Annotated in this window: 50 protein-coding genes and 3 pseudogenes (2 of these 53 cut by a window edge); 21 read left to right on the plus strand and 32 right to left on the minus strand. The window is 46.2% G+C overall.

From position 1 onward, the window contains the following. A protein-coding gene (gene spoT / locus KI743_RS12815; RefSeq protein WP_032551128.1) for a bifunctional GTP diphosphokinase/guanosine-3',5'-bis pyrophosphate 3'-pyrophosphohydrolase crosses the window boundary here: on the plus strand, positions 1 to 128 show its 3' portion. It extends 1,996 nt beyond the left edge of the window; 128 of the gene's 2,124 nt are visible here — the last part of the coding sequence; its start codon lies off the left edge, out of view; its stop codon occupies positions 126 to 128. A 432-nt stretch (positions 129 to 560) separates the two neighbouring features. Further along, positions 561 to 2,639 carry an ATP-dependent DNA helicase RecG gene (gene recG, locus KI743_RS12820; protein WP_285466710.1) on the plus strand — a complete coding sequence of 693 codons (2,079 nt, stop codon included), beginning with the start codon at positions 561 to 563 and terminating at the stop codon, positions 2,637 to 2,639. Positions 2,640 to 2,934: 295 nt separating this feature from the next. On the opposite strand, the gene envZ is transcribed toward recG, so the two are convergent. Then, entirely contained in the window at positions 2,935 to 4,233 is a 1,299-nt protein-coding gene (gene envZ / locus KI743_RS12825; RefSeq protein ID WP_285466711.1) for a two-component system sensor histidine kinase EnvZ, read from the minus strand. A gap of 147 nt (positions 4,234 to 4,380) precedes the next feature. Continuing rightward, positions 4,381 to 5,100: a two-component system response regulator OmpR gene (ompR, locus tag KI743_RS12830; RefSeq protein ID WP_032551125.1), complete on the minus strand. Its 720-nt coding sequence runs from the start codon at positions 5,098 to 5,100 to the stop codon at positions 4,381 to 4,383. A gap of 161 nt (positions 5,101 to 5,261) precedes the next feature. Between ompR and KI743_RS12835 the strand changes: the two are divergent. After that, a pseudogene (locus KI743_RS12835) lies at positions 5,262 to 5,402 on the plus strand (transcription elongation factor GreB); the annotation flags it as partial. Positions 5,403 to 5,561: 159 nt separating this feature from the next. Here KI743_RS12835 and KI743_RS12840 read toward each other — a convergent pair. From KI743_RS12840 to KI743_RS12870, 7 genes and pseudogenes are all read right to left on the minus strand, one after another. Continuing rightward, positions 5,562 to 6,170 (minus strand): DUF4326 domain-containing protein, encoded by a 609-nt coding sequence (locus KI743_RS12840; protein ID WP_373417831.1) that lies wholly within the window; start codon positions 6,168 to 6,170, stop codon positions 5,562 to 5,564. Positions 6,171 to 6,172: 2 nt separating this feature from the next. Then, a complete protein-coding gene (locus tag KI743_RS12845; protein ID WP_285466713.1) occupies positions 6,173 to 6,634 on the minus strand; it encodes a DUF488 family protein in 462 nt (153 codons plus the stop codon). Beyond that, a complete protein-coding gene (locus KI743_RS12850) occupies positions 6,627 to 7,337 on the minus strand; it encodes a hypothetical protein (RefSeq protein WP_285466714.1) in 711 nt (236 codons plus the stop codon). The genes KI743_RS12845 and KI743_RS12850 overlap by 8 nt, the downstream gene beginning before the upstream one ends. Positions 7,338 to 7,815: 478 nt before the next feature. Further along, a complete protein-coding gene (locus tag KI743_RS12855; RefSeq protein WP_285466715.1) occupies positions 7,816 to 8,925 on the minus strand; it encodes an XRE family transcriptional regulator in 1,110 nt (369 codons plus the stop codon). A gap of 11 nt (positions 8,926 to 8,936) precedes the next feature. Then, positions 8,937 to 9,611, minus strand: coding sequence for a hypothetical protein (locus KI743_RS12860; protein WP_285466716.1), 675 nt, complete (start codon positions 9,609 to 9,611; stop codon positions 8,937 to 8,939). A gap of 481 nt (positions 9,612 to 10,092) precedes the next feature. Beyond that, positions 10,093 to 11,253 (minus strand): annotated as a pseudogene (locus tag KI743_RS12865) (DEAD/DEAH box helicase); the annotation flags it as partial. Next, on the minus strand, positions 11,247 to 11,777 hold the full coding sequence (locus KI743_RS12870; RefSeq protein WP_285466725.1) for a hypothetical protein: 531 nt from the start codon (positions 11,775 to 11,777) through the stop codon (positions 11,247 to 11,249). The gene KI743_RS12870 and the pseudogene KI743_RS12865, both read right to left, overlap by 7 nt. 103 nt (positions 11,778 to 11,880) lie before the next feature. Between KI743_RS12870 and KI743_RS12875 the strand changes: the two genes are divergently transcribed. Beyond that, complete coding sequence (locus tag KI743_RS12875) at positions 11,881 to 12,195, plus strand: helix-turn-helix transcriptional regulator (RefSeq protein WP_285466726.1); 315 nt, start codon at positions 11,881 to 11,883, stop codon at positions 12,193 to 12,195. Here the strand turns inward: KI743_RS12875 and greB (KI743_RS12880) are convergent. Genes greB (KI743_RS12880) through gmtY form a run of 4 tightly spaced genes read right to left on the minus strand, consistent with a single transcriptional unit; the run spans position 12,192 to position 18,443 of the window. Continuing rightward, positions 12,192 to 12,671 (minus strand): transcription elongation factor GreB, encoded by a 480-nt coding sequence (gene greB, locus KI743_RS12880; protein ID WP_285466728.1) that lies wholly within the window; start codon positions 12,669 to 12,671, stop codon positions 12,192 to 12,194. The genes KI743_RS12875 and greB (KI743_RS12880) overlap by 4 nt on opposite strands. Before the next feature lie 18 nt (positions 12,672 to 12,689). Then, on the minus strand, positions 12,690 to 13,313 hold the full coding sequence (gmtX, locus tag KI743_RS12885; RefSeq protein WP_285466729.1) for a gamma-mobile-trio protein GmtX: 624 nt from the start codon (positions 13,311 to 13,313) through the stop codon (positions 12,690 to 12,692). Position 13,314: 1 nt separating this feature from the next. Continuing rightward, the gene (locus tag KI743_RS12890; RefSeq protein WP_285466730.1) at positions 13,315 to 17,118 is read right to left on the minus strand and encodes a VPA1269 family protein; all 3,804 of its coding nucleotides are present in this window, start codon (positions 17,116 to 17,118) and stop codon (positions 13,315 to 13,317) included. Beyond that, positions 17,118 to 18,443, minus strand: coding sequence for a gamma-mobile-trio recombinase GmtY (gene gmtY / locus KI743_RS12895; protein WP_285466733.1), 1,326 nt, complete (start codon positions 18,441 to 18,443; stop codon positions 17,118 to 17,120). The genes KI743_RS12890 and gmtY overlap by 1 nt, the downstream gene beginning before the upstream one ends. A 302-nt stretch (positions 18,444 to 18,745) precedes the next feature. Between gmtY and greB (KI743_RS12900) the strand changes: the two are divergent. Together greB (KI743_RS12900) and KI743_RS12905 are read left to right on the plus strand one after the other, a co-directional pair. Further along, positions 18,746 to 19,081 (plus strand): annotated as a pseudogene (gene greB / locus KI743_RS12900) (transcription elongation factor GreB); the annotation flags it as partial. Between the two features lie 677 nt (positions 19,082 to 19,758). Next, positions 19,759 to 22,080 carry a Tex family protein gene (locus KI743_RS12905; protein ID WP_285466734.1) on the plus strand — a complete coding sequence of 774 codons (2,322 nt, stop codon included), beginning with the start codon at positions 19,759 to 19,761 and terminating at the stop codon, positions 22,078 to 22,080. A 194-nt stretch (positions 22,081 to 22,274) separates the two neighbouring features. Here the strand turns inward: KI743_RS12905 and KI743_RS12910 are convergent, their stop codons facing one another. Both KI743_RS12910 and bioH read right to left on the minus strand, forming a co-directional pair. Beyond that, positions 22,275 to 22,748 (minus strand): hypothetical protein, encoded by a 474-nt coding sequence (locus tag KI743_RS12910; RefSeq protein WP_032551121.1) that lies wholly within the window; start codon positions 22,746 to 22,748, stop codon positions 22,275 to 22,277. Positions 22,749 to 22,922: 174 nt separating this feature from the next. Beyond that, complete coding sequence (gene bioH, locus KI743_RS12915; protein ID WP_285466735.1) at positions 22,923 to 23,699, minus strand: pimeloyl-ACP methyl ester esterase BioH; 777 nt, start codon at positions 23,697 to 23,699, stop codon at positions 22,923 to 22,925. Between the two features lie 91 nt (positions 23,700 to 23,790). Here bioH and KI743_RS24580 point away from each other — a divergent pair, with 91 nt between their 5' ends. The 4 genes from KI743_RS24580 (at position 23,791) to cysQ (ending at position 26,876) form a co-directional block, all read left to right on the plus strand. Then, positions 23,791 to 24,513 carry a ComF family protein gene (locus tag KI743_RS24580; RefSeq protein ID WP_306416857.1) on the plus strand — a complete coding sequence of 241 codons (723 nt, stop codon included), beginning with the start codon at positions 23,791 to 23,793 and terminating at the stop codon, positions 24,511 to 24,513. A 108-nt stretch (positions 24,514 to 24,621) separates the two neighbouring features. Then, positions 24,622 to 25,206 (plus strand): Fe-S biogenesis protein NfuA, encoded by a 585-nt coding sequence (gene nfuA, locus KI743_RS12925; RefSeq protein ID WP_032551117.1) that lies wholly within the window; start codon positions 24,622 to 24,624, stop codon positions 25,204 to 25,206. A 268-nt stretch (positions 25,207 to 25,474) separates the two neighbouring features. Then, positions 25,475 to 26,038 (plus strand): ADP compounds hydrolase NudE, encoded by a 564-nt coding sequence (gene nudE, locus KI743_RS12930; protein ID WP_150870489.1) that lies wholly within the window; start codon positions 25,475 to 25,477, stop codon positions 26,036 to 26,038. A 10-nt stretch (positions 26,039 to 26,048) separates the two neighbouring features. After that, positions 26,049 to 26,876 (plus strand): 3'(2'),5'-bisphosphate nucleotidase CysQ, encoded by an 828-nt coding sequence (cysQ, locus tag KI743_RS12935; RefSeq protein ID WP_032551115.1) that lies wholly within the window; start codon positions 26,049 to 26,051, stop codon positions 26,874 to 26,876. 66 nt (positions 26,877 to 26,942) lie between these two features. Here the strand turns inward: cysQ and KI743_RS12940 are convergent, their stop codons facing one another. The 12 genes from KI743_RS12940 to gspC all read right to left on the minus strand — a co-directional run bounded on the left by KI743_RS12940 (position 26,943) and on the right by gspC (position 38,373). Then, the gene (locus KI743_RS12940; protein ID WP_285466738.1) at positions 26,943 to 27,722 is read right to left on the minus strand and encodes a type II secretion system protein N; all 780 of its coding nucleotides are present in this window, start codon (positions 27,720 to 27,722) and stop codon (positions 26,943 to 26,945) included. Position 27,723: 1 nt separating this feature from the next. Continuing rightward, positions 27,724 to 28,212, minus strand: coding sequence for a type II secretion system protein M (locus KI743_RS12945; protein WP_150870497.1), 489 nt, complete (start codon positions 28,210 to 28,212; stop codon positions 27,724 to 27,726). 20 nt (positions 28,213 to 28,232) lie between these two features. After that, positions 28,233 to 29,459, minus strand: coding sequence for a type II secretion system protein GspL (gene gspL, locus KI743_RS12950; RefSeq protein ID WP_285466739.1), 1,227 nt, complete (start codon positions 29,457 to 29,459; stop codon positions 28,233 to 28,235). Then, on the minus strand, positions 29,428 to 30,459 hold the full coding sequence (gspK, locus tag KI743_RS12955) for a type II secretion system minor pseudopilin GspK (protein WP_032551111.1): 1,032 nt from the start codon (positions 30,457 to 30,459) through the stop codon (positions 29,428 to 29,430). The genes gspL and gspK overlap by 32 nt, the downstream gene beginning before the upstream one ends. Then, positions 30,452 to 31,135, minus strand: coding sequence for a type II secretion system minor pseudopilin GspJ (gspJ, locus tag KI743_RS12960; protein ID WP_285466742.1), 684 nt, complete (start codon positions 31,133 to 31,135; stop codon positions 30,452 to 30,454). Before gspJ ends, gspK begins: the two co-directional genes overlap by 8 nt. Next, positions 31,122 to 31,496 carry a type II secretion system minor pseudopilin GspI gene (gene gspI, locus KI743_RS12965; RefSeq protein ID WP_032551110.1) on the minus strand — a complete coding sequence of 125 codons (375 nt, stop codon included), beginning with the start codon at positions 31,494 to 31,496 and terminating at the stop codon, positions 31,122 to 31,124. The genes gspJ and gspI overlap by 14 nt, the downstream gene beginning before the upstream one ends. Further along, positions 31,483 to 32,109, minus strand: a complete 627-nt coding sequence (gspH, locus tag KI743_RS12970) for a type II secretion system minor pseudopilin GspH (RefSeq protein ID WP_150870718.1) — start codon at positions 32,107 to 32,109, stop codon at positions 31,483 to 31,485. Before gspH ends, gspI begins: the two co-directional genes overlap by 14 nt. A gap of 29 nt (positions 32,110 to 32,138) precedes the next feature. After that, on the minus strand, positions 32,139 to 32,582 hold the full coding sequence (gene gspG, locus KI743_RS12975; RefSeq protein WP_032551109.1) for a type II secretion system major pseudopilin GspG: 444 nt from the start codon (positions 32,580 to 32,582) through the stop codon (positions 32,139 to 32,141). 101 nt (positions 32,583 to 32,683) lie between these two features. Next, positions 32,684 to 33,907 (minus strand): type II secretion system inner membrane protein GspF, encoded by a 1,224-nt coding sequence (gene gspF / locus KI743_RS12980; protein WP_150896088.1) that lies wholly within the window; start codon positions 33,905 to 33,907, stop codon positions 32,684 to 32,686. A 1-nt stretch (position 33,908) separates the two neighbouring features. Continuing rightward, complete coding sequence (gene gspE, locus KI743_RS12985; protein ID WP_032551107.1) at positions 33,909 to 35,411, minus strand: type II secretion system ATPase GspE; 1,503 nt, start codon at positions 35,409 to 35,411, stop codon at positions 33,909 to 33,911. After that, a complete protein-coding gene (gspD, locus tag KI743_RS12990) occupies positions 35,411 to 37,435 on the minus strand; it encodes a type II secretion system secretin GspD (RefSeq protein ID WP_285466747.1) in 2,025 nt (674 codons plus the stop codon). Before gspD ends, gspE begins: the two co-directional genes overlap by 1 nt. A gap of 41 nt (positions 37,436 to 37,476) precedes the next feature. Next, positions 37,477 to 38,373 carry a type II secretion system protein GspC gene (gspC, locus tag KI743_RS12995; protein WP_285466748.1) on the minus strand — a complete coding sequence of 299 codons (897 nt, stop codon included), beginning with the start codon at positions 38,371 to 38,373 and terminating at the stop codon, positions 37,477 to 37,479. A gap of 316 nt (positions 38,374 to 38,689) precedes the next feature. Between gspC and hslR the strand changes: the two genes are divergently transcribed. The 4 genes from hslR (at position 38,690) to KI743_RS13015 (ending at position 44,072) form a co-directional block, all read left to right on the plus strand. Continuing rightward, positions 38,690 to 39,076 carry a ribosome-associated heat shock protein Hsp15 gene (hslR, locus tag KI743_RS13000; RefSeq protein WP_032551104.1) on the plus strand — a complete coding sequence of 129 codons (387 nt, stop codon included), beginning with the start codon at positions 38,690 to 38,692 and terminating at the stop codon, positions 39,074 to 39,076. Positions 39,077 to 39,094: 18 nt separating this feature from the next. Continuing rightward, the gene (gene hslO, locus KI743_RS13005) at positions 39,095 to 39,973 is read left to right on the plus strand and encodes an Hsp33 family molecular chaperone HslO (RefSeq protein WP_150870509.1); all 879 of its coding nucleotides are present in this window, start codon (positions 39,095 to 39,097) and stop codon (positions 39,971 to 39,973) included. A 337-nt stretch (positions 39,974 to 40,310) separates the two neighbouring features. Beyond that, a complete protein-coding gene (pckA, locus tag KI743_RS13010) occupies positions 40,311 to 41,936 on the plus strand; it encodes a phosphoenolpyruvate carboxykinase (ATP) (protein ID WP_032551101.1) in 1,626 nt (541 codons plus the stop codon). Positions 41,937 to 42,095: 159 nt separating this feature from the next. Further along, positions 42,096 to 44,072 (plus strand): AsmA family protein, encoded by a 1,977-nt coding sequence (locus KI743_RS13015; RefSeq protein ID WP_285466749.1) that lies wholly within the window; start codon positions 42,096 to 42,098, stop codon positions 44,070 to 44,072. Positions 44,073 to 44,118: 46 nt separating this feature from the next. Here the strand turns inward: KI743_RS13015 and KI743_RS13020 are convergent, their stop codons facing one another. Genes KI743_RS13020 through KI743_RS13030 form a run of 3 tightly spaced genes read right to left on the minus strand, consistent with a single transcriptional unit; the run spans position 44,119 to position 46,418 of the window. Next, positions 44,119 to 45,054 (minus strand): bifunctional GNAT family N-acetyltransferase/hotdog fold thioesterase, encoded by a 936-nt coding sequence (locus KI743_RS13020; protein ID WP_032551099.1) that lies wholly within the window; start codon positions 45,052 to 45,054, stop codon positions 44,119 to 44,121. Between the two features lie 16 nt (positions 45,055 to 45,070). Continuing rightward, a complete protein-coding gene (dtd, locus tag KI743_RS13025) occupies positions 45,071 to 45,505 on the minus strand; it encodes a D-aminoacyl-tRNA deacylase (RefSeq protein WP_285466751.1) in 435 nt (144 codons plus the stop codon). Next, a complete protein-coding gene (locus KI743_RS13030; RefSeq protein ID WP_285466752.1) occupies positions 45,477 to 46,418 on the minus strand; it encodes a virulence factor BrkB family protein in 942 nt (313 codons plus the stop codon). Before KI743_RS13030 ends, dtd begins: the two co-directional genes overlap by 29 nt. A 40-nt stretch (positions 46,419 to 46,458) precedes the next feature. Between KI743_RS13030 and KI743_RS13035 the strand changes: the two genes are divergently transcribed. Together KI743_RS13035 and KI743_RS13040 are read left to right on the plus strand one after the other, a co-directional pair. After that, positions 46,459 to 47,100: a DUF2959 domain-containing protein gene (locus KI743_RS13035; RefSeq protein ID WP_032551094.1), complete on the plus strand. Its 642-nt coding sequence runs from the start codon at positions 46,459 to 46,461 to the stop codon at positions 47,098 to 47,100. 13 nt (positions 47,101 to 47,113) lie between these two features. Next, on the plus strand, positions 47,114 to 47,644 hold the full coding sequence (locus KI743_RS13040; protein ID WP_285466754.1) for an AAA family ATPase: 531 nt from the start codon (positions 47,114 to 47,116) through the stop codon (positions 47,642 to 47,644). A gap of 588 nt (positions 47,645 to 48,232) precedes the next feature. On the opposite strand, the gene KI743_RS13045 is transcribed toward KI743_RS13040, so the two are convergent. Beyond that, positions 48,233 to 48,409, minus strand: a complete 177-nt coding sequence (locus KI743_RS13045) for a hypothetical protein (protein ID WP_285466755.1) — start codon at positions 48,407 to 48,409, stop codon at positions 48,233 to 48,235. A 65-nt stretch (positions 48,410 to 48,474) separates the two neighbouring features. Further along, positions 48,475 to 50,304, minus strand: coding sequence for a translational GTPase TypA (gene typA, locus KI743_RS13050; protein WP_032551091.1), 1,830 nt, complete (start codon positions 50,302 to 50,304; stop codon positions 48,475 to 48,477). Between the two features lie 553 nt (positions 50,305 to 50,857). Here typA and glnA point away from each other — a divergent pair. The 5 genes from glnA to KI743_RS13075 form a co-directional block, all read left to right on the plus strand. Further along, the gene (glnA, locus tag KI743_RS13055; protein WP_032551090.1) at positions 50,858 to 52,267 is read left to right on the plus strand and encodes a glutamate--ammonia ligase; all 1,410 of its coding nucleotides are present in this window, start codon (positions 50,858 to 50,860) and stop codon (positions 52,265 to 52,267) included. Positions 52,268 to 52,452: 185 nt separating this feature from the next. Beyond that, complete coding sequence (locus KI743_RS13060) at positions 52,453 to 53,016, plus strand: DUF4124 domain-containing protein (RefSeq protein ID WP_285466756.1); 564 nt, start codon at positions 52,453 to 52,455, stop codon at positions 53,014 to 53,016. A gap of 168 nt (positions 53,017 to 53,184) precedes the next feature. Then, positions 53,185 to 54,261 carry a nitrogen regulation protein NR(II) gene (glnL, locus tag KI743_RS13065; protein WP_191907594.1) on the plus strand — a complete coding sequence of 359 codons (1,077 nt, stop codon included), beginning with the start codon at positions 53,185 to 53,187 and terminating at the stop codon, positions 54,259 to 54,261. Positions 54,262 to 54,373: 112 nt separating this feature from the next. Then, positions 54,374 to 55,774: a nitrogen regulation protein NR(I) gene (gene glnG / locus KI743_RS13070; RefSeq protein WP_032551086.1), complete on the plus strand. Its 1,401-nt coding sequence runs from the start codon at positions 54,374 to 54,376 to the stop codon at positions 55,772 to 55,774. A 106-nt stretch (positions 55,775 to 55,880) separates the two neighbouring features. Then, positions 55,881 to 57,671, plus strand: partial view of an EAL domain-containing protein gene (locus tag KI743_RS13075; protein ID WP_285466757.1) — the 5' portion only. Its footprint extends 744 nt past the window's final position; 1,791 of the gene's 2,535 nt are visible here — the first part of the coding sequence; the start codon lies at positions 55,881 to 55,883; its stop codon lies off the right edge, out of view.

Here is a 57,671-nt window from a genome sequence, read left to right on the forward strand (position 1 = left end):
AACGTGATGGGCGCTTGTACACTGTGACTATCTTGCTGACCACCAAAGATCGTGTGCATCTTGCGAGTATTATGAAAAAGCTACGTGTTATGCCACACGCGCTGAAGGTAAGACGTCGTAAGAACTGATTCAAGAGCAGATGAGGGATTCGAGATGGCGAGATGCGAAGAGCAAAATACTTCATGACTCACCATCTTGGTTCCACATCTGCTTTTAGTTTTTTCGAATCGCAATAGATAAAGCAGATGAGAGATACGAGTGTCGTGATACGAAGAGCAAACGCTTTTCACCACTCAACTTCTCATATTTCAAGTCTGCTTTAATTTTTTGTACTGCCCTATTCTATTCGTATCCGCCCTTAATCTTTTCGCATCCCGCTTACTCGAATCTCGCATCTGCTCTTATCCTTTCACATCTCGTTTACTCGCATCCCTTACTCGCTCTTAGTCTTTTCGCATCCCGTTTACCCGAATCTCTCATCTGCTCTTTCGCTTTATCCTGTACAAAAATCCAGTAAAATGCTTGAATAGACGGTATCTATTACCGTCGTGAGCCTTGTTATGTCACAGCTTTTATCTGCTATTCCTCTTAACTCTCTGTCTGGAGTGGGCGCTAAGGTTGCCGAGAAACTGGCAAAGGTTGGATTGAACAACGTACAAGACCTGCTGTTCCACTTACCACTGCGCTATGAAGACCGCACACGCATCTACCCGATTGCAAAATTGCATGCGGGGATCTGGGCAGCAGTGCAAGGCAAAGTAATGAGTGTCGATACTATTTTCGGCAAGCGCAAAATGCTGGCGGTAAAAATCAGCGACGGTAATGGCACTATCACCCTGCGCTTTTTCAACTTCACTGCTGGGATGAAGAACAATTTTGCCGAAGGCAAACAAGTTCATGCCTACGGCGAGATCAAGCGTGGCGGTATGGGTTTAGAAATCGTCCACCCAGACTACAAGTTCTTTGCTCCAAGGCAGCAACCTGACGTTGAAGCAACCCTGACGCCGGTTTACCCAACCACAGATGGTCTAAGACAAGTCACGCTGCGCAACCTTACCGACCAAGCACTAGAGCTTATCGATAAAGCCGCGGTTAATGAACTACTGCCTTCTGGTTTATACGATCACCAAATTACGCTAGCTCAGGCGCTACATACCATCCATAGACCACCACCGGGGATCGACCTTGAGCTATTTGATGAAGGTAAGCATCCAGCTCAACTGCGTTTGATCATGGAAGAGCTGCTCGCACAAAACCTATCAATGCTATCGGTTCGCAGCAAGGGGCAACAAGACAACGCGATTCCACTGCCGCCAGTGCATACGCTCAAAGACAAACTACTAGCGCAATTACCATTCTCGCCAACCAATGCACAAGCACGCGTGGTGAAAGAGATTGAGGGCGATCTAGAGAAACCACACCCTATGATGCGCTTAGTACAAGGTGATGTAGGCTCAGGTAAAACGCTAGTCGCCGCCCTCGCCGCCGTTCGCGCTTTAGAGCACGGTCAACAAGTCGCGCTGATGGCACCAACCGAGCTTCTGGCAGAGCAGCACTCAATAAACTTTTCTAATTGGTTTGAGAGCATGGGTATTCAAGTCGGTTGGCTAGCCGGTAAGCTCAAAGGCAAAGCCAAAGAGAAAGAGCTTGAACGCATTGCCAGTGGCGAAGCGCAAATGGTGGTAGGCACACACGCCCTATTCCAAGAGCACGTCGAGTTTAAGAACCTAGGCCTGGTGATCATTGATGAGCAGCACCGATTTGGTGTCCACCAGCGGCTAGAGCTGCGTGAAAAAGGCGCTAAGCAAGGACACTACCCACATCAATTGGTGATGACGGCGACACCGATTCCACGCACACTAGCGATGACGGCCTATGCCGATTTAGAAACCTCGATTATTGATGAGCTGCCACCGGGTCGAACGCCCATTCAAACCGTCGCTATTCCAGATACCAAGCGTGACGACATTGTCGAACGTGTGCGTAATGCCTGTCTCAACGAGGGCAAACAGGCCTACTGGGTGTGTACGTTGATTGATGAGTCTGAAGTGTTGGAAGCGCAAGCCGCTGCTGACACTGCAGAAGAGCTACAACGCAAACTGCCTGATGTGAAAATTGGTTTAGTACATGGTCGAATGAAGCCAGCCGAAAAACAGGCTGTGATGCAGGAGTTCAAAGAAAACAAACTGCACCTATTGGTCGCGACAACGGTTATCGAAGTTGGTGTGGATGTTCCGAACTCGAGCTTAATGATCATCGAGAACCCAGAGCGTCTAGGTCTGGCTCAGCTGCACCAATTACGTGGTCGTGTTGGTCGTGGTTCGGTCGCCAGTCATTGTGTACTGCTGTATCACTCACCACTCTCTAAAACTGCTCAGAAGCGCTTAGGCGTACTGCGTGAAAGTAATGATGGCTTTGTGATAGCACAGCGTGATTTGGAGATCCGTGGGCCGGGTGAGTTGCTTGGTACTAAGCAGACAGGCTTGGCAGACTTTAAGATTGCCGACTTGGTTCGCGACCAGCGTTTAATCCCTGAAGTGCAGCGTATTGCACGCCACATCCACGATAGCTACCCAGACAACGCTAAGGCGATCATCAACCGCTGGCTGGGTGAACGTGATGTGTATTCTAAGGCGTAGTGACTGCTGATAATTAATTGAACTAAAAAGGCTTCCGTATGGAAGCCTTTTGCATATGAACCCTTTCGAAAAACAACTAAGAGCGAGATTCCCTACTCGCTCGTCCCTCGCAATAGGGAATGACGTAAAGAGCAGATACGCGTCTTGTAACCCGATGGCTGCCACCAACTTCACTCTGTCTCTCGCGTCAATTCAACCCAACAGGAAAAAGCTTCAAAACTCATTACACCGTCATCCTCGAGAAGGAAGAATGACTGAGTCGGGGATCTATAGCCGCCCCCGAAGCTCACTAGATCTACGACTTAACTGGAAAGCTGATCTGCGCTTTCAGGCCACCTTGGCTGCGGTTATTCACCACCACAGCGCCTTGATGCTGACTGACAATGCGCTTCACAATCGCCAAGCCTAAACCTGTACCTTCGCTACCTCGTGCTGTATCGCCTCGAGTAAAAGGTTCGAACAGTTTACTGATCTGATCTTGAGGAATTCCGGGGCCATTATCTTCTACTGTTACCCAAGCCAGCTTGTTGTCGGCTGTCATACCCGTGGTGACTTTGACCCAGCCATTACCATAGCGCAGGGCGTTAACCACCAAGTTGCTAATGGCACGCTTAATCGCAATTGGGTTGCCCAAGGCAGGCTTCATGTTAGAAGAGAGATCAGTTTCAATTTCTACCTCATAGCCACCCTCAGAGCTCGCTACTTCTCCGGCAATATCTTCTAGGAACACAGATTGGAAGGAATTACGGTCAACAGGTTTTAGGTAATCCATAAATTGGCTGATGATCTCATTACACTCTTCCGTATCACTGATAATTCCTTCGGCTAAGTAACTGTCTTCTGGTGACATCATCTCCGTCGCTAAACGAATACGGGTCAATGGTGTACGCAGGTCATGACTGATACCCGCCATCAATAGCGCTCTATCTTCCTCAAGCTCTTGGATGCCTTTCGACATCTGGTTGAAAGCACGAGTTACCGAGCGAATCTCTTGCGCACCTTGAACTGGAAGAGGCGGTGGAATATCACCGCGCCCTACCCCTTTGGCAGCTTTCTCTAATGCAATCAAAGGACGATTCTGTAAACGGATAAACAGCCAGCCACCAGCAATGATCAACAGCGCCATTATCAAGCTATTGCGAAACAGCGGTGCAAAATCTTCTTCTTGTAGCTCAGAGAGTGGTATTCGAATCAACGAATTGGGCAACTGCGCTATATCCATCCAAAGTACATAGCTCTCAGCACCCAAGATCAGCCTCACCTCGGTCTCTGAACCAAGCTCTTTAGTCATCTCTTCACTCATCAGGTCAATCGCTACAGCATGGTAAAACTCACCCGCCGTTTCACTGTCTTTGGTGTGAACCGTTACCCCAAGCTGCTCGAGTACACGCTGACGCAGCGGCGCATCCATCTCAATATCAAGATCACCTTCGTCTAAAACCAAGTTCAGCTCATGCGCCAAGATCTTATTGAACTGCTGCAAACTCGGCATCAAGGCGTAATTAAACACCGCGTAGTAAGAGAATATTTGGCTAGCAACCAGCAAGGTTAAGAAGAGAACGATAGATTGAGTAAAGGAGCTACGTATACGCATAGAAAACCTAAAGTGAAAGGTAGAGAAACAGAGACATAATAGAAACTATAACTCTAAACCACTGTTCTGAATAGAAAACGGGCCATCACATAATTATGAGATGACCCGATAACAATCATATTTCAATCACGATAGTGACTGATAGAGTTACACTGCTTTTCCATCAGGAACGAACACGTAACCTAAGCCCCACACCGTTTGGATGTAGCGCGGCTTACTTGGATCTTCTTCAACAAGGCGACGCAGGCGAGAGATCTGAACGTCGATAGAACGCTCCATCGCAGAATACTCACGGCCACGAGCCATGTTCATCAGCTTATCGCGAGACATTGGCTCACGCGCATTGGTGACTAGTGACTTCAATACCGCGAACTCACCTGAAGTCAGTGGCATTGGCTCTTCACCGCGGAACATCTCACGTGTACCTAGGTTTAGGCGGAATTCACCGAACTCAACCACAGACTCTTCTGTGCTTGGTGCACCCGGCGCTTCAATCACTTGACGACGCAGTACTGCTTTAATGCGCGCCAGTAGCTCACGAGGGTTAAATGGCTTAGGTAGGTAATCATCGGCACCCACTTCTAGGCCAACAATGCGATCCACTTCATCACCCTTTGCTGTCAGCATCAGGATAGGAAGCATGTTGTTAGCATTACGTAGACGACGACAGATTGAGAGGCCATCTTCACCTGGCAACATCAGGTCCAATACCATCAAGTGGAAGTTTTCACGGGTTAACAGGCGGTCCATCTGCTCACTGTTTGCCACGCTACGCACTTGAAAGCCTTGCTCAGACAAGTAGCGTTCCAGCAATGCACGAAGGCGCGCATCGTCATCGACCACTAAAATTTTGTAGTTTTCTTGCATGTAATGGTTCCACCTATTAAAACTCAAACTTGAAGATTAAGTATTCTTTTTAGACATTGAAAATGTAACATTCTTGGAGAAAATGTCGCCTAAAGAATTGTTAACGTATGTTGCCTTTCTATATATTCTATCTTAGAACATGATTTCACTAAGTCAGAGTTATGAAAACAAACTTAATTACTCGTGAGGGTTATGAAAAACTCACAAAAGAGCTGAATTTCCTGTGGCGAGAAGATCGCCCTGAAGTGACCAAGAAAGTAACGTGGGCAGCGAGCCTCGGTGATCGCAGTGAAAATGCAGACCAATGCTTAGAACTACTTTAAACATACTAAAATGACTATAGGTCAAAATATATACAACCAAAAAAAATAGTACACATACTAAATATGTGTACTATTTGACAATCATTTTCCTAATACATCTAAACAAGCTGCCTGAACATAGTATTCTAATTTGGCTGGTTATTTCCCATCATCATATGAGTTAAGATAGTCCGCTATGATATCTCCGTGACAAGCATCTGGCTTACAAAAGCATCCCAAGCGCTTACCCGAAAGCTCTAACATATCTGCTTTTGTTATGTTCAGGAACTTATCATAATCGAAGTCATACTGGTATTTTCTCAATACTTCATTTCTATCATCGCCATCGACACCAATTGGGTACGGATTTCCCCATGGAGAGCCACGACCAATATATTCATAATCTTCAGTATTTTTCTTACTGTTATAGACAGGGTCTTTTTTTATATTCACAACCCGTGTTAGTAAGATTTTTTGAACGCTGGTTTTAACTGAGCTATCACGTAGGGCTTTGACTTCGTCTATAAACTCTTCACCATCACTGAATATTATTGAATGAGTATAGTCATCTAAATTACCAGTAATTGACTTAGAACACACAGTATACAATAGGTTATGTGATAAGGCGTATTTGCTACCAAACTCATGAAAGTCATCAAAGAAAATTAGCTCAGGTGTTTCCAAGTTCTGTAGGAGTTTACTCAGCTTCCGACAAAACTTGGAATAGCATTTAAACAACTCAGGATAAAGAATAAGAACTCGATTCATAATTAGAACAAGTGCTTTATAGTAAGGTTTAAACCAGAGTGCTCATTGAGGTATTCAACAACCAATCGTCTATGACACAGATGAGGCTCATGTTCACTACAAAGCAAACAACCATGATCTAACATGCTCGGTGTTATTTGCTTTTCAATGTTCCTTATCGCCATTAGATTTAGAAACTTATCTTCGTACTCGCGCCATGACATATCACCTTTCTTATAAGGGTTTAACATCTCTTTTGTCGGCGCAAGTTCAGGTAAGTGAACGTACTCTGCATCACAAAGCTCTTTGAGGAAAAACTTCAAATCATCACGTTTAGCAAAGCCAGCAAGCTGAGAGACGTTGTTCAAGCGAACATCGATCATAGTCTTAACATCGTTCGTTTTCACAAAATCGAAAAAAGTCTCAGCGCTCTTCTTTGTAAAGCCAATAGTAAAAATATTAATACTAGAGTGTTCACTAATCATAGTCTTCAATCTCGTCAAAGTAGTTAGGGAAAGTGTAAATTCCATTTACCTGTAACCAGTAACCGTTCCTTCCATCATCCGTTTTAAAGCTTCTGCTTAGGCCGATGCGTAAATACAGTTCTTCTTGTAACTCAATAAACTCCATGACTTTATTGAGTTCCCCATCTTTATAGTGCTTTTGAGCAAAGTCATGGAATCGTCGATCTGTAATTGATAGAAAGCCGAAGTAGTTGTCCTCACCATCCCAAAAAGATGCCTTGATTTTTCCTGGGTTAAACTTGTCTTCATGAATGGTCAGATTCTTAGGTTTGACCTTTATCGTAATAATAGAGTTATCAGGTGCATCTTTGAGCTCGATATGTTTTTGGTACCGTTCAGCAAAAGTAACATCGAAACCAGCGGGTACTGATGGACTAAGCGTTAAATCTAAAACCCTTTTAAATTCTCCTTTCGTACAGCGACCTACTGATTTACCATTTTCGAAACTAGAATCTTCTACATGTGGTTTAGCAGCTCCCTTGATGCGAGTAAAAGCACCACAAAGCTTAGAGCCCGGTTGTAAATTTAGTTTTTTACATATTTCGCTTGTAATGTAAGGCATCGGGCGAAAAAACTCCCCTGTATCTGGATCTGTTGCAGCGATGCAAACATTAGGGTTACCTTTTTTAAATCTAGTCAGATCTGTAATAATTAGTTCTTTCATTCTTATGATCCTTGCCGTCTCTTATTATAATGCCATAACGTCGTTTACAATGAAGTGCTGTTACATACTATGTGAGTAGTGCTCGTTCGGTTTCTTTAAATCACTTATCGAGCTCTCAGTACGATACACATCAAACCTACGATCTACTTCATTCTTTATACCACGCTTCATGTCAATGATATTGATTTCTAGATTTAATTGAGAACCAACTAACAGGCTATGAATAAGCTATAACTCTAGTGCACTTGTGACAGTTCCGAATTACGTGCTTTGAAATAATCTTACTTCTCGGTTAGTTTGTTGTGCTACTGACATATACCAACCGAGGATAGGCGTGAAGTCTATTGTCAATAGCCTACTAATACCGACAGAAACAACGTTGTTTTGAGTTTGATTTGAGACTAGCGTTGATGAATTTTAGATATATCAGAGCTTATCGTTACACATCCAAAAGGCTTCAAAATGAAGCCTTTAAATATCATCGTACGACACTCAACTTTGGGCGTACTTTTGGAAAGAGCGTGACATTAGATGATTGCGAGCCAGTGCTAGGCACAACTGCACATTTAAACAAGAGTCCACTAACTTCATCAACGGGTAGGCATAGACTCTTTGCTACGTCCACTATAGAGCAACCATCTTCACTGAGGGCTGCCAGAATTTTATTAATAACATGAGACGTCTCTCGTTTTATTCCATCTATCTCTCTGGTTCTCAGCCCCATTTTACTTGCTTGAATCACTAGATTCTTGTACTGCCACTCGGAAAGCACACCTACGTTCTTCATTTGTACAATCAGCGCAAATGCCGATACCCTCCAGTAATGCTTCAGCTTCAAAATCGATTCGATGGTGATCATTGAACCTTTGTAAGGTAAAACGGTTGCTCTCGGCATTAGCAATTCTGCAGCAAATCTATCGGCTTCAGATTCTAAGTCTTTTCCTTGTGGAGAGTTATGTTGATGAAGAATGAGGTGACCTAATTCGTGGGCAGCATCAAACCGGCTTCTCTCCCCAGATTTTTGAGTGTTTAAAAACACATAAGGTGTAGTCCCTTTCCAAAAAGAAAAAGCATCGACACTTTGTGTATTCTCCGCTAACGAAAATACTCTCACACCATGCTTTTCTAGTAAATGAACCATATTACTAATACTCGCAGTACCAAGGTTCCATTCAGCTCGCAACATCTGAGCCGCAACCTCAGGTTCTATATCACGATAATCAGGAACATTAGCGTTGAGCATATTAAAACTACGTTCAAAGAACTCACTAATCAGTACCCCTATCTGACCAGCCCCGATAGCTGCATGTTCTTGTGCAGCTTTCATACTTTTAAGAGATCTGAAGGATACTGTTTCTCTAGCTACTTCTTCGATAGCATCATCATCAAGCAAAAATTCTGCAGGGTAATTCAAGGCGCGAGAAAACGCCTGCACTGTTGCTTCAGGTGGTTCGCTGCTGCAATAGTCTTTTTCATACTCTGATACCATCCTAGGTGTTAGACCGACTTCTTGCGCTAAAGATTTGAAGGTTAGCTGTCTTCGCGTTCTAGCTAACTTTAGCCTAGATGGATTAAATTTTACTGACATTTCTTTACTACTTACTTTCTAATGGGGTCGAAAAAATCGGTTTCATCAGTAAATGTTGGCTGCATTGCTTTAGAAATTTGGCCCTCAAGTGGTACAGGTTCAAAAAGAAACCGTTGAGACCATTGTGATATTTTTAGTCTACCCTTCGCACCCGATAGCTGTGTTTCCGTCGGTAACGACAGTTCAAATCTGACTTCCAATTTATCTTTGTCTATAGCGTATAAAAACACCCATGTTTGATGATTATCTACACTATTTATTGATTCATCAATAGTAGCAACATCTTCAAATAGTGGGTAGTTAGCTTCTACAATATTTTTTGTAGCTTGTCCTTTTTGGTTACGAGTTTTGGGCTGAACTTCATTATCAAGGCCAGTGTTAGTATCTCCACTTGTAACAACTATCGTCAGCTGTTGTTCGGCATTAACTAGTTGAGCCATACCATCTCGATGAATAGCTTTCCAACCAACGCACTGATCTACAACCATTTGACGGAAAGACGCAACGATTTCTTCCCATGCTCTTGAACCGCCAGCTGTGATTGGGTGGAACTTATTTACACTATTGTATTGAGCAATCCCACTTAAGATTGCATCTTTAAACACTTGGGTATTAATACCTAGAACTGACTCATCTTGTGCGGAGCCACCTTCTTGCTCCCAAAATTTTACTAAACTGGAGTTCATAACTAAAAACCTTACCTATTACGATTTAATTTAATTCGAGCTGCAACGCCCATTTCCTATTTTAACCTACACTTGTAGGCAAAAACAAGAAATGAAGTGTGTATGATTTTACTCTAACTCGAAAATGACTTTAGGCTGGTTAGTAACACTCCAATCTCCTTACTGACAGAAAAAGCGACACTCCATATTGGATGTAGTTAAAACCATAAGAAGGCTACCAGTGTTGGAAGTATCGACTCAATACTTCAACAAATTTCCATCATTGAACTGTTTGAAATGCTGAAATAATACGCTGCTTGAACCCGCCAAACTGAACTTCGTCAGGAGTGCTCGCGACGTCACCTACCGTGCGACTACGTTCAGCGACACTGTTCCATCTCAAATCTGTATGGTTACTCGTTGAATCGGCATTGAAATCGTTGACAGACACCTTACGTCCTGAATCACTTGCTATAAATATCTCGGGAGTGTCCGCCCCAATAAACATACAAGACTGTGGAATATCTTGTCCTACTCTCTCAGCAAACTTTATCAAGCTCTGCTCTGCAAAAGTAAACAACCACGCCTGCTGGTTAGCTTCCCCATTTACTCGAAGAATTCGGCCAAGCACTTGCCTAAAATACAACTCCGTTTTTACCGAACTCATATGACAGCAAACTTGAAGCTTGGGAATGTCAGTACCTTCACTAATCATCCCAACGCTAACTATCCACTGAGTACTATCCTTCCGATAGCGTTCAATCTCAGCCAGGGGAGCCTCGTGACGATAGGTCACAATGGAGACGGTTTGTTGATACTTTTCCAAAAGCATCTTTTTAATCTCTTGAGCATGTTGAACAGAAGAGGCTACGACTAGCCCTCCTGCATCCTGATTTTGTGTACGTATCTCAGCAAGCTTTCGACAGCCAAGTCCAAGCAGGTATTCCATGGCCTCTTGATTGTGTATTACGCTCTGATAGGGAGCTTTAGTTTGCTTTAGCAGATCAAGAATCGATGAAAACGATTTTGCTTTACCGTCGCAGGTTACCGACAGGTGTTCATTATCTGCGAGTACAATCTTTGGTGCTCTGCAAACATGGTCCGAAACAGCTTGCTTAAGAGTGTATTGATAGTCGACCAAGATCTGCCCATCAGGGTCGCTGTACTGTGCCATCACTATCGGTAATGCATCTGAACGCCAAGGTGTACCGGAAAGCGCTAAAGTGTAGGTCGCGAGCTCTTGAATCTTCGTAAGCACTTGTTGGCCCCAAACGTTCGCATTTTCAAGTTCAGACCCAGAGCAATGGTGTATTTCATCAAATACAACGAATACTCGATGTTTTCGTAACGCCTTCCAAAAATCATCATTAAGAAATTGAATGGATTGGTACGTTAATGATTGTCCAATCGAACCTAGTCCCCCATTAAAAGTACAGTTCAGTATCTGGGAAAAGGTCTTTTTGATTCCATCGGAAACTGTTAAAGATGGAGAAAAACACAATACAAGGTCGACCATATCATTGTTAAGCAACCTTGATGCAACTGTTGCCGCCAACACCGTTTTGCCGGCCCCAGGAGTTGCTTGGCAGAAGAAGTGCTGTTGATTTCCCCTGAATTTCTGTATAGCTTTTTCAGAACATTCTACCTGCCATTGTCTTAACACGGTTGGTCGCTCTCCGATAGAGTTTTAAGAACATTCTCTAGCCCATTCATCTTCCCAAGCAAGTGTGCTGAACGTTCTCTCGCTTGCTGTAATAGTGGAACTAAGCGGCTCTCAAGCTCAGGGAAGCGGCACCTTAATGAATGGTATTCATCGATTTCACCAAGCACGATCTCCAATTCACCTTTGTATTCGTTACTCTCTCGAAATAGCACGGAATAGTCCGATGCAGATTGCTTTACCGAAGCTTCACGTTCAGATTTTCTTCGAGGTACAACTTCGAGCTCTAGAAATTGTTCGGTTTGAAAATACCTTTTGTTCCTTCCTTCACCTTCGCTTCGAAGCCAACCTCTTTGTTGATATTGCCATATCTGGCGATAAACTTTCTTCCGAGCTTCATCAAGGCTCTGTGTACCACACCCATCATTTAATGAGACGTCCCTTGCCTCTATAACAGAAAATCCATCCATTCTTTCTTCAATCAACAACTTGTGCATTACTGCACTGATTTTTACAGAACGTTTCATGTGCCAGTTATACCAACCAAAATACTAAGGATTGCTTAGTATACAGAAATCGGTAAAACTAAGAAAATCTTAGTAATGTTGAGCTTTAAGATATGAGCAATAAGTGTCATTCAAAAACCCTCTCCCAATACGCCTCAAAGAAGCGCGTAAAGAAGCTAAGCTCTCTCAAAAAGCCTTGGGGGTTCGAATAGGTATGGATGAAAGCACAGCAAGTCCACGCATGAACCAATACGAAAAAGGAAAGCATGCGCCTGATGTCCAAACACTAAAATTGATTGCGGATGAACTAGGTGTTCCTATGAGCTATTTTTTTTGTGAGGACGAAAGCTCTGCCAAGTTAGCTTGCTTGATTGCGAAACTAAGTGAGGAAGAAAGGCAGGAGCTTATCCGTAAGTTGAGTAATTCTGAGGAAAACTAGGTGTTGTTATAACGAATCGAGTTTATGAACCATTCTTTGTCACCTTCTGGTGTACGAACCGTTACTTCATCATCAACTTCCTTCTTAAGCAACGCTCTTGCCATCGGGGAATCAATCGAGATGTAATCTTTTGCGTCTCCATAGATCTCTTCAGGTCCAACAATTCTGAATGTCTTCACATCACCGGCTTCATTCTCAATCTCAACCCAGGCACCGAAAAAGACCTTTCCTTCTTGTTGAGGCGAGTAGTCTACGATAGTCACCTCAGGGAGGAACTTTCGAAGGAAGCGCACGCGACGGTCTATTTGACGAAGTAAGCGTTTATTGAAGGTGTAGTCAGCATTTTCCGAGCGATCACCAAGGCTAGCTGCCCACGTGACGATTTTGGTGATCTCTGGACGCTTCTCATTCCACAGATGGTCGTGCTCCGCTTTGAGTTTGTTATAACCTTCTCTGGTGATTAGTTTTGTTTTCACTTCTACAATCCAAGTTATCTATAAGTTCTGCAGCGCCTTTTTAATCGCGTCCAAAGTCGCAACAGGGAAAAAAGACTTCTGAGTATCACTCGAGACTATACTGCCATTTTTTCCAAGCTCCAATTGATGTCTGCGCAAAAACTCATTAGAAATAAGGAACTCCAATGCGCTTCGTTCCAGTTCGGTGAGCTTAATAGACGCGACGGATACATCAACATTATCGAACACTTCAATGACCTGATTGATAGGCACCACTTCATTGAGCAATCGCTCCGCTTCCTTTTTCTGAGAGTAGAGAATATTGGCTTGAAGCCTAACTACTGGATCGTCTAGTTCATCTATCCAAGCGTGCACCTTACCTTTTGAGGTGTTTCGTACCGGCCTAGGTTGGTCTTTTGTTGCAGAGTTGAAGCTAGCAATTAAGGTTCGGTACGATTCACCGGTTTTGTTTCGGATGCTTTGTGCACGAGGGACACCTCGCCCTTTTCCAAGACGAGCTATCGTTGAATAACTAAAGTCGTTCAGTCCCCGTTCTTGTTGTTCCTTGCATATTGTAAACACGGCCTCTAATGAGTTCTGCACCCGAGATGAAGCTTTCTTTTTTAGCTGACTCAGTACTTGCTCAGGGGTAATTTCTGACATGCTAACCGACCCTTTTTAGTGGTTTCGACTTCTCAAACAATTCACGAATTGTCTTTTCATCAAAATGGCTATCTATCGATAAGTCTTTTAAGGTCAGACTCCCATCCATAAGACGGTCGACGTTCTCCCAGCCTTTCAAACGTGTCAGCATTAATTCTGTTAGCTGGTTCCCCACTAAGAGTTGCTCTTCTTCTGACAATAAGAAGAGTTGTGGCTGAATACCATTCTCGATCATCATTTTGTCGATCATTTGGGAGCGTCTGGTTACTGCCAAATCATCACTACAACTATGATACAGCTCAGCGTTCGAACATACCTCTGATAGCTGATGAAAACTACTCACTTCGTCTAGCTCTACACCCAGTGTGCATTCATGCGGTACAATAAGTTGATAGTGGTTCTCCGTGTTTTCTTTAGCGTTACGCATAAGAGTTTGACAATTATGGATATGTCGGTGAATAACATTCATGTCTGAGAGGTACAAATCTAGCTTCTTCGCTCGTGTTTCAATTTCCGAGTTCAAGTGGATACGCTCTCCAACTAACTCACGTCTATCGATCTCCAAAGCCAACTTCTCTGAGCTATCCGCTTTAAGTTTGTAAAGTTGATGATCAATGACATCTATCTTCTCTGCAACACTATCAAGTTTCTTCCCAAGCGAAGTGTAACGGATGGATTGAGTGTTTACGGCTAAGCTTATCTCATTAAACATGGCGGCAAGTCCAACCAAAAAAGCCGGGCCGGTAATAAAGAATCGACACTGAAAACAGTTCTGCTCACCCAAATAACCTGCTGGCACTGGGTGATATATGTTGGCTTTTGTGGCTACAGGACAGCCCCCTTCCGAGCAAAAAGCACCACCCACAGGGCAGATACCAAAGTCTTTCCAAAGATAACTGGAGGCCGGTCGAGCATTGTCTAATGAATTTAGTAGATCCAAAGACGAACCTACCAGCTGTGATTTCACCTCTTCAATTCGCTGCTGCTCCACAAAGGATTTGAGCATCTGAGTTGCTTTGCTCATCGCCTCCTTTTCTCCCACCTCCATTCTTTCTCGCAAGTTGGCGCCTGTTTTACCACTCTTAGTATAGTAGATAGTCATTATGATGCTGGAGTGACCTACCAGTTTCATTATGACTTCCAAAGGGATACCGAACTCATACGCGTATGCGTTAATCAAACTGACACGCATTGAGTGTGGAGTGTAAGGGGATTTGAAATATGAAAGCGGTATCGTTTGTCTATTTTCCAACTCTTCAATAGAGTGATTGTATTTCAATCCTTTATAGGTAGCCGTTTTAATATCATTCTTACCAGAGAAATATAGAGCAGCAGCAAGCCGCGTAGTTAGTCTGCCACCAAATGTGCCTGGCTCTTTTTCTAGATAGTCGCGGAATAAAAAACTATTGGACCCTTTTTGCTTGCGCTGTACTTCGTTTAAATTGGTGCGCTCACAATCAAGCCATTTAGTTGGCTCCTCTAGTGGATTATATTTCTGTTGCCACTTTCTAAGCTTTACCAACCAATATGCTAGATCTAGCGGCATGAAGGGAATCGTGTAACCCGAACCATCAAACTTAGTTTTATTCGACGTATAATGAACACCGAACTCTTCTTGCCCTAACTTACTCACCATACTCTGCCGATTGGTTAGGCCAGCTAACATAGTCCTATTTTTCTTCCAAACGACTTTATTATTCTTGAAGTCGGCGAGTTCCTGATCAGCCTCTCCAGAGTCGCAATAGACGATCTGCATCCCTCTCGCAGGGAGTTGCATAAGTGAGTACGTATAGGTCCAGTATGCTGGAAACCAAAGATAAGTTTTTCCATTTTCAACTTTGAAAACACAATCAGGGTCATTCTTATCTAGGAGAGAACTATCGTTGATCTGTACCCAATCTGATGAAAAACGATGCAAATGAGCCAAATCCCGAAAGCTCAACTTTTTCTCTACAGAGTCCAATGGAAATATCCACTCTCGCCCTGCTTTTACATATTGATAGGGCAGAGCCATCTTGTCTGTTTCATTGACAACTTGAGGAACAGTCACCCCACTAAAGTTAATGAGACTAAAAGGGTTTTTAGCACCCTTGATGCGAGTAATTTCTCCGGTATCAGAGTCTTCCAAAATAAGGTAACTCGAGATAACCCAATCTAAGAATTCATTGATTGAGAACGCCCATTTTTTTCTTCTTGTCACTGGAACTTGTTCAAACAGATTGAGCATTGGTTGAATGTTTGTCGAGCGACGAGTGAGAAACTCTAATGGAGATATTTCAAAGCCATTTGGCTCGATGTATTCACGAACAAATTCACATAAGTCTTTGGCTTTGGTATCTCCACCACGTGCAGACTTGAGAAACTCTTTTATCATCTCCGCCCACAAAAACCATTCATCAGTAAAATACTTAACTTGATATGGTCGCTTCGCTCCCCAAAAGTCATAAGCATTCGTCCAACCCTTCCCTTGGTAATATTCTTCTGGCTTAGCTGGCATTCTAGGGTCACTAGATTCAGCACGAAACTTCGCATATTCTGCAAGACTGGAAACGCCTTTATGCCGAACTAAAGCCACTAATTCGTCGTACTCATACGGTCTAGGTATGTCGAGAGCATCATACCAATTGTTCCAATGGGGTATTCTTTTTTCAGGTTTGGAAGGTAATTGAGGAAAGTTCTTTTGTGCAACTCGGTATTGAGATGAGTCTTTAATTTTTAAAATCGCACATGCTGTTTTGAACTGTTTTAGATTAGACACTTCGCTGGGCAATAAGAAATGAACCCAATTAATCCAGTCTGCCGCATAAAACCGACTTGGACGCGAGGGAAGATGTCCATCCTCTTTGTAACGCTGCGAATATTCCTGCTTCGATCGAATGCCTAATCCTATCGCCGCTTTGCTAGCCTCTGCATATGTCGAGTACAAAGACCGCTTCTCTTTATCCAGAAAACTAAACCAATCAACCCACTCAGCAGCATAAACTTGACATGGACTCGAGGGAAGACGCTCATCTTCTTTGTAACGCTGTGAATATTCCAGCTGCGATTGAATACCCAACCCTATCGCCGCCTCGCTGGCCTCTGCATATTTAGAATACCAAGGCCGCTTCTCTTTACCCAGAAAACTAAACCAATCAACCCAGTCAACTGCATAATGCTGCTTTGGATGCGAGGGAAGACGATCATCTTCTTTGTAACGCTGCTTATATTCCTGGTACGATTGAATGCCCAATCCTATCACCGCTTCGCGGGCCTCTGCATATGTCGAATACAAAAGCCGCTTCTCTATGTCCAGAAAACTAAACCAATCAACCCAGTCAGCGGCATAAATCAGATATGGATTCGAGGGAAGACGCTCATCTTCTTTGTAACGCTGCAAATATTCCTGGAACGATTGAATACCCAACCCTATCGCCGCTTCGCTAGCCTCTACATATGTCGAATACAAAAGCCGCCTTTCTTTATCCAAAAAACTAAACCAATCAACCCAGTCAGCCGCATAAACTTGATATGGACTCGAGGGAAGACGCTCATCTTCTTTGTAACGCTGCTTATATTCCTGGAACGATTGAATACCCAATCCTCTCGCCGCTTCGCTAGCCTCTACATATGTCGAATACAAAAGCCGCCTTTCTTTATCCAAAAAACTAAACCAATCAACCCAGTCAGCCGCATAAACTTGATATGGACTCGAGGGAAGACGCTCATCTTCTTTGTAACGCTGCTTATATTCCTGGAACGATTGAATGCCCAATCCTGTCGCCGCTTTACTTGCTTGATTTATAGTTTTGTAGAATTTTTTCATCAGTGACTGTTTCTCATTTGCTGACGAACCTCGTCGTCAGAAGGTTTCAAATAGACCAAACAGCTATCAGGGCTTTTGTGATGCATCGCTTTTTGAATTTCTAGCTGAGAAAAGCCCCCTTGGCTTAATCTATACCCATAGGAGTGGCGATGTGCGTGCGGGGTTGTCCCCAGTGACTTGGAAGGTTCAAGTCCGATTCGTCGAACTGCTCTGTGGTACTTTTGATTGAAATTTTTTTTGCTTTCAGGCTTACCTTTTGAGTTAACAAATAGAAACGGGAATTCTGAAGCGGGTTTAGTCGAAAGGTACTTTTGCAGTAAAAGAGTAAATTTAATTGCTTTGCTTGGTGGATAAAACATTACATCAAAGGACAGGTTGCGATTTGTAAGCAAAGGTCCTTTCCAGCCAGCGTAGAGCCTATGGTTTCTCGAGTACTCATTCCTTGCATTCAGTCGGTATTTGTTAACCAAGAATTCACTTCGTTTACTGAAACGTTCATCTGGAGACTTTCCATCACTAGGATGGAAAACCGATATCAGAGCTGAACCTGATTGTGGATCTATCGATATATCATCGGTATATATATGAAAGCACTCTGACAATCGTAGCCCACCAAAATGCATCAACATTACGATTAACTGGCTACTATAATCCGGCTCTCCAGAGGTAGAAACAAACCCGTGCAAAAATAAGTCTTCAATTCTATCTTCTGGAAAGCGATATACTGCTTCGATATCGACTAGGTGCCTCTCAGGTCCTCGAATCTTTCTAACAACCGAGAACGTCTGTCGGGATGGTTTAGCTAAATGATTCAGAAAGCTACGACTGTGCCTTCTGTAGTAAGCACACCATTGCAAACGCTCTTCTGCATGAGTTGCTTTCCTCAAAGGATTTAGCTTCGGTAAATCAGTACCATGGATTGTGTCTAAGTAGTCGCAGTAATCAGTGATATGACGAAGAAGAACATTCACATCTTCACTTCTTCGAGGAGACCAGAACAAACCAGAGTCATCTTGCCCATTTTGAATAGTTCCGAACTGTAGTGCTTCAACAAAAGCTCTGAGCAAATCTGTAACCGATGAAAAGTTTGATACTTGGCGCTCTATAAACTTTAAAAGAAGCTCTACAGCGAAGGTATTGCGCTCAAGCCAAGACTGAGATTTGTAGCGATTCTCATACAAAAATCTCAAATGAGAAATCAGCAAACCATTTTCAGTAAAAAGCGCAGGAAAGCGAAATGAGGGCCGACTTGCACTAGCTTTGTAGTTCACCCCTCGCTTTATCACGAAGCTCATTTCTTTGTTTGTCTTAAGTAGCCATGCCATTCTTGTCGTAATAGGCAGTCATACTTATAGGTATATGCTTAAACTGCTGTTTATTCTTACATTCTCGATCATCACAATCGGAGAGTCGACCACTGTTCTCCAAAAACTCACGCCAACTCGTCCATCGCTTGTCATAGTTCATAGGCCACCTCAAATACTAAGGAATTCTTAACATACTACTTAGTATATAGTTAATGGTTCTCACTAATTCAAATGACTCAACTATAAAAAGAGGCCAACTTAATAACAGATAGTTAGAAGTAGTATTGCAGCTATTAGTACGTTCTTAAGAGTAGAACTAATATCAGTACAATAAAAAACGCCTACGTGAGATCGATCGCCGCGTTCGCTATTTAAGAAAACGACTCGACCAAGTAAAGGTTGTCGACTACTCGCCGCAACAAGAAGGCAAAGTGTTTTTTGGTGCTTGGGTTGAGATAGAGAATGACGACGGCGATACCAAGTCATTTCGTATTGTAGGCCCAGATGAGATCTATGGCGGTGTCAAAGACTATGTCTCGATCGACTCACCGATGGCACGAGCCCTGCTCAAGAAAGAAGTGGATGATGAGTTCACGGTGCGTACCCCAGAGGGCGACAAAGAGTGGTTTGTGAATGCGATTCACTATACACCATAGAGACTTTTCAAGGCTCTAGATAAAAGGAAACCCCGTGAGGCTTGCGCCCTACGGGGTTAAGTTCTTTCGTAGCCTTCCTGCCACTATTTATCTCATTGAGATAAGGTGCTCCCTGCATCTTTCCTTGATATTGGCTAAATCCTTTAACCGATTTCCTTTTGTCATCGCCATCCTAGCGGTGTCCATGCTTGCCTATCATCCTGACGGGCTAATCTCATCCAGAGATATTCACTTTCATCAGCATCAGTAACCATCCTAGCCACATCAAACTCAATCAGTGTTTTACATCCTTGCTGACCACTCATCCTAAGCAATCAAATCTTCATCCTGAAGATACCTAATCCGTTAGGCTTTTTCCTGTTCCTGCCAACTCCCTGTCGACAAGTCAAATATTACGCGAAATCCGATGGCATCCCAGATATCTGCCCAAAAAAAATGATATGACATCGATCACACCACAATCACAACCATTAAATATCAATAACTTACATTCAATCGTAGTAAAAACAGCATGCACAAAGTGATTTAGTCGCACATCACTTGTAAGAGATCTCGCACAAAGGGTATGTCAGATCGGGAAATCACCGAACAAACAGGAAATTGACTTAGCAAAGCTAGAAAAAGCTAAGGTTCACCCCCATATATGTGGGCACGATAATCAAAAAGAGATTCAACGGATGAGCCAAGCTATCTGTAGACAGATCGCTCAAGAGCTGAGCGTTCGCCCCGATCAAGTGACCGCAGCAGTTACCCTAATCGATGACGGTAACACGGTTCCCTTTATTGCACGTTACCGTAAAGAGGTCACGGGCGGCCTTGATGACACCCAATTACGTAATCTAGACAGCCGACTTTCTTATCTGCGTGAACTCGACGATCGCCGCCAAACGATCCTCAAATCGATTCAAGACCAAGGCAAACTGACCGCTGAGCTTGAAAAAGAGATCACTCAAGCCGACAGCAAAACCCGTCTTGAAGATTTATACCTACCTTACAAACCTAAGCGTCGCACTAAAGGGCAAATTGCGATTGAAGCAGGCCTAGAGCCACTTGCAGAGACGCTTTGGAACGAACCACAACACGATCCAGAACGTGAAGCCTCTCAGTACCTGAATAGTGAAAAAGGCATAGAAGATACTAAAGCTGCACTGGATGGTGCTCGCGCAATTATCATGGAACGCATCGCAGAAGATGCAAACCTGCTTGAGAAAATCCGTCAGCACCTGACGCGTAACGCAGCACTAGGCACGCGCGTTGTTGCAGGTAAAGAGCAAGAAGGTGAGAAATTCAAAGATTACTTCGAGCATGACGAAACACTAAGCAAAGTGCCTTCACACCGTGCACTAGCCATGCTGCGTGGTCGTAATGAGGGCTTCCTAACCCTAACTATGAACGCTGACCCAGAACAAGAAGAGGGTGTGCGTGGTTCTTACTGTGAAAACATCATCTCTGATCACTACGGCATTAACCTGAGTAGCGCTCCTGCCGATGCGTGGCGTAAACAAGTGATCAGCTGGGCATGGCGCATTAAAGTGTCTATGCACATGGAAACCGAGTTGATGGGTGCAATGAAAGAGCGCGCAGAAGTCGAAGCGATTGAAGTATTCGCGACTAACCTGAAAGATCTATTAATGGCCGCTCCGGCTGGTCCTCGTGCAACGCTAGGTCTCGACCCGGGTCTACGTACAGGTTCAAAAATCGCTGTAGTTGATGCAACGGGTAAAGTGCTCGCAACCGAAACCATCTACCCTCATCCACCACAAAAGCAGTACGACAAATCTGCACACATCGTTGAGCAGATGGTACGTCAGTTCAATGTTGACCTGATTGCAATTGGTAACGGTACTGCTTCACGTGAAACCGACAGCTTCGTGGCTGATGTGATTAAACGCGGCAACCTAAAAGTACAGAAGATCATTGTGAGTGAAGCCGGTGCGTCGGTTTACTCGGCATCTGAACTTGCAGCGAAAGAGTTCCCGAACATGGACGTATCGTTGCGTGGTGCCGTATCAATCGCTCGTCGTCTACAAGACCCACTGGCTGAACTAGTGAAGATTGACCCGAAATCGATCGGTGTTGGCCAATACCAACACGATGTAAGCCAAACCATGCTCGCGAAACGCCTAGACGCGATCGTCGAAGATTGTGTAAACGCCGTCGGTGTTGACGTAAACACCGCCTCTGCCGCGCTTCTGACTCGTGTTGCTGGCCTATCTAGCACCATCGCACAGAACATTGTTGATTACCGTGATGAGAACGGCCGCTTTGAAGCGCGTACCACGTTGAAGAAAGTTGCGCGCTTGGGGCCAAAAGCCTTTGAACAGTGTGCCGGCTTCCTGCGTATCATGGGTGGTAAAAACCCACTCGATGCCTCAGCAGTTCACCCTGAAGCTTACCCTGTGGTAAAAGCGATCTCTGAGAAGAACAACAAAGACATTAAGACACTGATCGGCGACTCTGGCTTCTTAAAAGGCCTGCACGCGGTCGATTACACCGACGATAACTTTGGTGTGCCAACCGTCACAGATATCATTAAAGAACTAGACAAACCGGGCCGTGACCCGCGTCCTGAGTTCAAAACGGCGACTTTTGCAGAAGGTGTTAACTCGGTGTCTGATTTAGAGCCAGGCATGATTCTAGAGGGCGTGGTCTCTAACGTAGCCAACTTTGGTGCCTTCGTTGATATCGGTGTTCACCAAGACGGTCTGGTACATATTTCAGCACTGACTGATCGCTTTGTTTCTGATCCACGTGAAGTAGTGAAAGCGGGCGACATCGTCAAAGTGAAAGTGATGGAAGTGGATGTGCAGCGTAAACGTATTGCGCTAAGCATGCGCATGAAAGACGAGCCGGGACAAGATAACCGTGCTCAACGTTCATCTGCACCTCGTTCTCAAGGTCGTCAATCGCAAGGCGGTCAGCGTCGTCGCGAAGAGCCACAACAGAACGGCGCTATGGGTGGTGCGTTTGCTGCTGCCTTTGCAAAAGCGAAGAAGTAACGCTTTACGATAAGGGAGTGAGCAACTAGAAAAGCGTTTGGAACATAGTAGACCTAAAGCTGTAAAAGTTGTCTCTCATACATAAGAGCGTCCTCTTAAATATAAAAGCGCCCTTCTAAAAACAGAAAACCTGCATCGCCACTGGCATGCAGGTTTTTTATTAGGTTCAAAAAGGCTTTGCGATATTGACTGCGCTAGAGCACAACCAATACCTCAGATGGCTTATGAGGCGCAACAGCATGGCCATAGTGATACTTAATGACCTTACGTCGTTGTTCCATCTGCCCTTCTCGAATCGCCGCATCAAGAATGTGCTTGGGCAATCGAAAACGCATGGTGTAACCCTTTCCTTGATCAGCACTATAACTACTCAGTGCCAATAAGCTGAACAACCTATCAAATGGATCTTTAGGCTCTTCTTGGTTTACCGCATTTATTTCCTGCTCGTTATCCATTTCATAACCGGGATGGTCAGAGGGATCCCAAGCTGATTGCTGCCTTCGTTTATCGTCCGATTTTACCTTGCGCTCTGCATTGGTTTTAGCCAATGCGACGGCTGGAGCAACAGGCTCTCGAACTCTATTTTCACGCGCAACTTGCTCAGTTTGCACATTAACGGATGGGGCGATCAGTGGCACACTTACTGCCGTTGCAGGTGACACAATCATTGCGAACTCTCCTCAAGAATCGCCCATCGCTATTGCCATGACACCGTTGAACCCAGTAAGCACAACAGGCATAGCCCAAACTACTGTGTTCTGCTCAGGTGAGAGAGAGGGCTGAGCATCGTTCGGTGCCTTGGTTAGATTATATATCGACCACGTTGTCTATAATTTTAGCAATTATTTCTCGGCGAAGCTGATCAGCTCACAGCAAAAAGCATCCGCTTCTGTCATGAACGGCGCATGCGAAGACTGGGTAAAGATGTATTGTTCAGTGTTTGGTAGCGCTTTTTCTAGATCTTTTGCCACCTTAATTGGCACCAAACCATCTAATCGACCATATAAGCGCAGCATAGGCACTGTTAGCTCAGGTAAGCGCTCACGCAGATCGACATCTGAAAGCATTTTTAATCCGGCAAGCAGCGAGTCTGGGTTAGGCAGAGGACGCGACAGTACCGCCTGTTTGAGCTGTTTTACATCTTGTCTTGCCGACGGACTGCCCATCGCTTGCAGCGCCATGAAGCGCTCGATGGTGGTTTGAAAATCTTCCACCAGCTGCTCGGTAAAGTTGGTCAGAACGTTAGGTTGAATACCGCGCCATAGCACCGGTTCTTTGGCTGCGGCAAATTTTGGAGAACTCGCAACCGTGACAAGTTTAGAGACATAATCTGTATGATGCAGCGCCATATGAGTCGCGACTAAGCCACCCAAAGACCAACCGACCCAGATCGCCTGCTTTGGCGCCTCTTCCATCAACTGCCCGGCAATACCTTCGAGCGTATCAGCATGGCAGTGACTGCTGTGACCATAACCTGGCAGGTCAACCACATGGACACGGAACTGGGTCTCAAGTGCCGTTACGGTTTGCTGCCACACCGCACCGTTCATTCCCCATCCATGGACCAAAACCAAATCTGGCCCCTGTCCAGACACATGCCAATACAGTTTGTCGCTCATCTCGTGATTTTCCCTACTATTCTCATCCAACAATGATGACCTTGCTGGCTAGGCTATCCAAACCTACATCATCAATGCAATTGTGCTCGCTATGTTATCTGATTGGCTCCCAAAACACACACCACGCTTGGTCACACCACAATGCCACCTCTGCAGATTACCAAAGTTACCTTTAGATACTCACCCCAAATGGTGCAATAGCTGTCTCTCTCATTTCGCACTACAACACCGCTGCCAACGTTGCGGTATCAAGCTCGATATTGATGCTACCGTATGTGGAGCGTGTCTAAAAAAGCCACCGCCATGGCATCGGCTCTATTGTGTTGGAGATTACGATTTTCCACTCAGCCATTACGTCCACCAGATGAAATACAGTGGTCAATTTTGGCTAAACCGAGACTTAGTCAAACTGCTGGCGAACCATATTGAGCAGCCCGCCCCTATTATCACTAGTGTGCCGCTGCATTGGCGGCGCTACCTACACCGCGGATTTAATCAAAGCGCATTGCTAGCCGATGCTCTTGCGCACGAGCTTAATAGCCAAAGCCTAACGCTGTTTCGTCGTCAACGTTCCACCCCGACTCAGCAAGGGCTAAGTAAGACACAACGCCAACACAACCTGCGTAATGTTTTTTCTTTTAGAAACAAGGATGTGATAAAAGTGATAGCAAAAGGCGACGCCCATGTTGCAATAATCGATGATGTCGTCACCACAGGCAGTACTGTGTATCAATTATGTCAATTGCTACTTGAAGTGGGCGTTAAAAGGATTGATATTTACTGCATCTGCCGCACTCCTGAACCCGCGTCTTAGTCAATTTCCCACGAAACTTGTCTATCAATTCAGCAAAAAAGGGCTGAATTACCGCCCCGACAGGAGTAGAATGGCAGAATAGCCTACAAATTTACTCAGGTATTCGTCGTGTCAAATATTACTATTACAGAAACAGCTCAAACTCATTTTGCTAATCTGCTTTCACAGCAGCCAGAAGGGACCAACATCCGCGTATTCGTGGTAAACCCAGGTACGCAAAATGCAGAGTGTGGTGTTTCTTACTGCCCTACAGATGCAGTAGAAGCATCTGATACTGAACTAGCATTTGAAGGCTTCTCTGCTTACGTAGATGAACTAAGCCTACCATTCCTAGACGAAGCTGAAATCGACTTCGTTACAGACAAAATGGGTTCTCAGCTAACTTTAAAAGCACCGAACGCAAAAATGCGTAAAGTGGCGGATGACGCACCTCTTCTAGAGCGCGTTGAGTACGCAATCCAGACTCAAGTAAACCCACAACTAGCAGGCCACGGCGGTCATGTAAGCCTAGTTGAAATCACTGATGAAGGCGTTGCTATCGTCGCGTTTGGTGGTGGTTGTAACGGTTGTTCTATGGTTGATGTGACTCTAAAAGAAGGCATCGAGAAAGAACTTCTACAACAGTTCGAGGGTGAACTAACAGCCGTTCGTGACGCTACTGAGCACGATCGTGGTGAGCACTCTTACTACTAATCACACCTAAGATTAGAGACCAAGGCTGATGTGAAAACATCGGCCTTTTTGTTTTCTAGTCGCCAGATAATTGATAAGCCTATCTCACCGCATCAGGTTCACAATCAACTTCACTAACAAAATCAATAGAATGGCGTTCTAAACTATATAACTGCCATTGCAATCGCTTCCCATTCAATAATTCCATGATATAAAAACTCACCTCTAGGAAGTCATCGCCATTTCCCCTATATTAGAAAGACTTCCCAAAAAGCTAAGGAGCGAGCGCATGACAAAAAGGACCAAGCCAGAAATTTTGGCTAAGCAAACTGTCGCTCAATCAAAACTGTTTTCTATTGAATCTCTCGATCTCAAGTTTTCTAACGGTGAGCTTCGTACCTACGAACGCATGAAACCAAGCGGTCGCAACGCAGTAATGATGGTCCCAATTACTGAGCAAGGTGACATCCTATTAGTACGTGAGTACGCTGCAGGTACAGAGCGCTATGAGCTCGGCTTCCCTAAAGGTCTCATCGACCAAGGTGAAACGCCCAACGAAGCGGCGGTAAGGGAATTAAAAGAAGAGATTGGTTTTGGCGCTCGCAAACTCACGCCACTTAAGGAAGTGATTCTCGCCCCTTCTTACTTTTCGAGCAAAATGACCCTGTTTATTGCCGAAGACCTCTACCCAGAACAGCTAGAAGGTGACGAACCAGAACCACTGGATGTTGTGCGCTGGCCGCTGGCTCAAGGAGAAGAGTTACTTACGCATCTCGACTTCTGTGAAGCCCGCTCCATCACCGCTTTATTACTGGCTCTTCGACTACTAAAACAACAATCTGATGAAGAGTAAGAGACTTTTTATGCCAATGACAAAAGATTTATCCCACTTACTGCCTTCCGTGATTGAGGTTGCTCGCTCAGCAGGACAACTGATCTTAGAGATCTACGAGAAGAAAGATTACGAAGAATACACCAAGAGTGACGATACCCCCGTCACCAGTGCCGACCTTGCGGCGCACAAACTAATCTCACAAAGGTTGAGTGAACTTACCCCTGACATCCCAGTGTTATCGGAAGAAGCGGCAGACATTAGCCTAGAAAAGCGTTCGCAATGGGATCGCTATTGGTTGGTAGACCCACTTGATGGAACCCAAGAGTTCATTGCACGCAGCGGAGACTTTGCCACCATCATTGCACTGATTGAGCATAACAAACCCGTGATGGGGGTGGTCTACGGCCCAGTATCGGGCGTGACTTACTATGCTTACGACGGCAAAGGCGCATGGAAGATTCCAGATTTAAACGACAGCGTGAAGATCAAGACTCATCGCCATGAGCTACCAAATCAGCCAATTGCGATGGCGATCAGCCGCCGCCAAGATATCAATCGTATCACCAGCCGCATGAGTCCGAAATGGAACTACGACTTAGTACCACTTGGTTCAGCAGCCCTTAAAGCCTGCCTAGTTGCAGAGGGTGCCGTGGATTGCTACCTACGCTTAGGTCCAACTGGTGAATGGGATACAGCCGCAACCCAATGCATCGTTGAAGAAGCAGGTGGACGCATTCTCAGCACTCACCTAGAGCCACTGTCATACAACGAACGCGAAACCCTAGAGAATCCAAACTTCATCGTACTCGGCGACGCCGATCTGCCTTGGGAAGAGATCTTGCAGGGTAAAGATTAAACCTATCCAAACAAAAATGGGCACCTCAGTTGGTGCCCATTTTTCTCATTCACATTCAATAAAGCGCTACAAACGCCCTTGATAAGTAAATTGATACTTACCTTGATTGTCTGGTTTGCCTAACCAACGTAATTGGCTCTGCATCGCTTGGGGGAACTCGGCGCCCGGTTTGAACCATGCGTTGGTTGCGTAGCGGCGGTTCGGCGTTAAGCTTGCCTCAAACTCACTCTCAACTTGCGCGGTTTTCTGAGCGCCTTTTGCAGCAATCGTATTGTCTTGGCAGGTTACATCGGCGATTACAGGACCAAAATCCAAAGAGCCTAACGGAGTATCCGCACCAGCGCCTGACCAAGCTAGGGTACCTTCACCGGTTTGACACCAAGGTTGCCCTTGCTGAAGGTGTTTAATGGTCAGTTCCACCTGACCGACAGCGGTGATCGGCACTGGAATATTCGGTACATACTTCATCACGTCTTCAGCTGGCAATGATGCTACCAAATTCTGCGCGTAGGCACCGTTCATACCGTAGCCGACATAGCCCTTACCACGTAGGTTCATGTCACTATCGCGACCGAATCGAACAGCAAGCTCTGCCTTGCCTTGGAAAAGCTGGCTGAACTGAAAGTCCCACTGTACTGAGCCATAATTAACACGCTGCCAAGCAATATTGCTGGCACTGCCTTGCCAAATAGAGCCTTGCACGCCATCAATTTGCAGCCCTCTCACCTTAGGCGCATGCTTGAGAGCAAACGCTGCAGGTAGGTGCAAAAGCAGACTGACTGAAAAGAACACGATAAAAATGGCACTGAAAAGTAAGCCATATTTTAGAGAAGAGCCTCGCTTCACACTAACCTCGCTTGAACTGTAATCGCTTGACTTCAATCACGCCCTGCGTGTCACTGCGGTCAATATCCATGAATTCTACTTCAACGCCTTGCTGCTCTTTCAGATACGTCAGCCAATCGACAAATTGATTGAATGGTACAGGCTTAACCCACACTTGCAGCATTTCGCCACGAGGTTGTACTCGAATCAATTCGATCTTAAAACGGCGCATTGAAGCAGGTACAGAACGGTTCAAAGGCTCAGAGCTTTTGGCACCGCCACTGCCACGCAGTTCGACGATTTCATCAGCCTTGTTGCTAACCCAGGCCAGCAACTGCTTTTCACTCTGAATACGGCTTTGCGCCAGTTCCGCGCGAGCATTGAGTGGTTGAAGCACACCCCAATACACTGCACCGACGATTAGCAAAATAGAGCACCCAATCACGAGCCTCTGTTCGCGTTGACTTATCGATGTCCACCACGCTTGGAGTGGCTCAATCATATTTCTCATCATTGATCTCCTAACGTGAGTTACTGTAATGGTTTAAGTGTAAAGCTGCCGTACACAGCATCACCATTTCGGTTCAGCGGTCCTTGCTCAACAGAAAACTTCTCGGCAAGCTTAGTACGAGCAGTCTCAAAGTGTTGGAAGTCAGAGCTTTTTGCTTGCAGACGCACTTCAGAACGGTTGCCATCATAGCGGATACTTTCCACTTCAATAGACGTCACCTGCCCTAGCGTACTTGGTAGCTGAGTTAGCCAACCTAGCAGAGTCGCATCATCACTGGAGCCACCATATCGGCTCGCCTCTTCGTTCATTGTGCGCTTCAGATAACTGACACTTGGAATCTTACGTTTACCCGGTAGCACCTGACGGAAAATACGCTCACTCTCAGCACGATAGGCCTGAGCTTCCGCTTCATAGCGCTGTACTTTAAGTATCTGCTGGGTTGCGATAACCGCAATCAACAAACACGCTGCAATCGCCACCTTCTGCCAAATCTTCCAGTATTTAGTGAATGAAGATTTAGTTTTAAAGCGCCCCGTCAGCAGGTTAATTCCGCTAGTAATCGCCTGTTGGCTGAGTACCGACATCACCAATTCCGCTGGTTTTGCTTGCCACTCAACCCCACTCTGTTGCTGAGCTTCTTCACCTGGCAGTGCGGTATAACTGAAGATCATCGGCTTGGCATCGTCTTCAGTAACAAGCCAATCGCTGTTCAAAAACATCGGCAACCATGCTTGGCGAATAGAGACCGCTTGAAAGGTGCTTTGGCGTAATAACCATTGGTCATCAATCTGCAATGCAGTCACGCCTTCAGCATCAACAGGGAGAGCAAGCGTATCAGGCAGTACTTTACGAATGGTAATGCCAACCTCTGAGAATGCGCTCATCACCTGAGTGAGCCATTGCTGTTCAACGCCACAAACGACAGCTGACTCAGCGCCTTTATCTAGAATGGTAAAGTGCAGATCTTCAATATCTTGAGCAACTTCATCTTCTAATAAAAATGGCAGCATCGACTCAAACTGACGTGCTGCCCCTTTTGGGATCTCAACACGCTTCAATAGGCAGTCATTACCCGAGAGCAACGCAATACAGGTCCGTTTCTCAGCATAGGGTGTCAGCTCATCAAGCTGTTGCCAGCTCGCAAGCTCGCCACTTGCGATCACTTCTTGCTGGCTTGTCGACCAAACTAACCACTGCACAGGGCTTTGTGGTTCGCTACTCAGTCGAACGGTCAGAAACTCGCTCACTGATTCCTCCAAAGCGACGGCGCACCACCGTCACTGTTTCTCGATTACTACTATAAAAGAGAGTGCGAATTCGAACTCGCGACTTCTCCACTAATACTTCGGCATCCAGCTCGAAGTAGCTACTATCCACCGCTAAGTACCCTTTGGCTTTCTTGGTCACATCGGCACTGACGCTCGATAAGTTCGACTCAGCTAAGAAGTCATCAATGCTATCCCAGCCATCAAAGGGGCGGTTTTCAATTAACGCTTTGGCGTCAGATTCACTCAAGTTCGGGGCAAACATCGCCTCTAGAAGCGGAGCCTGTTTGACCTTGAGTGTGTTTACGTTCAAACGCCAGTCATCACTCGGCAGAGCACACACGTAAGGGCGAACCTTGTCCATCACCTCACCGCTCACTTGATACACGGCACGCAATTCAGATTCATCTGCAATCAAGCCATTGGCTGCCAGATAAGCGGGCTTCATCGCTTCATAGGTACTGTCTTCCACACCCACAGAAGAAACACTGCGCGTATCCTCGTCGACAAACTCCCATGTCGAGTTGGCGATCACCTCTGCTTGATAAGAGTCCACTTCCAGATTCTCTAACAGGGTCTGCCACACAGAGACCAAATAAGGTGATGTGTTATCTGTGGTGCTGGCAACCGACTTCAACGCATTCAAATTTAGACACGCCTGACCATCTCGAATGTGACCCACCACTTGACCATAGTCGAGCGGATAAACCTGCTCTTCGAGTGCCCATGGCTGACTTAAGTTGATGGTATCGCTGTCTTTATAACTCTGCTCAATACCGACCTTAGCCAAAGCTTCAATACCAATGCTGTACCAATAAGCTTGCTGATAATTGAGCTGGTTACCCACACGTTTAAACTGCGTAAACAGCCTTTCAGACATGCTACCTGCAATCGCTGCCATGATCGCGAGCAGCATCAGTATCACGATCAACGCAACACCGCGTTGCTTGCTAGGCTTCCCAGCTTGGTATCGCTTAACCATTGTTGCCCCCACTCGATGAAGAGCTATCACTGTCACTGGTATTAATGCTGCCACTTGGTGTTAGGTAGACACGCTCAATCTCACCATAATCTTTAAGGGTCAATTTAAGTCTTACTGCTTTTGGCAGCGCACGATCTGTCTGCCACTCCTTGAGCCATGAACTACCGTTGTAGAACTCTAAGCTAAAGGCTTCAATACCTTCGAGGAGCGGAGTTACCACGCCTTCTTGCCCGGTTGGGGTATCAGGGTAGCGCCACCATACACGCTCAAGCGTCTCTTCTTTAATTCGGTAACCCACCTTAGTCACTTCCCCTCGCGGGAACTGTTGTTGTGGGTTGTGCCACCCCAAGCGGGTAAACATCACACCGACAGTGTCTGAATCTAGCAGGTACTCCTGCATTAGGATCAGTTTAGATGATGCTTCTTCACCGTTAGTACGAAACTGACGTTGCGCCATTTGGCGAAAATCATTATCTAAAATGACCAAGCTACGCTGCAGTGCATTCAAACGTGCACTACGTTCTATAGAGACTTCATTGCTGCGCTGGATCTGGTTCACCACCTGATACGCCGCCACACTCAAGGTAGCGAATATCGCAATCGAGACTAGCACCTCAATTAACGTGAAGCCTTTTGTTTTACTACGAGTAGCGCAGGCGCGTTTATTTTGAGACATAGCTGCGTACCGTCACTACAGGTGATGCGTTCTTGCTAGTTGCCACACTGACATCAAAAGCTTTCAAAAGATTATCACTGGTTGGCACAGGTGTTATGGTCCAGAACCAATCACGCTCTGCGAGCTTTTGGGTTCCCTGTGTCTTTTTCAGTTTCTCAGGATGCAGCATCACCATCGCCATCTGGTTATCGACCACCATCGCTGCGAAGGTTTTCTCTTCCAAGTAACTCAGCGTATTAATATGCTGAGTGACCGCGCGAATAACACTGATCGCTGCAGTTGCAAAAATAGCCAATGCCACCAGCACCTCGAGCAGTGTCATGCCACGCTGAGACTTTGAGCTAAGATTACTCCTCTTCATCTTCTTCTCCCGGCTGGAGCAGACGAATAACCCCATTGTCTTGCACTCGGATACGCCAACCATCTTGCAGCGAATCACCCGTATTTGGATAGAATGAGAGGGTAAAAGGCGTTAACTCGGCACTCGACAAGATATAGATTTGAGGTGGTTTAGGTTTCTTCTTTTCTTCGAGGTCTGCAAACATGTCTTCATCAAACAGACTGCCCGGATTAAAGAGACGATCATCGTCTTGCCATGCACCACCACCGAGTTTCAATGAAAGAGACAACTCTTCAGGGAGCTCAGTCGTCGAAGGAATCTTTTCAAACTCCACTTCTTGCCAACCTTCAGAGTTCAAGCTCATCAGGACATAAGTGGATTTTTGCTCATCGACACGAATGCCAAAGTCTAAGCCGCTGAGAATTGCTTCTTCATTAAGTAGCTGGACACGCTGATAAAAGCTGTGTGCGTATTGCTTGGCGACATCTTTGGCATTGGTAGGAATAGTAGCGATCACCGCCACTGCGGTCAGTGACAGTAATACGAGAACCAGCAGAATTTCTATTAGAGTAAATCCGCGCAAACGCGTTAAGTTGCGGGATTGAACAGAGTTTCTCACGTTTCGTATTACCATCACGACATGCGTTCACAATAAGCGAGTGCTTACTGGAAATCTTGCATGTTCCAGTTGCCGATATCTGCTGCTGCACCTTCACCGCCTTCTTGGCCGTCAGCACCTAGCGTGAAGATATCAATCGTACCGTTATCACCAGGGCTTACGTATTGGTACGCATTACCCCATGGGTCGTTTGGTAGACGCTTGATGTAACCGCCGTCACGGTAGTTACGCGGCTCTGGGCTGCTTGGTTTCGAAACCAGTGCGTCTAGACCTTGATCGGTTGTTGGGTACACGCTGTTGTCTAGCTTGTACATATCAAGAGCGTTCTCTAGAGCAACAATGTCAGTGATCGCTTTCTGTTGATCCGCTTTCTCTTTGTTGCCTAGAAGGTTTGGCACAACAAAGCTCGCCAAAACACCTAGGATAACCACAACCACCATTACCTCTAACAGGGTAAAGCCGGATTGCTTTTTGATTTTATTTTTCATTATTTTCTCCAAATGACAGCCGGAGAGTTTAGCAGACGCGCCTCTCTCCGAATCTAAAAACTAAAACTAGAATCGAAAACTAATAGGTTAAACCAGCGAGATTACCCGCTCATTAAATTATTCATTTCCAGCATTGGCATCAAAGTCGCCATGACGATAAACAGTACCAAGCCTGCCATCAGCGCAATCAAAGCTGGAGTAAAGATGCCCAAGGCAATGTTGACCGTAGACTCAAAGCTTTGGTCTTGGTTATCAGCTGCACGGGTCAGCATCTGCTCTAACTGACCACTCTGCTCACCACTGGCAATCATGTGCAGCATCATTGGCGGGAAAAGCTTGGTTTGATCAAGTGCTTTTCTAAGGCTTGCACCTTCACGTACATTGTCTGAAGCCTGCAGGACCTGCTGTTTTACATGGTGGTTCGACATCACATCCACCGCTACCTTCATCCCTTCAAGGATAGGTATCGCACTTGAAGTACAGATAGATAGAGTGCGCGCAAAGCGTGAGGTATTGATCCCTTTAGCAATCTTGCCAATCAGAGGGATACTCAGAAGTTTTCTATCCCAGCTCAGACGAATCGACGGCTTCTTGAGTGCCGTTTTCACCAAGACAACAAAGCCAACGATCAATAGAAATAGCTGAATACCCCAGTTCTGAATGAACTCACTCGAGGCCAACAGAAATTGTGTTGATTGAGGCAGCTCTTGGCCCATCTGAATGATAGGTTCAACAATCTTAGGCACTACAGTGGCTAGCAAGAAAGAGACAATCGTCACCGCAAATACCACCAGCACCACCGGATAGATCATCGCTTGCATCAGCTTAGAGCGCATCTTTTGACGATTCTCGGCGTAATCAGCTAAGCGCTCCAAAACTGCATCCAGGTGACCAGATTTTTCACCGGCTGCCACCATGGCACGAAACAGCTCATCGAAGATATGAGGGTAATCAGCAAGGCTGTCAGCTAAGGTGTAGCCTTCTGTCACTTTAGAACGAACGGCCAACAGCATAGTGCGAATACGCGGCTTCTCAGACTGCTCGGCTACTGCTTTCAAACACTCTTCAAGCGGCATACCAGACTGAACCAGAGTCGAAATCTGTCGCGTAATCAAAGCAAGATCGGGCGTACTGATACCACGCTTAAAGCTAGTCGAAGGCGCACTGCCCCCTTTGCTGCTTTTTGCTTTGGCTTCAGCCATTTCAACAGGCATCAAACCCTGCTCTTTAAGACGCTGACGAGCTTGACGCGCGTTATCTGCCTCTATCGAGCCTTTCTTAGTTTTGCCTTTCGCATCCAGTGCCTTGTATTCAAATGCCGCCATACTAGACTTCCTTGGTCACGCGCATCACTTCTTCTAGTGAAGTGATGCCCTGACGAACCTTGGCTAGGCCATCATCGCGAATACTTGGTGTTGTGCTACGAATCGCTTTTTCGATCGCTTGCTCACCGGCTTCGCTGTGAATCAACTCTTGCACCGATTCATCGACCATTAGCAACTCATGAATACCCGTTCGGCCGCGATATCCTTTGTGGTTACACGCCTCACACCCTTTGGCATGGTAAAGCGTTAGGCTGTCTTTCTTCTTCAAGTCAAACAGCTTTTTGGTCTCTTTATCCGCTTCATACGGCTCTTTACAGTCGTTACACAAAGTACGAACCAGTCGCTGCGCCAAAACGCCAAGTAGCGATGAAGATATTAGGAAAGGTTCTATACCCATATCACGCAGACGAGTAATCGCACCGACCGCCGTGTTGGTGTGGAGGGTCGACATTACCAAGTGACCCGTCAAAGACGCCTGAACCGCAATCTCTGCCGTTTCTAAGTCACGGATCTCACCAATCATTACTACGTCTGGGTCTTGACGAAGAATCGCCCTTAGGCCACGAGCAAACGTCATATCAACCTTAGGGTTTACCTGAGTTTGACCAATACCATCGATATCAAATTCGATCGGGTCTTCTACGGTCAGGATATTACGCTCGTTGCTGTTAAGCTCTTGTAAGCCCGCATACAAGGTCGTCGATTTACCAGAACCTGTCGGACCGGTTACCAAGATGATGCCATGCGGACGCTGAATCAGTTTGCGGAAGTTCTCATGGTTTTGCGCTGTCATGCCTAAGCTGTGCAGGTCAAGACGCGTGGCATTCTTATCAAGTAGACGCATTACCACACGCTCACCGTGTGACGACGGCATCGTCGATACACGCACGTCCACAGCACGACCACCGATACGCAGTGAAATACGGCCGTCTTGTGGCACGCGCTTTTCTGCGATATCAAGCTTAGCCATAACCTTCACACGCGATACCAGCAGAGGTGCCAGTTTGCGGCTTGGCGCTAATACATCACGTAACACACCATCAATACGGAAACGGATAGAAAGTGATTTCTCAAAGGTTTCGATATGGATATCCGAGGCGCCCTCTTTGATGGCTTCACCCAACATCGCGTTAATTAACTTGATGATTGGCGCATCGTCTTCTGACTCCAACAGGTCTTCATCTTGCGGCAGCTCTTCGGCTAGCGAGAAGAAGTCGTCGTTATCAGCACCGATGTCTTCCATCAATTGACGCGCTTCCGATGAGTCACGTTGATAAGCTTCAGTCAGCTTTTTCTCAAACTCATCAGAGACAATCGCTTGTGGAGTAAAGCCACTTTTCATCACGCGGCTCACCTCTAGGATCGCCGCGGCTTTAAGAGGTTCTACATAGTAAAGAACTGGCGGGCGCTCTGGGTGTTGATACTCGAGCACCATCTTGTAGCGGTTTGCAAAGCTGAATGGCAAACGCTGAAAGCTGCGAACAGGCTCAACCATCTCTGCCATTATTGCTCTTCCATTTGATCGATGAACGCTTGAATTTCTGCAGGGTGGTTAAAGCTCTCACCAAACTTAGGCAGTACTGGAATATTGTCGTCATCCAGTAGCTTCAAGCCCTGCTCAGCTTTGAACAGTTGTTCTGCACGAATGAAGTTGTATTTACGCTGAGTAATACCATCCGCTGTCATACCATCACGAATAATGGTCGGCTTGATGAATACCATCAAATTACGCTTATCAACCTGAGTGCTGGTTGATTTAAATAGGTGTCCAAGCACTGGAATATCACCCAGCAGCGGTACTTTAGATTCGCTCTCTAGTGCACGCTCATCAATCAAACCGCCCAACACAAGCATTTGACCGTCTTGAACAATCACAGAAGTGTTCAGCTGACGTTTAGCAAAACGTACGTCAACAGCACCGTTTGCGCCTAATACGTTAGACACTTCTTGCTCAATGTTTAGTTGAACAGAGTCGCCTTCGTTGATTTGAGGGACCACTTTTAACTTGATACCAACTTCTTTACGATCAACGGTTTGGAATGGGTTGTCGTTACTTGAGCCCGCGGTAGAACCCGTCAGTACCGGAACTTCTTCACCAACAATGAAAGAGGCTTCGCCATTATCCATGACGGTAATGCTTGGAGAAGATAGGATGTTCGAGTTCGAATCGGTTGCAACCGCACTGATTAGTGCCGTCCAGTCGCCCATTACAACACTTACCGCAGCACCGTTAACGCCTGCTAATGCTGAAGCTAGAGTCGAGTAATCACCCTCTTCTGTGGTGGTCTCGTTTCGAACAAAATCGCCTTGGTCGTCATAAACAGCGGTAGTTTTCGTGGTGTCCTTAGCTTCTTCTAAGCCAACCATGACCTGACCAATAGATGCCCCAGTATTGCCATATTGGATCATCGCACCAGTATCGAGGTTACCCCATTGTACGCCAAGGTTAACGCCATCACCTTCACCCATCTCAACGATCAGTGCTTCAATCAGAACTTGAGCACGACGAATATCCAGCTGAGCAATCACATCTTGCAACGCATTCATGATGTCTGGTTGCGCGGTGATGACCAACGAGTTGGTCTCTGCGTGCGCAGAAATCATCACTTGATTACGGTTGTTGCTGCGGTTCTTACTTGAGCTCTGTTTCTCTGATTGCAGGTTGTCTGACACGCCCTTAAGCACATCCACTAAGTCTTCCGCTTTCGCATACTTAAGGTAGATAACTTGGTTATTGCCCTTAGTTGCCATCTCAACATCGAGCTGCTCAATCAGCTTTCTAAGTCGGCTACGCACCTTAGGGTCACCGGAAATCAGGATGGCATTGGTACGCTCGTCCGCTACCAACTTAGGCTGTAGGAATGCAGGCGTATTTTTCGCATCAGTGGTTTTATTAAGGGCATCAACGATACGCACCATTTCAGCAGCAGAAGCGTTTTTCAGCTCTACTACTTCAATCTCTTTATCACCCGCTTGGTCAACACGCTTGATGATCTCAGCAAGACGGTTCACAACCGCAGCACGGCCGGTGATTAGGATGATGTTGGCTGGGTCGTAGTGCACTACGTTACCCGCGCCCGCATTGTCATTTAGCTGACGTAGTAGTGGTGAAAGCTCACGAACAGAAACATTGCGAACCGTCACAACACGAGTGACCACGCTATCGCCTTGAATGTTTTCACGATCGCCAACTACAGGAATCGCAGACGTCTTAGAGTCTTTGGCTTTGATGATCTTTAGAACGCCCGATTCCATCTCAACCACGGCGTAGCCGTAAACTTCCAGAACATTGAGGAAGAAGCTGTAATACTGCTCTTCATTGAGTACGTCATAGCTACGTACATCAATCTTACCGCGCACCGATGGATCAACGATGATAGTCTTCTCTAGGTTACGGCCAACAATATTAATAAACTCTTGAATATCAGTGCCTTTAAAGCTGGCACTAAAATCATTAGCGATGGCTGCTGGTGTGCAGATTAAGCTTCCTGCTAGTAACCATGCACTTTTCTTAAACCAATGCTTCACGTACTACTCCTACACTCTCGCCTTTCGGTAAGCGAAATGTTCTAAAATTCGATAAAAATGTCATGCTGCTGTCCGTCTCTTTCGACTACTAAGTTTAGTTCAGTCAAGTCGGAAATAGAGCGGAATATACTGCCCATAGCAGCTGGATCGGTCAGGTCTTGTCCATTAAGCTGAGTCGCGATGTCTCCACTTTGGAGCCCAACAGATTTAAAAAGTTCGGGATCTTTTCCAGGACTGACGCGATAGCCAATCACATTGCCGTCGCGTTTCACTTGCGAAAGACGCACATATTGGAAGATTTGTTGCGGGTCTTTGGTGATCTTCGCTTTAATCTCTTCAAGCTTCTCTTCGGCTGATCCTGGGTTATTACCACGTACCGATGCAGAAGCACGAGGCTTCGCTGGCGCAGAAACCGATAAACGTTTGTATTCGAGGCCTTCTAGCATCAAGGTCTCGTCACGGCCTGAGTTATCGATGATCACGCGATCGATTAACACCGCCTTAAGCTTAGCGCGTGTTCCTTCGATCTCTTCATTAATACCATAAGTCGCTTGTTTCCCACGGTTGGCAATCACCGCTAGGCTGCGCTGTGCATCAGAACTAGCAACAGCACCCACCAATACAAGATTAAGTCGTGTCTTAGGGGCGTCTTGGATAACTGGCTGCTCAACCACTTTTGGCGTTTCAGCATTATACTCACCAAAAAGATTACTCTTCTGGAGAGAGGAAATATCGAGCGTAGATTGCGGTCGAGAAGATGACGAGGCTTGCGCTTTCCATGGCGTAACAGACTGCTCTGCTGGTTCAATCAACCAAGCCAACTGACCTAGTATCCATGCAGAAATGGCAATCAATACACAGCAAGTTATCAGGCTCAGCTTTTGCTGAAATACAAATCCATTCTCTATTAATCGGCTCAACAAGGGAGAATTTCCCATGCGATTTTTGAGCTCCAATAACTTCACTTGCCTAAACCCTTTTGTGAAGATGAGAGCGCTAAATCATTAAGCTCTCAGCTTTTTTGTACATAAATGCTACGCCAACTACTCATTTGACATAGGATCCAAAACTATATCATAGCCGACGCATAAAAAATCATAACGTGAGCTATTTTGCAGTATGCCTTGAAAAAAAACACATTTGCCACCACTTTAGCTTCTACCAAATGTGATAAGCATCATCTATGACAAGTTGCGAACTGATTTTACTCAGTTAAACCACATTCATTTTTTCACTTAAAGGGCACAGCGCCATATGAAAACCGCTAATGAAGCTGTCAGACTAGATAAATGGTTGTGGGCAGCACGCTTTTACAAAACTCGTTCTATTGCTCGCAATATGGTCGATGGTGGTAAAGTCCACTATAATGGTCAACGCAGCAAACCAAGCAAAATCGTAGAACTTGGGGCAGTGATTTCACTGCGTCAAGGCAATGAAGAAAAGACGGTCACGATCGATAAAATTTCCGATCAGCGCCGTGGAGCTCCAGAAGCTCAAACCCTTTATACCGAAACGAAAGAAAGCTTGGCAAAGCGTGAAGCACACGCCCAACAGCGTAAATTACATGCACATAACCCAAGCCCTGAACGTCGTCCTGACAAAAAGCAACGTCGTGACATCATCAAGTTCAAGCATCAATAAGCTAGAAGGAACCGCCAAATGGCAAACAATGTTTTAAATCGCTACCTATTTGAAGACCTATCGGTACGTGGTGAATTGGTACAACTGGACGAAGCGTACCAACAAATTATTTCTAGCAAGGAATACCCAGCGGCTATTCAAAAGCTTCTTGGTGAGCTATTAGTTTCAACGACTCTTCTTACTGCGACTCTAAAGTTTGAAGGCTCTATCACTATACAACTACAAGGTGATGGCCCAGTATCTCTAGCAGTAATCAATGGTGATCACGACCAGAAGATCCGTGGTGTAGCGCGCTTCGAAGGCGATATCGCTGATGATGCTGGCCTGCATGACCTAATGGGTAAAGGCTACCTAGTGATCACTATCGATCCTAAAAAAGGTGAGCGTTACCAAGGTATCGTAGCACTAGAAGGCGACACGCTAGCAGACGTTCTGGAAGGCTACTTCGCAAACTCTGAGCAGCTTAAAACACGCCTATGGCTACGTACGGGTGAGCACGAAGGCAAACCACATGCAGCAGGTATGCTTCTACAAGTAATGCCAGACGGTACAGGTACGCCAGATGACTTTGAACATCTAGAACAGCTAACCGCAACGGTAAAAAATGAAGAGCTGTTCTCTCTAGAGGCGAACGAGCTTCTATACCGTCTATACAACCAAGAGAAGGTTCAGCTGTTTACGCCTCAACCGGTTGAGTTCTTCTGTGGTTGTTCACGTGAACGCAGTGGCGCAGCTATCATTACTGTGGCTCAAGAAGAGATTTACAGCATCATTAGCACTGAAGGTAGCGTTGCTCTTCACTGTGATTACTGTGGCACGAGCTACGCTTTCGACAAGAACGATGTTGATGCTCTGTTCGCAGAAGCGGCAGATAAAGGCAACAATACGGTTCATTAATTTACGCCGTTCTAAAAACACGTAATTTAAACCAAAAAGGTCAGCGCAAAGCTGGCCTTTTTTGTGATCAAATTAGCGCAAATCTCGTAACATCTCGTAATAAAATCACTGCTTAATTTTAATCAATTAATAATGTTCAAGCCCCTAGCGCAAAGGTTTGCGTACAGGATAGACTAGTTGGGCCAATATGTGACGAGACACTTAAAACCCCATGGAAAATATGGATAATTTTTGAACTACATCCCTGTTTCCCCCATGTCTCGTTGCTAGCATGGTGAGCAGATAACAACAAAAAATTAATACAAAATCCCTACAAAATATCCTACAAGGAGCACCTATGACCGTTATGGAACATACAAAGGCTGCACAAATTGATCTTACTAAACACGGACTTACTGGCGTAACTGAAGTACTGCGTAACCCAAGTTATGAGCAGCTGTTCGTGGAAGAAACTCTTCCAGGCTTAGAAGGCTACGAAAAAGGCGTAGTTACCGAACTTGGTTCTGTTGCTGTTGACACTGGTATCTTTACTGGCCGCTCACCAAAAGATAAGTACATTGTTAAAGACGATACGACTCGCGACACTATGTGGTGGTCGGATCAAGGTAAGAATGATAACAAACCGATTACAACTGAAGTATGGAACGACCTTAAAGAACTCGTGACTACACAGCTATCTGGCAAACGCTTATTTGTAATTGACGGTTACTGTGGTGCTAACCCTGATACGCGTCTGAGCGTACGTATTATCACTGAAGTAGCGTGGCAAGCGCACTTCGTTAAGAACATGTTTATCCGCCCTACTGAAGAAGAGCTGGCAACATTTGAACCAGACTTCGTTGTAATGAACGGCGCGAAAACAACTAACCCAAAATGGCAAGAACACGGCCTAAACTCTGAAAACTTTGTCGCATTCAACCTGACTGAGCGCGTACAAATCATCGGCGGTACTTGGTACGGCGGTGAGATGAAGAAAGGCATGTTCGCAATGATGAACTACCTGCTTCCACTGCAAGGCATCGCTTCTATGCACTGTAGTGCGAACGTTGGCGAGAAAGGCGATGTAGCGGTATTCTTCGGCCTATCAGGCACAGGTAAAACAACGCTATCTACAGACCCTAAACGTCAACTTATCGGTGACGATGAGCACGGTTGGGATGACGACGGTATCTTCAACTTCGAAGGTGGCTGTTACGCGAAGACAATTCGCCTATCGAAAGAAGCAGAACCAGAGATCTACAACGCAATCCGCCGCGATGCTCTACTAGAGAACGTAACTGTACGTGGCGATGGCTCTATCGACTTTGATGATGGCTCTAAAACAGAAAACACACGTGTTTCTTACCCGATCCATCACATCGATAACATCGTTAAGCCAGTTTCAAAAGCGGGCCACGCGAAGAAGGTTATCTTCCTGACTGCGGATGCATTTGGCGTTCTACCACCAGTTTCTAAGCTGACTCCAGAGCAAACCAAGTACCACTTCCTATCTGGTTTCACAGCGAAACTAGCAGGTACTGAGCGTGGTATCACTGAGCCAACTCCAACGTTCTCTGCAGCGTTTGGCGCAGCGTTCCTAACTCTACACCCAACTCAATACGCAGAAGTACTAGTGAAGCGTATGGAAGCTGCTGGTGCAGAAGCGTACCTAGTGAACACAGGCTGGAACGGCAGTGGTAAGCGTATCTCTATCCAAGATACTCGCGGTATCATCGACGCAATCCTAGATGGCTCAATCGACGATGCGGAAACTAAGGTTATCCCTATGTTTAACCTAGAAGTACCACTAGCACTGCACGATGTTGACCCAACAATCCTAGATCCACGTGATACTTACACGGATCCACTACAGTGGGAAAGCAAAGCGAAAGACCTTGCGGAACGATTTATCAACAACTTTGATAAGTACACCGACAACGATGAAGGTAAAGCGCTTGTTTCTGCAGGCCCACAACTGGATTAATTGTTCACTCTGCTCTGAGGGCAAAGCCATAAGGCTAATACCCTCTTAAAAACGATATTTTTGTAGCAAGCCCCTCTTTTGAGGGGCTTTTTTGTTGCCGCAGCACGTATTTTGTTCCACTCTATTTTGAGCAACGAAGAAATGGAAGGTGCGCTAGGAATGAAAAGAGTCGTCATGGTGGTTGGGATTGTATTGTCTGTCCTCGTCGCAGGTGTCGCAACACTGCTGCTTGGCTTGCAGACCCAGTACCGCACTGATATCGCTAATTTCCTACTCAAGCACTCGATATCTCACCCGATCACAGTCGAAGACGTCGATTATCAGGCGCCTTACCAACTGACGCTGCAAGGCATTACTGCCGACTCAATCGATGATGAGTCCAAACCACTCTATATCGATAAACTTCAACTTTGGCTCAATCCCAATAGTTTTTTCACGGCGCAGCTAGAGCTCGACTCACTGCTTATCAGTGGCGTTCAGTGGCAATCCGAAGAGTTGGACTTACTAAAGACGCAGCTCACTCAGCCACAAATTAAGCTTCATCAACTCGCAATCAACAATCTCGATTTTTCAACACCAGAATTTAGTGCTCGCGATCTTGATATTCAAATCGCGAACCCAGATTGGGCGAACTCACAGCAGTTATTACCCAACGGAAAAGTTCAGCTCAAGGCGGGACAGATCTTTTGGCAAAACGAGGCCTTAGATAACTTCCTTATCGACCTCGACCTAAAAACGCATGACAGCACTCTCTATGGTGCATCGTTCGACTGGCGTGGCGCTAAAATCTCAGGGCAGGCAGAGCAATACCCAAGCGGATGGTCTCTGATTAACGTCACCATTGATGGTCTGCACCTTAGTCAGAAGCAAACTCAACAGTTGCTGAAATCAGAATGGCAGATTCCAAACTTCAACATCAGCCACATCAATAGCCTAGATATCCTAAAAAGTGACGTCGCTTGGCAAGGCGGTCATCTCGCCGCCTTCAGTGCATCATTTGAAAACATCAAATTGCCTTTTGAGATATGGCAGCAACAACAGGGTTACTTCTCACTGCAAGCTGAGAGCCTTTCTTTGCAAGACGAGCAGTGGATTGAGCCCAACCTAAAACTGACGCTACAAGACGATCAGATCGAGATTAATGACTTTTACAGCCAATGGCAGCAAGGCAGTGTCCAACTCAATGGTCAAATAGGACCTCGCTCTATCAAGCTCCAAGAGCTGGATGTTCGCGGCGTAAAGTGGGTGACAGAATCAGCGGAAGAGAGAGCGCCTCTTGAAGTATTGCAACCTTGGCTACAAGAAGTTGATTCCCTCTCGATCTCGCGGCTCAATGTCGAGAGAAGCCAACGTATTCAGTTGGCTAACCAGCCATATTGGCAAGTCTCTGGATTACACATAGAGGGTCAAGGGCTGACCTTGATAGAACAAGGCAAATGGGGACTGTGGGAAGGTGGGTTAAGCGCCAGTGCTAATGATGCGAGCTATCAGAGCATTTTGTCTGCCCAGCCCGTGGTTGAGATGAGCAGCCACCAAGGTCAATGGCAGCTTAAGCGACTGTTTGCTCCACTGAAACAAGGTTACATTGAGGCTCAAGCCACAGTCGATTTCAATCAGGTCAGTCAGCCATGGCAAGCAACCATCAGTGCCGATGGTGTTCCATTGTCGCCCTTCATTCCTTACTTGGCGTTACCTTTTGATGCCTCTGGTATCGGCGAGTTTGAGCTGCAAGCATCTGGTTTAGCAGGCGATGACCTTATGCTCAGACATTCAGCTACAGCGAGCCTAGAGGGCAGTATTCGCAATGGCGTGATTAACTTTGCTTCTAACGACGCCAAAGCTAATGAATCCCTGGAAAATGAAGCCATGCAATCCAAGATCGTGAACTTCGAGATCTCAGATATCAAAGCCGACTTAAACCGCGGCCACCTATCATTACCGCCGTTGCACATTATTGGTGCAACACAACAAGGCGATCAGCCACAGCCAGTAACACTGACTGGTGAAGTCGCTGGAGAGCTCGATCTCGTGACACCACAGACGCACAGTTTAACGCTTACTCTGTCGAGTGAATGCTACGAAGTTTCTGGTTTAATCACCCAAGCGCAGCTCGTGCACAAAGAGAGCTGCCAATAAAAAACGCCACTCAAAAGAGTGGCGTTATTTAAGAGATTAAAATGCATTATTCCGAGACGTTTTGCGTGGAACTAAGAACTTTTTTATAGTCTGGGATCAGCATGTAGGTTCCAGTGAACTCAACCGCCGCCACATCACCACTGTGAATCGTCACATGGATGATGATTCGCGCCTTGCGCCCGGATGCGAGTCGGTCTAAATCGCCACTGATTCCATCTAGAGAGGTTGAAGCCACTGGGTTCTGCTCAACTGGATGACGATAGCGAATGTTGCTGTCAGCCAGCACGATATCACCTGTCAGGCCACGCTCTTTCATCAGCAGCCACGTCATACCCCACCCCGTCAGTGTCGCCAGAGTAAACGCTGAACCCGCAAACATGGTGTTGTGAGGATTGAGGTTAGGGTTAAGCTGAGCGCTACACTCAAACTGGTAACCTGTGTATTGGTTTATCTTGATGCCCATCTTGTCACTGATAGGAATCTGGTGTTCCCAGCGTTGCTGCAGTTCATTACACCATTCTGGTTTGCGCAGCACGTCCGCCATTGGGTCGAGATGTTTTACCATCTGCTGGTGACGCACCGGACCACGTTGATCGTTAATCTCACCACGACGCTCAAAGCTGTTCTTCTCGTAGAATGAGATCGCATCTTCACGCGCATTACACACTAAGCGCTTCGCGCCCTCTTGGCGAGCTAGAGATTCCAGTGCAACCAAGATAAGAGAACCCATACCCTTGCTACGGCGTGAGTTCTTCACCGCCATATAGCGGATCTGCCCTTCGAGATCTGGGGTGATGTAGAGACGACCAATTGCCATCGGTCGACCACGACCATCAACAATCATTCGGTGATGACTCATACCATCATATTCATCACGTTCCGAACCAACCGGCATGCGCCAAGGCTCGCGCAGCATCTGCCAGCGAAAGTGATAATACTTATTGAGTTGATTCTCCGTGGTCGGAGTAATGAGTTTAAACATGCTTATTCCTTTAAGCTTAAACCTGTAGCCAGAATGTCACAGGGCCATCATTGACCAGAGAAACTTTCATATCTGCTGCAAATCGGCCACGTTCCGTTGGCAATACAGCAGCACATTGATCCGCGAAGTACTCATAGAGACGCTCAGCATCGGCAGGGTGTGCACCGCGAGAGAATCCAGCTCGTGTGCCTTTCTTGGTATCTGCTGGCAACGTAAACTGAGAAACAACCAAGACTTTGCCATCAACCTGCTTCACGTTAAGGTTCATCTTATCCTCTTCATCCCCGAAGACGCGATAAGTCGTCACCCTTTCCATCAAACGTTTCGCTTTAGCTTCGTCGTCGTCTCTCTCTACACCTAGCAACACCAATAAGCCTTTATCGATTTCGCCAACTACCTCTCCATCTACACGAACGGCAGCTTCACTTACTCTTTGAATCAGTGCTATCACTGTGATTTCCTTGTTCTGGAACTTTTTGATTATCGGTAGAGTGTACCATTTCTTGCGCCTCACTCCACTGTTCACGCTCGCCAAGTGCCGCCGTTACCTCAGCACCCACCAGAACGATCAACCAGCACAAGTAAACCCAAACGAATAGGATCGGAATCGCAGCCAACGCACCATAGATCAACTGATAAGAAGGAAACTGAGTGATATAAGCCGCAAAGCCCTTCTTACTCAGTTCAAACAGAAGTGCAGCCACCATTGACCCTGCAGCCGCGTGTGAAAAGTTAATCTTCTTGTTTGGAACCAGCAAGTACAAGCCAAAGAAAGTGAAGAAAGAGAGGATTAATGGCAGCTTGCGAATCACAAAGTTATAAAGCCCAGATACGGTCTCGTTTTGCAGCAGGGTAAGCGACGTCACGTAAGACGTCGCAGCAATACTTGCACCCACCAAAATTGGCCCTAGAGTTAACACCATCCAATACATAGAGAACGAATGCACTGGGCGACGCTTTGCTTTCACTCGCCAAATATAATTCAGGTTCTTATCGATATTCGAGATCAGCATCATCGCTGCAATAAACAAGAATCCACTACCAACAGCCGTCATCTTGCCGGTATTAGCCACGAACTCCTGCAAAGCGTTGTGAACCGCATCTCCAGAGGCAGGGACAAAGTTATTTATGATGAATTTCTGAATCACCACCCCAACATCAGCAAACACAGAGAAGGAAGAGAGTATCGACAGCAATACCGCCAACATAGGCACTATCGATAGCAAGGTGATGTAGGCTAAATAGCCCGCATTCACATTCACTCTATCGTGTTTCATTCGCGCCATCAGGTAGTGCGAGAACGCGAGTCCGAGTTCGGTTGTCTTTTGGATCTTCAACTTGTAACTCCCATGTAACTCGTTCATAGTCCTAATAATGTTGATTAATTGTATATAGGAACCAAGGATGCCTTATTTTCTCGCCTTAGTGCTATCTATTTTTACCCTAACGGGATGTCAGTCGGCGTATTACTCCGCTATGGAGCAAGTGGGCTACCACAAGCGTGACATTATGGTCGACCGTGTAGAAGATGCCAAAGAGTCACAGCAAGATGCTCAAGAAGAGTTCACCAGCGCTCTAGAAGCGCTTAGCAGCCTAACCAACTTCAACGGCGGTGACCTTGAAGATATGTACAACAAGATCAACGACAAGTATCAAGACAGCGAAAAGGCAGCACAGAATGTCAGTGACCGCATCTCTGCAATCGAAGATGTCTCGGATGCCCTATTCGCCGAGTGGCAAGATGAACTCGACCTCTACACCAGCGCTTCGCTGCGCCGCTCAAGCGAACAAAAGCTACGAGAAACCAAGTCCTCTTATCAAACCATGCTTTCAGCAATGAAGCGTGCAGAGAAGAAAATGGATCCAGTACTCAACACACTGCGCGACAACACGCTCTATCTTAAGCATAACCTAAATGCGAGCGCGGTCGGCTCATTGCAAGGTGAGTTCATGAGCCTAGAGAAAGATATCGCCTTTGCAATCAAACAGATGAATGAAGCGATTGCCGAATCAGATAAGTTTCTTGCTCAGCTAAACCAGAAGTAAATAGAACAACTTAATGCAACCTATCATCATTAGTGGCGGCCCCGGTGCGGGGAAAACAACCTTGGTTAACGCACTCGCACAACGCCAATACTCTACCTTTGCCGAGGCGTCTCGCCAGCTGATTGAACAGCAGAGCCAAATTGAGGGTGGCATACTGCCTTGGGTTGACCTACCCGGCTTTGCTGCACTCTGTTTAGAAGTAATGAGTCAACAGAAGGCACAGGCTAACCAGCACTCAATCGCGTTTCTCGACCGTGCCATTCCTGACATCTGTGGCTATTTGTCTCAAGCAGAGCTAGGGATTGATGAGCAGTACCTAAAGGCGAGTCAGGGTTACCACCCTAAAGTGTTCTTGTGTCGCCCAGAAGCAAGTATCTACGTACAAGATGAGGTGCGCCCTTATCCGTTTGAGGGTGCGTTAGATATTCATGAAAACCTAGTTGCCCTCTATCAACAACTCGGATATGCAGTAATTGAGGTGCCGTTTATGGCGGTAGAAGAGCGTGTTCATTTTGTTGAGAGCCATCTAGGAATCAAAAACTAGATTCCAGATATTTCGTTCCTCAATTCTGGAATGACGATCCGATGAATTGAAATGGTACGCGCTCTTCGCATCCCGTATCTCGCTTACTCCCATCTAAACAAACACCGTCATTCCCAACAGCGAAGCACGAGCATGATAGGGAATCTCTTCAATACCGTAGAAGAAAGATCCCAGACACCTCGTCCCTCGGTTCTGGAATGACGACTCAATAAACTGAAATGGTACGCGCTCTTCGCATCCCGTATCTCGCTTACTCCCATCTAAACAAACACCGTCATTCCCTACAGCGAAGCACGAGCATGATAGGGAATCTCTTCAATACCGTAGAAGAAAGATTCCAGACACCTCGTCCCTCGGTTCTGGAATGACGACTCAATAAACTGAAATGGTACGCGCTCTTCGTATCTCGTATCCCGTTTACTCGAATCTAAACAAACTACCGTCATTCCCTACAGCGAGGCACGAGCGTGATAGGGAATCTCTTATTCGCCGTAAAAGAAAGATTCCAGACACCTCGTCCCTCGATTCTGGAATGACGATCCGATGAATTGAAATGGTACGCACTCTTCGCATCTCGCATACTCGCATCTAAACAAACACCGTCATTCCCTGCAGCGAAGCACGAGCATGATAGGGAATCTCTTCAATACCGTAGAAGAAAGATTCCAGACACCTCGTCCCTCGGTTCTGGAATGACGACTCAATAAACTGAAATGGTACGCGCTCTTCGTATCTCGCATCCCGCTTACTCGCATCTACTCTCATACAAAACAAAAGCCCCGAGCAGCATCGCTACTCGGGGCTTTTTAAACTCAATCAGTTAAATCTGATTATTTCGCTGCACGTGAAGCACGCTTACGATCCGATTCCGTTAGGAACTTCTTACGGATACGGATGCTTTCAGGTGTTACTTCTACTAGCTCGTCGTCATCGATGAATTCTAGAGCTTGCTCAAGAGTCATGATGATTGGCGGAGTAAGAACCTGTGCGTCATCAGTACCAGATGCACGAACGTTGGTTAGCTGCTTACCTTTCAGTACGTTAACTGTTAGGTCGTTGTCACGGCTGTGGATACCAACAACCATGCCTTCGTATACTTCAACACCGTGACCGATGAACATGCGACCACGCTCTTGTAGGTTGAATAGTGCGTTAGTTAGTGCTTTACCCATACCGTTAGAGATTAGTACACCGTTAACACGCTGGCCGATTTCGCCGCCTTTGTGTGGACCGTAGTGATCGAATGTATGGTAAAGAAGACCAGAACCTGAAGTTAGAGTCATGAACTCAGTTTGGAAACCGATTAGGCCACGAGATGGCATAACGAAGTCCATACGTACACGACCTTTACCGTCTGGAGACATGTCAGTCAGCTCACCTTTACGTAGGCCGATGTTCTCCATGATGCCGCCTTGGTGCTCTTCCATAACGTCGATAGTTACAGTTTCGAACGGTTCCATTAGTTGACCATCTTCTTCTTTGATGATTACTTCTGGACGAGATACTGCTAGCTCGAAGCCTTCACGACGCATGTTTTCGATCAGGATAGATAGGTGAAGTTCACCACGACCTGATACGCGGAATTTGTCTGGATCGTCTGTTTGTTCAACACGTAGTGCAACGTTGTGTACCAGTTCTTTCTCTAGACGCTCAAGGATGTTACGTGAAGTTACGAACTTACCTTCTTTACCAGCGAATGGAGACGTGTTTACTTGGAACGTCATTGTTACTGTTGGCTCATCTACAGACAGTGCTGGAAGCGCTTCTACTGCGTTTTGTGCACAAATAGTGTCAGAGATTTTTAGCTCACCAAGACCAGTGATCGCGATGATGTCACCTGCGTTCGCTTGTTCAACTTCGTGACGCTCAAGACCAAGGTAGCCCATTACTGTGCCAACTTTGCCGTTACGAGTTTTACCGTCTGCGCTTACGATAGTTACTTGCTGGTTTGGTTTAACAGAACCACGAGTTACACGAGCAACACCGATAACACCAACGTAAGAGCTGTAGTCTAGTTGAGAAACTTGCATCTGTAGTGGACCGTCTAGGTCAACTTGTGGTGCTGCTACTTCTTCAACGATAGTTTGGAATAGTGGTTCCATGTCTTCGCCAGTTTCGCCTTCTTCTAGAGAAGCCCAACCGTTAAGTGCTGAAGCGTAAACTACTTTGAAGTCTAGCTGTTCGTCAGAAGCACCTAGGTTGTCGAATAGGTCGAATACTTGATCCATAACCCAATCAGGACGCGCGCCTGGGCGGTCGATCTTGTTGATTACAACGATTGGCTTAAGACCGTGTGCGAATGCTTTTTGCGTTACGAAACGAGTTTGCGGCATTGGGCCATCTACTGCGTCAACGATCAGTAGCACTGAGTCAACCATAGACATGATACGCTCTACTTCACCACCGAAGTCCGCGTGTCCCGGAGTATCTACGATGTTGATGCGGTGATCGTTCCAGTCGATTGCTGTGTTCTTAGCAAGGATGGTAATGCCACGCTCTTTCTCGATGTCATTCGAGTCCATTACGCGCTCTTCAGTCTCACCACGAGATTCTAGTGTGCCTGATTGTTGTAGCAGTTTATCAACCAGCGTTGTTTTACCGTGGTCAACGTGCGCGATAATCGCGATATTTCTTAACTTATCAATCTGTGGAGTAGACATGGATTCTCGATTCACTCATAAAAGTAGCCGCACATCACCTCTACAATCAGGGTAAGTGCCACTAGCTTGATTAAAAAAACGGTCAATAATATACCAGATTCTAGCAAAAACCCCAGAAATATGTGATCTGAACCAAAGCCTTTTTCCACAGGCGTTTATTCCCGATAAATAACCGGCTATCGGGCGACCTCAATTCGAAATGGCTCTGCCTTCTATTTACCTTGACCAAGCTGGTGAAATCTCTTCGTAAAATGAAAAAGTGGATTGACAACCCATGCAAATCGTTGCTGAATGGTACTCGTTTGTGACTCATTATGGTGCACAACAAAACAGTTGCACCATAATTGTGCACTGCATGATCATTTTGGTGCAAAGAAACGCACCAAGAAAAACACAAACAAACTAAACCCTTGAAATTAATGGATTAATTTTTTTGGCACGCTTTTAGCTTTAGTTAAAACAGCATCGATTAATGCACCGAAAGACATTAATCAATGCTAGTTTCGACCGAATCGAGCACAAACCAAATTAATAACACTGGAGGTTATCCAAGATGTCAGTAGAAAACGTACTATCGCTGATCCAAGAGAACGAAGTTAAATTTGTAGACCTACGCTTTACAGATACTAAAGGTAAAGAGCAACATATCTCTCTACCTGCTCACCAAGTTGACGCAGACTTCTTTGAAGAAGGTAAGATGTTTGACGGCTCTTCTGTAGCTGGTTGGAAAGGCATCAACGAATCTGACATGGTAATGATGCCAGACGCATCATCTGCTGTTCTTGACCCATTCACGGAAGATGCAACGCTAAACATCCGTTGTGACATCCTTGAGCCTGCAACAATGCAAGGCTACGACCGTGACCCACGCTCTATCGCAAAACGTTCTGAAGAGTACATGCGCTCTACAGGTATCGCAGACACAGTTCTAATCGGTCCTGAGCCAGAGTTCTTCCTATTCGACGACGTTAAATTTGCAACTGACATGTCTGGCTCTTTCTTCAAGATCGACGACATCGAAGCTGCATGGAACACAGGTTCTGACGTAGAAGGTGGTAACAAAGGTCACCGTCCAGGCGTTAAAGGTGGTTACTTCCCAGTAGCTCCAGTTGATTCATCTCAAGACATCCGTTCTGCAATGTGTCTAGTAATGGAAGAGATGGGCCTAGTTGTTGAAGCGCACCACCACGAAGTAGCAACTGCGGGTCAAAACGAAATCGCAACTCGCTTCAACACGCTAACAACGAAAGCTGACGAGACTCAAATCTACAAGTACGTTGTACACAACGTTGCTCACGCATTTGGTAAAACAGCGACATTCATGCCTAAGCCACTTGTAGGTGATAACGGTTCTGGTATGCACGTTCACCAATCTCTAGCAAAAGACGGTGTTAACCTATTTGCTGGTGACAAGTACGGCGGTCTATCTGAAACAGCACTTTACTACATCGGTGGTGTTATCAAGCACGCTCGCGCTATCAACGCGTTCTCTAACCCAGCGACAAACTCGTACAAGCGTCTTGTACCAGGCTTCGAAGCTCCAGTTATGCTTGCTTACTCTGCACGTAACCGTTCTGCTTCTATCCGTATCCCAGTGGTACCAAGCCCTAAAGCACGTCGTATCGAGCTACGTTTCGGTGACCCAGCAGCGAACCCATACCTATGCTACGCAGCAATGCTAATGGCTGGTCTTGACGGTATTAAGAACAAGATCCACCCAGGCGAAGCTATGGATAAGGATCTATACGACCTACCAGCTGAAGAAGCAGCAGAAATCCCAACAGTAGCGTACTCACTAAAAGAAGCTCTAGAGTGTCTAGATGCTGACCGTGAGTTCCTAACAGCTGGCGGCGTATTCTCTGATGACTTCATCGACTCTTACATCGACCTTAAGTCTCAAGATGTAGAGAAAGTAAACATGACAACTCACCCACTTGAGTTTGAACTGTACTACTCTGTTTAATCTCTGGTAGAGAAGCTTTCTTACTGAAACTCTGTAAGAATCGCTAACTAAATATTAGGCTCGCCTCGCAGGCGGGCCTTTTTTATATTCCTCCTCCCGTATTCGCTTCGTACCATTCCCTATCAAACCAGCTCATTCCGGCTGCTACAACGCATGCATTCACAGCATCTGAAAAGGTCATCATCATGAAAGCGATATGGATATTCATTGGGGCAATACTCTCAGGTATGCTGAGTGCCCAAACGGTCTACACCTGGGAAGACGACAATGGTGTGCTGCACTTTAGTGATACACCAGACAACAGCAAAGCCAAGGCACTGGACCTACCCGATGTTCAAGCTGTGGCTCCGGCCCCTAAATTTGATAGCGCCTCGCCAGTTGACCTTAAACCTACCAAGCCTTTGCCAACTGCCACTTCCACTCAGGAAGCATCTACGCCAGATAAGCCTGATACTCCGCCTCCGCTCATGCTGACTTTAATCACTCCTCAGCATGACCAGACCTTGCGCAGCAATCGAGGTTTGATTGCGATTGAAATAGAGCTCAACCGAAAACTGGGTATTGGGGAGCAGCTTCAGTTAATGCTAGACGGGCGCCGTTATGGTGCACCACAAACCAGATCAACATGGGCACTAAAAAACATCGATCGTGGTGCACATACCATTGCTATTCAAGCACATAGAAGCGGCAAGCTTATTGCATCTACTACTCCAGTCACTGTGTTTTTACACCGTGCAACGATCAAGTAGGCCAATGTGCACAAAACACGTCCAGTTTGTCTGTTTTTCAACGGATACTGACCACTTTAAAGCAACAGATAGGAATTATCTTTAGCTTCTGGTTGAGATGCGCCATACTTGAACTTATCAACGCACCAATTTGGTGCAAGGAAATTATCTCAGTTCAAGGATGCAACAGTGAATCGATCAGCGCAGAGCGACAGCATAGAGACACATCAATTATCTAACGCCATACTCGACAATATGGTGACGGCCACCTTGATGCTCGATGAGCAGCTCTATGTGCGTTATGCCAATCCTGCTGCCGAACAACTGTTCTCACAGAGTGCCAAACGCATTGTTGATCACCCACTCAGTCAACTCATTCAGCACGCCTCTCTCGATCTCGCACTACTTACACAGCCTCTGCAGAGTGGTCAAAGCATCACTGACAGTGACGTAACCTTTGTGGTCGATAACCGACCGCTAATGCTGGAAGTCACAGTCAGCCCAATGACTTGGCAGCGTGAGACTCTGCTATTGGTAGAGATGCGTAAGATAGACCAACAGAGACGCCTCAGCCAAGAGCTCAACCAGCATGCCCAGCAACAAGCGGCCAAGCTTTTGGTGCGCGGTCTAGCTCACGAGATAAAGAATCCACTCGGTGGACTTCGCGGCGCGGCGCAGCTTCTTGGGAAAATGCTGCCAGACCAATCCCTGAACGAATACACCCAAATTATTATCGAGCAGGCCGACCGTTTAAGAGCATTGGTCGATCGCCTACTTGGCCCACAAAAGCCGGGTAAGAAAAGTGAAGAGAACCTCCACCAGATACTGGAGAAGGTACGTCAATTGGTCGAACTTGAATCTGGTTCTTCATTGGCCATTGAGCGTGATTATGACCCGAGCCTGCCAAACATCTTGATGGACTCAGCACAAGTCGAGCAGGCGATGCTTAACATTGTGAGCAATGCGGCGCAGATTTTGAGCTCACAAGAGTCGGGCAAGATCACCATTCGCACCAGAACGGTGCACCAGGCGAACATTCATGGGCAGCGACACAAACTCGCTGCACGCATTGAGATCTGTGACAACGGGCCGGGCATCCCAGATGAGCTCAAAGATACCCTCTTCTACCCAATGGTCAGTGGACGGGAAGGCGGCACAGGCCTTGGACTATCAATCTCGCAAAACTTGATTGACCAACATAACGGAAAAATTGATGTAGAGAGCTGGCCGGGGAATACCACCTTCACCATTTATCTACCGATTTAATAAATTTATCGGCATCACCAGAGAGCTGCTTGGGTGGTGTTGGCAACAAGATATAACAGCATAAAAACAACAATGATCATCACAATAGAATTGGCTGCAAAGGAATGGAACTATGAGTAAAGGATATGTATGGGTCGTCGATGACGACAGCTCTATCCGCTGGGTCGTTGAGAAGACGCTCTCTTCGGCGGACATTAAGTGTGAAACCTTCGCTGATGCGGAAAGCGTGCTCATGGCACTGGAGCGCGAAACCCCTGATGTCTTAGTCTCAGATATCCGCATGCCGGGTATCGACGGTATCGAGCTACTTAATCAAGTTCAGCAACGCTCACCGGATCTGCCAGTCATCATAATGACCGCGCACTCAGATCTCGACGCAGCGGTTAACGCTTATCAGAAAGGCGCTTTTGAGTATCTTCCTAAACCATTCGATATCGATGAAACCCTCACTCTGGTTGAACGTGCGATTGCCCACAGCCATGAACAGAAGCGCGAACAAGCCAATGAGGTTGTCGATACCGACGCACCAGAAATCATTGGCGAAGCACCAGCAATGCAGGAGGTGTTCCGAGCCATCGGTCGTCTGTCTCGCTCTTCAATCTCTGTGTTGATCAATGGTGAATCAGGGACAGGTAAAGAGTTGGTTGCCCACGCTCTACATCGCCACAGCCCACGTGCGACTAAACCCTTTATCGCCCTCAACATGGCCGCGATTCCAAAAGACTTGATCGAATCAGAGCTGTTTGGTCACGAAAAAGGCGCGTTTACCGGTGCCAATAGCGTGCGCCAAGGTCGTTTCGAACAGGCTAATGGCGGCACCCTGTTCTTGGATGAGATCGGTGATATGCCACTCGATATCCAAACTCGTCTGTTGCGCGTGCTTTCAGATGGACAGTTCTACCGTGTTGGTGGTCATTCCGCGGTCAAGGTCGACGTTCGTATCGTTGCGGCAACGCACCAAGATTTAGAGCGCTTGGTGCACGAAGGCGACTTCCGTGAGGATCTATTCCACCGTCTCAACGTCATTCGTATCCATATCCCAGCACTGCGCGAACGTAAGCAGGATATCGAAAAACTAACGCAACATTTCCTGAGTTCAGCAGCAGAAGAGCTTGGCGTTGAGGTGAAAGCGCTTCACCCAGAGACCATCGCTAAGCTCAACCAACTCAACTGGCCTGGTAACGTGCGCCAGCTAGAGAATATCTGTCGCTGGTTAACAGTAATGGCGAGTGGTAGCGAAATACTGCCATCTGACCTTCCGCCAGAATTGCTCGAAGAGAAAACGGTTACCACCAGCGATAGCGGGGATAGTTGGCAGAATCTTCTAGCGAATTGGGCAAAATGTGCGCTGGATTCAGGAGAAAAAGAGCTGCTCTCTTATGCGCTTCCAGAGTTTGAACGTATACTACTTGAAGCGGCTTTGAACCATACTAATGGTCACAAACAAGATGCTGCGAAAGTGCTCGGTTGGGGACGAAATACCCTAACTAGGAAGCTAAAAGAGTTGTACTAGCTTAGATATGCTCAAAATTGCAGTTACTTTTTAATCAAAAAAGTGTCGCTTGACTGGGATGGAGTCGGTACAATTACAGTACAACATACAAAAGTTTTAGTCGTCGATGTCCATAAAAACCCAAATTACACTCAGAACCGCAGTGGTTTTGCCGTTCGTGATGATTTTTCTCTTCACCATCGGTGTAATGGTTTTTACTCAGAAGAGCAGTTATGAGGAAATGGTTCGTGATGTCAGTGCGCGTCAATTAACGTCACTGACAGAAAATGTTCACAAGAGCCTAGCTGAATTCCTAGAGAAGCCCTTTCACGCAAACCTGTCTCTGAGTCATAACATTGGATATCACCAACTCTACCACCCGGGTAACCTGCGTGAGGTTCAAGACTATATTCTGCAGAGCTTCTCTGGGCATTTCTCAACCATCGAACAATTAGATGTGATCGGCTTTGGTTCGGAAGACAGTAATTACGTTGGCTTTCGCAAAGAGGCCAATAACGGCTATACGCTGATGGTTCAAGATGACCGCACTCAGAATCAGTTGGTCATCTATCGTGGCGGAAAAATCAGTGACGACATTCGCTCTGTTATCTCGAATTACGACCCACGCGTTCGTCCTTGGTACACACCTGTTGCGCACCAAACCAAGCCTGCGTGGTCAACGATTTACACCAATGCTGATGAAAGACAGGAGATCACGCTCTCTGCCCTTGCACCAATTTACGACCAAGGTGAGTTTAAAGCAGTCATCGTTAGCGACATTAAAATCGACACCTTCAATGCCTTTCTCAAACAGCTAAAAGACAAGACCAATGCCTCGGTTTACATCATGGACAAAGAGCAGCGTATGGTGGCGCACTCTGATGGTGGCAGCGTGGTCTCTTGGGGTAATACCCGTCTCTCAGATCGCGGTGAAAGACTGTTGGCATCAGAGAGCCCGAACCCAATCATTCGCGAAAGTGCCTCCCACGTCGACCAATTCCACCTAACTGATGATCAGCAAGTACACCGTTTTAGTTTCGATCTCGACGGCGAACGCTTCTACAACCAGATCACCCCTTATTCTGATGAACACGGTATTACATGGTTCATTGGTATGTCGATTCCCAAAACCGACCTACTGGGTAAGCTGCCAGAGAATCAACGCAATAGCTGGCTTCTAGGCTTACTGCTGAGCTTTGTGGGCATCACCTTGGGACTGCTGGCATTTAATCGCGTTACCCGACCAATCACCTCCACCGCAGATGCAGCCAAGCAACTCGCAAAGGGAGATTGGGAGAGTACCATGCCGCGACCGGGCAACATCTACGAGACCAGCATGTTGGTTGAGGCGTTCAATGAGATGACCAATAACCTCAAGTCCTCATTCAATGCGCTGCAAACCCAGCTTACCTATGACTCACTGACCAAGTTGTATAGCCGTGAAGGTATAGTGGATGCTGCGAAAAAGCTCAACATCGCCAATACTGGCACTCTGTATCTGGTGGGTATTGATCGCTTCCGCGACATCAACGACAGCCTTGGACACTACAATGGTGACCAACTGCTGATCATTGCTGCTGCTCGCCTGCGAGGTATTCTGCCAGAGCACTACTTATTGGCTCGTACAGGTGGTGATGAATTCGCTATCTACGCACCGGATGTGATAGGCCAAGAGGAAGTGGGCCTACTAGCAAACCGACTGCTACAGACCTTCGCCTCCCCTTTCTGTATGGAATCAGAAAATGTGGTGATCAACATTTCAATTGGTATTGTTCAGCAGTGCGAAGACAGCGATATGACCCTGTGGCTGCGTAATAGCAGTATCGCCTTGAGTAACGCAAAACAGGACAAGGCGCGCTTTAGCATCTACAGTCCTGAAATGGCTAATGCCTCAAGACATCGTACAAAGATGTTGGCT

Source organism: Vibrio sp. D420a (assembly GCF_030248625.1).
Taxonomy (GTDB): domain Bacteria; phylum Pseudomonadota; class Gammaproteobacteria; order Enterobacterales; family Vibrionaceae; genus Vibrio; species Vibrio fortis_A.

Excerpts from the sequence above, each read along its gene's own strand:
- recG (WP_285466710.1), top strand. The coding sequence starts at position 561 with ATGTCACAGCTTTTATCTGCTATTCCTCTTAACTCTCTGTCTGGAGTG.
- envZ (WP_285466711.1), bottom strand. The coding sequence starts at position 4,233 with ATGCGTATACGTAGCTCCTTTACTCAATCTATCGTTCTCTTCTTAACC.
- ompR (WP_032551125.1), bottom strand. The coding sequence starts at position 5,100 with ATGCAAGAAAACTACAAAATTTTAGTGGTCGATGACGATGCGCGCCTT.
- KI743_RS12840 (WP_373417831.1), bottom strand. The coding sequence starts at position 6,170 with ATGAATCGAGTTCTTATTCTTTATCCTGAGTTGTTTAAATGCTATTCC.
- KI743_RS12845 (WP_285466713.1), bottom strand. The coding sequence starts at position 6,634 with ATGATTAGTGAACACTCTAGTATTAATATTTTTACTATTGGCTTTACA.
- KI743_RS12850 (WP_285466714.1), bottom strand. The coding sequence starts at position 7,337 with ATGAAAGAACTAATTATTACAGATCTGACTAGATTTAAAAAAGGTAAC.
- KI743_RS12855 (WP_285466715.1), bottom strand. The coding sequence starts at position 8,925 with ATGTCAGTAAAATTTAATCCATCTAGGCTAAAGTTAGCTAGAACGCGA.
- KI743_RS12860 (WP_285466716.1), bottom strand. The coding sequence starts at position 9,611 with ATGAACTCCAGTTTAGTAAAATTTTGGGAGCAAGAAGGTGGCTCCGCA.
- KI743_RS12870 (WP_285466725.1), bottom strand. The coding sequence starts at position 11,777 with ATGAAACGTTCTGTAAAAATCAGTGCAGTAATGCACAAGTTGTTGATT.
- gmtX (WP_285466729.1), bottom strand. The coding sequence starts at position 13,313 with ATGTCAGAAATTACCCCTGAGCAAGTACTGAGTCAGCTAAAAAAGAAA.
- KI743_RS12890 (WP_285466730.1), bottom strand. The coding sequence starts at position 17,118 with ATGAAAAAATTCTACAAAACTATAAATCAAGCAAGTAAAGCGGCGACA.
- gmtY (WP_285466733.1), bottom strand. The coding sequence starts at position 18,443 with ATGGCATGGCTACTTAAGACAAACAAAGAAATGAGCTTCGTGATAAAG.
- KI743_RS12905 (WP_285466734.1), top strand. The coding sequence starts at position 19,759 with ATGAGCCAAGCTATCTGTAGACAGATCGCTCAAGAGCTGAGCGTTCGC.
- KI743_RS12910 (WP_032551121.1), bottom strand. The coding sequence starts at position 22,748 with ATGATTGTGTCACCTGCAACGGCAGTAAGTGTGCCACTGATCGCCCCA.
- bioH (WP_285466735.1), bottom strand. The coding sequence starts at position 23,699 with ATGAGCGACAAACTGTATTGGCATGTGTCTGGACAGGGGCCAGATTTG.
- KI743_RS24580 (WP_306416857.1), top strand. The coding sequence starts at position 23,791 with ATGTTATCTGATTGGCTCCCAAAACACACACCACGCTTGGTCACACCA.
- nudE (WP_150870489.1), top strand. The coding sequence starts at position 25,475 with ATGACAAAAAGGACCAAGCCAGAAATTTTGGCTAAGCAAACTGTCGCT.
- cysQ (WP_032551115.1), top strand. The coding sequence starts at position 26,049 with ATGCCAATGACAAAAGATTTATCCCACTTACTGCCTTCCGTGATTGAG.
- KI743_RS12945 (WP_150870497.1), bottom strand. The coding sequence starts at position 28,212 with ATGAGAAATATGATTGAGCCACTCCAAGCGTGGTGGACATCGATAAGT.
- gspK (WP_032551111.1), bottom strand. The coding sequence starts at position 30,459 with ATGGTTAAGCGATACCAAGCTGGGAAGCCTAGCAAGCAACGCGGTGTT.
- gspJ (WP_285466742.1), bottom strand. The coding sequence starts at position 31,135 with ATGTCTCAAAATAAACGCGCCTGCGCTACTCGTAGTAAAACAAAAGGC.
- gspI (WP_032551110.1), bottom strand. The coding sequence starts at position 31,496 with ATGAAGAGGAGTAATCTTAGCTCAAAGTCTCAGCGTGGCATGACACTG.
- gspH (WP_150870718.1), bottom strand. The coding sequence starts at position 32,109 with ATGGTAATACGAAACGTGAGAAACTCTGTTCAATCCCGCAACTTAACG.
- gspG (WP_032551109.1), bottom strand. The coding sequence starts at position 32,582 with ATGAAAAATAAAATCAAAAAGCAATCCGGCTTTACCCTGTTAGAGGTA.
- gspF (WP_150896088.1), bottom strand. The coding sequence starts at position 33,907 with ATGGCGGCATTTGAATACAAGGCACTGGATGCGAAAGGCAAAACTAAG.
- gspE (WP_032551107.1), bottom strand. The coding sequence starts at position 35,411 with ATGGCAGAGATGGTTGAGCCTGTTCGCAGCTTTCAGCGTTTGCCATTC.
- gspC (WP_285466748.1), bottom strand. The coding sequence starts at position 38,373 with ATGGGAAATTCTCCCTTGTTGAGCCGATTAATAGAGAATGGATTTGTA.
- hslR (WP_032551104.1), top strand. The coding sequence starts at position 38,690 with ATGAAAACCGCTAATGAAGCTGTCAGACTAGATAAATGGTTGTGGGCA.
- hslO (WP_150870509.1), top strand. The coding sequence starts at position 39,095 with ATGGCAAACAATGTTTTAAATCGCTACCTATTTGAAGACCTATCGGTA.
- pckA (WP_032551101.1), top strand. The coding sequence starts at position 40,311 with ATGACCGTTATGGAACATACAAAGGCTGCACAAATTGATCTTACTAAA.
- KI743_RS13015 (WP_285466749.1), top strand. The coding sequence starts at position 42,096 with ATGAAAAGAGTCGTCATGGTGGTTGGGATTGTATTGTCTGTCCTCGTC.
- KI743_RS13020 (WP_032551099.1), bottom strand. The coding sequence starts at position 45,054 with ATGTTTAAACTCATTACTCCGACCACGGAGAATCAACTCAATAAGTAT.
- KI743_RS13030 (WP_285466752.1), bottom strand. The coding sequence starts at position 46,418 with ATGAACGAGTTACATGGGAGTTACAAGTTGAAGATCCAAAAGACAACC.
- KI743_RS13035 (WP_032551094.1), top strand. The coding sequence starts at position 46,459 with ATGCCTTATTTTCTCGCCTTAGTGCTATCTATTTTTACCCTAACGGGA.
- KI743_RS13040 (WP_285466754.1), top strand. The coding sequence starts at position 47,114 with ATGCAACCTATCATCATTAGTGGCGGCCCCGGTGCGGGGAAAACAACC.
- KI743_RS13045 (WP_285466755.1), bottom strand. The coding sequence starts at position 48,409 with ATGAGAGTAGATGCGAGTAAGCGGGATGCGAGATACGAAGAGCGCGTA.
- typA (WP_032551091.1), bottom strand. The coding sequence starts at position 50,304 with ATGTCTACTCCACAGATTGATAAGTTAAGAAATATCGCGATTATCGCG.
- glnA (WP_032551090.1), top strand. The coding sequence starts at position 50,858 with ATGTCAGTAGAAAACGTACTATCGCTGATCCAAGAGAACGAAGTTAAA.
- KI743_RS13060 (WP_285466756.1), top strand. The coding sequence starts at position 52,453 with ATGAAAGCGATATGGATATTCATTGGGGCAATACTCTCAGGTATGCTG.
- glnG (WP_032551086.1), top strand. The coding sequence starts at position 54,374 with ATGAGTAAAGGATATGTATGGGTCGTCGATGACGACAGCTCTATCCGC.